The sequence below is a fragment of the Vibrio sp. TRT 17S01 genome, from assembly GCF_050113695.1.
Lineage (GTDB): Bacteria > Pseudomonadota > Gammaproteobacteria > Enterobacterales > Vibrionaceae > Vibrio.
The window spans coordinates 461,372-519,042 of sequence record NZ_JBNJOG010000002.1 but is presented as its reverse complement, the minus strand read 5'-3'; the positions used below and the strand labels follow the sequence as shown (position 1 = coordinate 519,042).

52 protein-coding genes (2 of these 52 running past the window's edge) are annotated in these 57,671 nt (G+C 44.6%); 31 read left to right on the top strand and 21 right to left on the bottom strand.

Annotation, left to right across the window (positions count from 1 at the left end; all coding sequences use genetic code 11):
* The 4 genes from surE to rpoS form a co-directional block, all read left to right on the top strand.
* A protein-coding gene (surE, locus tag ACQEXS_RS05545; RefSeq protein ID WP_427013083.1) for a 5'/3'-nucleotidase SurE crosses the window boundary here: on the top strand, nt 1–87 show its final stretch. The gene continues 672 nt to the left of window position 1, outside the view; only the last 87 of its 759 coding nucleotides appear in the window; its start codon lies off the left edge, out of view; the stop codon is at nt 85–87.
* Nucleotide 88: 1 nt separating this feature from the next.
* Complete coding sequence (locus tag ACQEXS_RS05540; protein ID WP_367987336.1) at nt 89–715, top strand: protein-L-isoaspartate(D-aspartate) O-methyltransferase; 627 nt, start codon at nt 89–91, stop codon at nt 713–715.
* A 3-nt stretch (nt 716–718) separates the two neighbouring features.
* Nucleotides 719–1,639, top strand: a complete 921-nt coding sequence (gene nlpD, locus ACQEXS_RS05535; protein ID WP_427013082.1) for a murein hydrolase activator NlpD — start codon at nt 719–721, stop codon at nt 1,637–1,639.
* 75 nt (nt 1,640–1,714) lie between these two features.
* The gene (gene rpoS, locus ACQEXS_RS05530; protein WP_367987334.1) at nt 1,715–2,704 is read left to right on the top strand and encodes an RNA polymerase sigma factor RpoS; all 990 of its coding nucleotides are present in this window, start codon (nt 1,715–1,717) and stop codon (nt 2,702–2,704) included.
* A gap of 50 nt (nt 2,705–2,754) precedes the next feature.
* On the opposite strand, the gene ACQEXS_RS05525 is transcribed toward rpoS, so the two are convergent.
* On the bottom strand, nt 2,755–4,026 hold the full coding sequence (locus ACQEXS_RS05525; protein WP_427009825.1) for an HlyC/CorC family transporter: 1,272 nt from the start codon (nt 4,024–4,026) through the stop codon (nt 2,755–2,757).
* 113 nt (nt 4,027–4,139) lie between these two features.
* Entirely contained in the window at nt 4,140–4,934 is a 795-nt protein-coding gene (locus ACQEXS_RS05520) for a cytochrome C assembly family protein (RefSeq protein WP_367987332.1), read from the bottom strand.
* Nucleotides 4,935–5,114: 180 nt separating this feature from the next.
* Between ACQEXS_RS05520 and ffh the strand changes: the two genes are divergently transcribed.
* The 5 genes from ffh to rplS all read left to right on the top strand — a co-directional run bounded on the left by ffh (nt 5,115) and on the right by rplS (nt 8,771).
* Entirely contained in the window at nt 5,115–6,500 is a 1,386-nt protein-coding gene (ffh, locus tag ACQEXS_RS05515; RefSeq protein ID WP_427013081.1) for a signal recognition particle protein, read from the top strand.
* Between the two features lie 279 nt (nt 6,501–6,779).
* Complete coding sequence (gene rpsP / locus ACQEXS_RS05510) at nt 6,780–7,028, top strand: 30S ribosomal protein S16 (protein WP_005438039.1); 249 nt, start codon at nt 6,780–6,782, stop codon at nt 7,026–7,028.
* Nucleotides 7,029–7,057: 29 nt separating this feature from the next.
* Nucleotides 7,058–7,606, top strand: coding sequence for a ribosome maturation factor RimM (gene rimM, locus ACQEXS_RS05505; protein ID WP_427009827.1), 549 nt, complete (start codon nt 7,058–7,060; stop codon nt 7,604–7,606).
* 27 nt (nt 7,607–7,633) lie between these two features.
* On the top strand, nt 7,634–8,377 hold the full coding sequence (gene trmD, locus ACQEXS_RS05500) for a tRNA (guanosine(37)-N1)-methyltransferase TrmD (protein ID WP_427009828.1): 744 nt from the start codon (nt 7,634–7,636) through the stop codon (nt 8,375–8,377).
* A gap of 40 nt (nt 8,378–8,417) precedes the next feature.
* Complete coding sequence (gene rplS / locus ACQEXS_RS05495; protein WP_427009829.1) at nt 8,418–8,771, top strand: 50S ribosomal protein L19; 354 nt, start codon at nt 8,418–8,420, stop codon at nt 8,769–8,771.
* A gap of 83 nt (nt 8,772–8,854) precedes the next feature.
* On the opposite strand, the gene yacG is transcribed toward rplS, so the two are convergent.
* The 8 genes from yacG to nadC form a co-directional block, all read right to left on the bottom strand.
* On the bottom strand, nt 8,855–9,052 hold the full coding sequence (yacG, locus tag ACQEXS_RS05490) for a DNA gyrase inhibitor YacG (protein ID WP_367987327.1): 198 nt from the start codon (nt 9,050–9,052) through the stop codon (nt 8,855–8,857).
* 71 nt (nt 9,053–9,123) lie between these two features.
* Nucleotides 9,124–9,864 carry a cell division protein ZapD gene (zapD, locus tag ACQEXS_RS05485; RefSeq protein ID WP_367987326.1) on the bottom strand — a complete coding sequence of 247 codons (741 nt, stop codon included), beginning with the start codon at nt 9,862–9,864 and terminating at the stop codon, nt 9,124–9,126.
* Nucleotides 9,865–9,897: 33 nt separating this feature from the next.
* Nucleotides 9,898–10,506 (bottom strand): dephospho-CoA kinase, encoded by a 609-nt coding sequence (coaE, locus tag ACQEXS_RS05480; protein WP_427013080.1) that lies wholly within the window; start codon nt 10,504–10,506, stop codon nt 9,898–9,900.
* A gap of 1 nt (nt 10,507) precedes the next feature.
* The gene (locus tag ACQEXS_RS05475; RefSeq protein ID WP_427013079.1) at nt 10,508–11,386 is read right to left on the bottom strand and encodes a prepilin peptidase; all 879 of its coding nucleotides are present in this window, start codon (nt 11,384–11,386) and stop codon (nt 10,508–10,510) included.
* 59 nt (nt 11,387–11,445) lie between these two features.
* Nucleotides 11,446–12,672 carry a type II secretion system F family protein gene (locus tag ACQEXS_RS05470; RefSeq protein ID WP_427009833.1) on the bottom strand — a complete coding sequence of 409 codons (1,227 nt, stop codon included), beginning with the start codon at nt 12,670–12,672 and terminating at the stop codon, nt 11,446–11,448.
* Nucleotides 12,673–12,699: 27 nt separating this feature from the next.
* Entirely contained in the window at nt 12,700–14,388 is a 1,689-nt protein-coding gene (pilB, locus tag ACQEXS_RS05465) for a type IV-A pilus assembly ATPase PilB (protein ID WP_427013078.1), read from the bottom strand.
* 3 nt (nt 14,389–14,391) lie between these two features.
* Nucleotides 14,392–14,832, bottom strand: a complete 441-nt coding sequence (locus ACQEXS_RS05460) for a pilin (RefSeq protein ID WP_427013077.1) — start codon at nt 14,830–14,832, stop codon at nt 14,392–14,394.
* A gap of 283 nt (nt 14,833–15,115) precedes the next feature.
* Nucleotides 15,116–16,018, bottom strand: a complete 903-nt coding sequence (gene nadC / locus ACQEXS_RS05455; protein ID WP_427013076.1) for a carboxylating nicotinate-nucleotide diphosphorylase — start codon at nt 16,016–16,018, stop codon at nt 15,116–15,118.
* 131 nt (nt 16,019–16,149) lie between these two features.
* Between nadC and ampD the strand changes: the two genes are divergently transcribed.
* Nucleotides 16,150–16,695: a 1,6-anhydro-N-acetylmuramyl-L-alanine amidase AmpD gene (gene ampD / locus ACQEXS_RS05450; protein ID WP_427013110.1), complete on the top strand. Its 546-nt coding sequence runs from the start codon at nt 16,150–16,152 to the stop codon at nt 16,693–16,695.
* Nucleotides 16,696–16,718: 23 nt separating this feature from the next.
* Here ampD and fldB read toward each other — a convergent pair whose 3' ends face one another.
* On the bottom strand, nt 16,719–17,240 hold the full coding sequence (gene fldB, locus ACQEXS_RS05445) for a flavodoxin FldB (RefSeq protein WP_367987318.1): 522 nt from the start codon (nt 17,238–17,240) through the stop codon (nt 16,719–16,721).
* 162 nt (nt 17,241–17,402) lie between these two features.
* On the opposite strand from fldB, the gene xerD reads away from it, so the two are divergent.
* From xerD to lpdA, 7 genes are all read left to right on the top strand, one after another.
* On the top strand, nt 17,403–18,302 hold the full coding sequence (gene xerD / locus ACQEXS_RS05440) for a site-specific tyrosine recombinase XerD (protein ID WP_367989208.1): 900 nt from the start codon (nt 17,403–17,405) through the stop codon (nt 18,300–18,302).
* Nucleotides 18,303–18,316: 14 nt separating this feature from the next.
* Nucleotides 18,317–19,108: a bifunctional protein-disulfide isomerase/oxidoreductase DsbC gene (dsbC, locus tag ACQEXS_RS05435; protein ID WP_427013075.1), complete on the top strand. Its 792-nt coding sequence runs from the start codon at nt 18,317–18,319 to the stop codon at nt 19,106–19,108.
* Between the two features lie 42 nt (nt 19,109–19,150).
* Complete coding sequence (gene recJ, locus ACQEXS_RS05430; protein ID WP_427013109.1) at nt 19,151–20,887, top strand: single-stranded-DNA-specific exonuclease RecJ; 1,737 nt, start codon at nt 19,151–19,153, stop codon at nt 20,885–20,887.
* A 423-nt stretch (nt 20,888–21,310) separates the two neighbouring features.
* A complete protein-coding gene (gene pdhR, locus ACQEXS_RS05425; RefSeq protein ID WP_427013074.1) occupies nt 21,311–22,078 on the top strand; it encodes a pyruvate dehydrogenase complex transcriptional repressor PdhR in 768 nt (255 codons plus the stop codon).
* Between the two features lie 50 nt (nt 22,079–22,128).
* Entirely contained in the window at nt 22,129–24,792 is a 2,664-nt protein-coding gene (gene aceE / locus ACQEXS_RS05420; protein ID WP_427013073.1) for a pyruvate dehydrogenase (acetyl-transferring), homodimeric type, read from the top strand.
* Between the two features lie 30 nt (nt 24,793–24,822).
* Nucleotides 24,823–26,727, top strand: coding sequence for a pyruvate dehydrogenase complex dihydrolipoyllysine-residue acetyltransferase (gene aceF, locus ACQEXS_RS05415; RefSeq protein ID WP_427013072.1), 1,905 nt, complete (start codon nt 24,823–24,825; stop codon nt 26,725–26,727).
* A 268-nt stretch (nt 26,728–26,995) separates the two neighbouring features.
* Nucleotides 26,996–28,423, top strand: a complete 1,428-nt coding sequence (gene lpdA / locus ACQEXS_RS05410) for a dihydrolipoyl dehydrogenase (protein ID WP_367987314.1) — start codon at nt 26,996–26,998, stop codon at nt 28,421–28,423.
* 101 nt (nt 28,424–28,524) lie between these two features.
* On the opposite strand, the gene ACQEXS_RS05405 is transcribed toward lpdA, so the two are convergent.
* Nucleotides 28,525–29,139, bottom strand: coding sequence for a LuxR/HapR/OpaR family quorum-sensing transcriptional regulator (locus ACQEXS_RS05405; protein ID WP_427009840.1), 615 nt, complete (start codon nt 29,137–29,139; stop codon nt 28,525–28,527).
* A gap of 299 nt (nt 29,140–29,438) precedes the next feature.
* Between ACQEXS_RS05405 and hpt the strand changes: the two genes are divergently transcribed.
* Nucleotides 29,439–29,969: a hypoxanthine phosphoribosyltransferase gene (hpt, locus tag ACQEXS_RS05400; RefSeq protein WP_367987312.1), complete on the top strand. Its 531-nt coding sequence runs from the start codon at nt 29,439–29,441 to the stop codon at nt 29,967–29,969.
* Between the two features lie 58 nt (nt 29,970–30,027).
* Here hpt and can read toward each other — a convergent pair whose 3' ends face one another.
* Complete coding sequence (gene can, locus ACQEXS_RS05395; RefSeq protein ID WP_367987311.1) at nt 30,028–30,696, bottom strand: carbonate dehydratase; 669 nt, start codon at nt 30,694–30,696, stop codon at nt 30,028–30,030.
* A 244-nt stretch (nt 30,697–30,940) separates the two neighbouring features.
* Between can and ACQEXS_RS05390 the strand changes: the two genes are divergently transcribed.
* The 3 genes from ACQEXS_RS05390 (at nt 30,941) to ACQEXS_RS05380 (ending at nt 34,579) form a co-directional block, all read left to right on the top strand.
* Complete coding sequence (locus ACQEXS_RS05390) at nt 30,941–32,611, top strand: SulP family inorganic anion transporter (RefSeq protein ID WP_367989206.1); 1,671 nt, start codon at nt 30,941–30,943, stop codon at nt 32,609–32,611.
* Nucleotides 32,612–32,889: 278 nt separating this feature from the next.
* Nucleotides 32,890–33,807, top strand: coding sequence for an ABC transporter ATP-binding protein (locus ACQEXS_RS05385; protein ID WP_427009842.1), 918 nt, complete (start codon nt 32,890–32,892; stop codon nt 33,805–33,807).
* 1 nt (nt 33,808) lies between these two features.
* Nucleotides 33,809–34,579: an ABC transporter permease gene (locus ACQEXS_RS05380; protein WP_367987309.1), complete on the top strand. Its 771-nt coding sequence runs from the start codon at nt 33,809–33,811 to the stop codon at nt 34,577–34,579.
* Between the two features lie 65 nt (nt 34,580–34,644).
* Here the strand turns inward: ACQEXS_RS05380 and panC are convergent, their stop codons facing one another.
* From panC to sfsA, 7 genes are all read right to left on the bottom strand, one after another.
* Nucleotides 34,645–35,535, bottom strand: coding sequence for a pantoate--beta-alanine ligase (panC, locus tag ACQEXS_RS05375; protein ID WP_427013071.1), 891 nt, complete (start codon nt 35,533–35,535; stop codon nt 34,645–34,647).
* Nucleotides 35,536–35,546: 11 nt separating this feature from the next.
* Nucleotides 35,547–36,341 (bottom strand): 3-methyl-2-oxobutanoate hydroxymethyltransferase, encoded by a 795-nt coding sequence (gene panB, locus ACQEXS_RS05370; protein WP_427013070.1) that lies wholly within the window; start codon nt 36,339–36,341, stop codon nt 35,547–35,549.
* 23 nt (nt 36,342–36,364) lie between these two features.
* Entirely contained in the window at nt 36,365–36,850 is a 486-nt protein-coding gene (gene folK, locus ACQEXS_RS05365) for a 2-amino-4-hydroxy-6-hydroxymethyldihydropteridine diphosphokinase (protein ID WP_427009844.1), read from the bottom strand.
* Nucleotides 36,847–38,214 (bottom strand): polynucleotide adenylyltransferase PcnB, encoded by a 1,368-nt coding sequence (gene pcnB, locus ACQEXS_RS05360; protein WP_427009845.1) that lies wholly within the window; start codon nt 38,212–38,214, stop codon nt 36,847–36,849. Before pcnB ends, folK begins: the two co-directional genes overlap by 4 nt.
* Before the next feature lie 127 nt (nt 38,215–38,341).
* On the bottom strand, nt 38,342–39,232 hold the full coding sequence (gluQRS, locus tag ACQEXS_RS05355; RefSeq protein ID WP_427013069.1) for a tRNA glutamyl-Q(34) synthetase GluQRS: 891 nt from the start codon (nt 39,230–39,232) through the stop codon (nt 38,342–38,344).
* Between the two features lie 84 nt (nt 39,233–39,316).
* Nucleotides 39,317–39,763 (bottom strand): RNA polymerase-binding protein DksA, encoded by a 447-nt coding sequence (gene dksA / locus ACQEXS_RS05350; protein ID WP_367987303.1) that lies wholly within the window; start codon nt 39,761–39,763, stop codon nt 39,317–39,319.
* 139 nt (nt 39,764–39,902) lie between these two features.
* Nucleotides 39,903–40,616 carry a DNA/RNA nuclease SfsA gene (gene sfsA, locus ACQEXS_RS05345; protein WP_367987302.1) on the bottom strand — a complete coding sequence of 238 codons (714 nt, stop codon included), beginning with the start codon at nt 40,614–40,616 and terminating at the stop codon, nt 39,903–39,905.
* A gap of 56 nt (nt 40,617–40,672) precedes the next feature.
* On the opposite strand from sfsA, the gene hrpB reads away from it, so the two are divergent.
* The 10 genes from hrpB to ACQEXS_RS05295 all read left to right on the top strand — a co-directional run bounded on the left by hrpB (nt 40,673) and on the right by ACQEXS_RS05295 (nt 56,991).
* On the top strand, nt 40,673–43,132 hold the full coding sequence (gene hrpB / locus ACQEXS_RS05340) for an ATP-dependent helicase HrpB (protein ID WP_427013068.1): 2,460 nt from the start codon (nt 40,673–40,675) through the stop codon (nt 43,130–43,132).
* Nucleotides 43,129–45,486, top strand: a complete 2,358-nt coding sequence (gene mrcB, locus ACQEXS_RS05335) for a penicillin-binding protein 1B (protein ID WP_367987300.1) — start codon at nt 43,129–43,131, stop codon at nt 45,484–45,486. Before hrpB ends, mrcB begins: the two co-directional genes overlap by 4 nt.
* Before the next feature lie 30 nt (nt 45,487–45,516).
* A complete protein-coding gene (locus ACQEXS_RS05330) occupies nt 45,517–47,808 on the top strand; it encodes a patatin-like phospholipase family protein (RefSeq protein ID WP_427013067.1) in 2,292 nt (763 codons plus the stop codon).
* A 255-nt stretch (nt 47,809–48,063) separates the two neighbouring features.
* Complete coding sequence (gene acnB / locus ACQEXS_RS05325; protein ID WP_427009851.1) at nt 48,064–50,652, top strand: bifunctional aconitate hydratase 2/2-methylisocitrate dehydratase; 2,589 nt, start codon at nt 48,064–48,066, stop codon at nt 50,650–50,652.
* Between the two features lie 107 nt (nt 50,653–50,759).
* Nucleotides 50,760–51,131 (top strand): YacL family protein, encoded by a 372-nt coding sequence (locus ACQEXS_RS05320; RefSeq protein ID WP_427009852.1) that lies wholly within the window; start codon nt 50,760–50,762, stop codon nt 51,129–51,131.
* A gap of 187 nt (nt 51,132–51,318) precedes the next feature.
* Nucleotides 51,319–51,657 (top strand): P-II family nitrogen regulator, encoded by a 339-nt coding sequence (locus ACQEXS_RS05315; protein WP_367987296.1) that lies wholly within the window; start codon nt 51,319–51,321, stop codon nt 51,655–51,657.
* Nucleotides 51,658–51,685: 28 nt separating this feature from the next.
* On the top strand, nt 51,686–52,915 hold the full coding sequence (locus ACQEXS_RS05310; RefSeq protein WP_427013066.1) for an ammonium transporter: 1,230 nt from the start codon (nt 51,686–51,688) through the stop codon (nt 52,913–52,915).
* Nucleotides 52,916–53,225: 310 nt separating this feature from the next.
* On the top strand, nt 53,226–54,239 hold the full coding sequence (locus tag ACQEXS_RS05305) for a Fe(3+) ABC transporter substrate-binding protein (RefSeq protein WP_427013065.1): 1,014 nt from the start codon (nt 53,226–53,228) through the stop codon (nt 54,237–54,239).
* Between the two features lie 98 nt (nt 54,240–54,337).
* The gene (locus ACQEXS_RS05300; RefSeq protein WP_427013064.1) at nt 54,338–55,963 is read left to right on the top strand and encodes an ABC transporter permease; all 1,626 of its coding nucleotides are present in this window, start codon (nt 54,338–54,340) and stop codon (nt 55,961–55,963) included.
* Complete coding sequence (locus ACQEXS_RS05295; protein ID WP_427009856.1) at nt 55,963–56,991, top strand: ABC transporter ATP-binding protein; 1,029 nt, start codon at nt 55,963–55,965, stop codon at nt 56,989–56,991. The genes ACQEXS_RS05300 and ACQEXS_RS05295 overlap by 1 nt, the downstream gene beginning before the upstream one ends.
* Before the next feature lie 79 nt (nt 56,992–57,070).
* Here the strand turns inward: ACQEXS_RS05295 and ACQEXS_RS05290 are convergent, their stop codons facing one another.
* A protein-coding gene (locus ACQEXS_RS05290) for a phosphoglucomutase/phosphomannomutase family protein (protein ID WP_427013063.1) crosses the window boundary here: on the bottom strand, nt 57,071–57,671 show its final stretch. 812 nt of this gene lie beyond the right edge of the window; the window shows 601 of its 1,413 coding nt (coding positions 813–1,413); its start codon lies off the right edge, out of view; its stop codon occupies nt 57,071–57,073.

The following is a 57,671-nucleotide window of genomic DNA, read 5'->3' as shown; positions in this document are numbered from 1 at the left end:
GGCTCGGTGTCGGTTACGCCACTGCAAGTCGATCTAACCGCACATGAGTCGCTAAGAAGTATGGATAACTGGTTGAAGGATAAATAAGATGACAAAACCACATGCCGACAAATTAATAGAGTTTCTTGTCGCTAGTGGCATCAAAGATCAAGAAGTGCTGAATGCGATTTATGCACTTCCTCGTGAGTTTTTCGTTTCTCAAGCGATGCGGCATCAAGCGTATGACAACAACGCGTTGCCTATTGGACTTGGGCAGACGATCTCACAACCGTACATCGTAGCAAAAATGACAGAAAATCTGGAACTTACACGAAAGAGTAAAGTCCTAGAAGTCGGCACGGGTTCGGGGTACCAGACTGCGGTCTTATCGCAACTGGTTGAACATGTGTATTCACTGGAACGTATTAAATCATTGCAATGGGAGGCGAAGCGTCGTCTTAAGCAATTGGATATTTATAATGTTTCGACAAAGCATGGTGATGGCTGGCAAGGTTGGCAAGGGAAAGCGCCTTTTGATGCGATTATCGTGACAGCGGCCGCTAACAAAGTTCCTTCTGCGCTTCTTGAGCAGCTAAGTGAAGGTGGTGTGATGGTGATTCCTGTAGGGACCGAGGATCAACAATTACTGAAAATTACTCGCCATGGAGGTGAGTATCAGTCTGAACTTATTGAAATGGTACGATTTGTTCCCCTTATTGAAGGTGATCTCGCTTAAATTATGTCTTTAAAGCTTTATTCACTCATTATATTCGCATTATGTAGCACTCTGCTTGGCTGTGCTGCACATTCCCCTGCGCCAGTTTCTGGGTTGAAGAAAGATTATGACTCTATCCCTCGTGGTAGCTATCGAGGTAGTTTCTACCAAGTGGAAAAAGGCGATACGCTATACTTTATAGCTTACGTCACAGATAAAGATGTAAAAGAGATCATTCGTTACAATAAGTTGCAGCCACCTTATACCATTTATCCAGGACAAAAATTAAGATTATGGCGTCCTGCCTATAAGCCGCCTGCATACGGTGGAACAGGGGCTGGGCCAGCAACAGGGGCTGTAGCGTCGACAACCACTGCTGTTGCCGCGACAACCGTGACCAAACCGAGTAAAAGCTCAAATCAAAAGGTTACAGCATCGAGTTCGAAAAATAACCAAAAAGTGGTGAAGAAAGATCCGCCAAAGAAGGTTGATCAATCGAAACCAAAGGAGTATGTTGAGGCTACTGGTAAACAAAATGTTAACAAAACAGTCAGTACTTCAAAACCAAATAATAATAAAGTTTCCAAATGGTTGTGGCCAACAAAAGGGAGAGTGATCAAAAACTTTTCTGCTGGAGACCAAGGGAATAAAGGCATCGACATCGCAGGACAGCGAGGTCAGTCAATAGTCTCAACAGCAGGTGGCACCGTTGTTTATTCGGGTAACGCACTGCGTGGTTACGGTAACCTTGTCATAATAAAACATAACGACAATTACCTCAGTGCATATGCGCATAATGATCGGTTGCTCGTACACGAAGGACAGAGTGTAAAAGCAGGCCAAAAAATTGCGACCATGGGTAGTTCAGGCTCCAATAGTGTTCGCTTACACTTTGAAATTCGCTATCAGGGTAAGTCGGTGAATCCAAAACGCTACTTACCGTAACAATTTACTTGTTAAGAGTAATATAGCGACATTAAAGAGTAGTAATGTCTTGCTAGCTCGCCAGGGGGAGGCGCTATGAGTATCAGCAATACAGCAACTAAAGTCGAAGAGTTCGATATCGATCAGCAAACAATGGAATCGTTTTCTGCCGGTAACGGATCGTCTGTTGAAGAAAGTGTTCAAACATCTACAAATAAAGAAGAGTTCGAGGTTTCCGCAAAAAGCTTGGATGCCACTCAACTCTATCTCGGTGAAATCGGTTTTTCTCCTTTATTAACAGCTGAAGAAGAAGTGCTTTATGCACGCCGCGCGTTGCGTGGTGATGAAGCTGCGCGTAAAAGAATGATTGAGAGTAACTTACGTCTGGTCGTTAAAATATCACGCCGTTATAGCAATCGTGGCCTTGCACTGCTCGATTTAATCGAAGAAGGCAACTTAGGTTTGATTCGTGCGGTTGAGAAGTTTGACCCTGAGCGCGGTTTCCGTTTTTCTACGTATGCTACGTGGTGGATTCGTCAAACAATAGAGCGTGCTTTGATGAATCAGACTCGCACCATCCGCTTGCCAATTCATGTTGTAAAAGAGCTCAATATTTATTTGCGTACGGCACGTGAATTATCTCAAAAGCTCGATCATGAACCGACGGCAGAAGAAATCGCCAATCAATTAGATAAACCCGTTGATGATGTCAGTAAGATGCTGCGTCTGAATGAACGTATCAGCTCTGTTGATACTCCGATTGGTGGTGATGGCGAAAAAGCGTTGCTGGATATCATTCCTGATGCGAAATATTCTGATCCAGAAGTATCGACGCAAGATGATGATATTAAAGACTCATTGATTCATTGGTTAGATGAACTCAATCCTAAGCAGAAAGAGGTGTTAGCTCGGCGTTTTGGATTGTTAGGCTATGAGCCATCGACACTTGAAGAAGTGGGTCGAGAGATCAACCTGACGCGTGAGCGCGTTCGTCAAATCCAAGTTGAAGGACTTAGAAGGTTACGTGAGATCCTGATCAAGCAAGGCCTAAGTATGGAAAACTTGTTTAGTATTGAAGATGACTAGATCCGTAAGGTTCGTTAAAGAAAAAAGCCTTGGTGTTACCAAGGCTTTTTTTAATTCTTATTGGATAATGGAAACACCTTAACCAGTTTGATTCGATTCTCTTCTAGTTCGACAATTTCCATTGGATGTCCCGCGACTTGAACACTCAGGTGACTTTCTGGGATATCTTCTAAATGTTCAAGGATCAAGCCATTCAATGTTCTTGGGCCATCAGTAGGCAAATCCCATTTTAATCCTTTGTTAATGTCGCGAATATTTGCGCTGCCTTCGATCAGGAAGCTGCCATCACTTTGTGGTGTAATTTCATCCGACAAGCTAGGGGCAATGGAGGTTGTAAACTCGCCAACGATTTCCTCTAGGATATCTTCAAGCGTAATTAAACCAATGATGTCGCCATACTCATCAACAATAAGGCCTATTCGCTCTTTATTTCGCTGAAACTTAAGCAGTTGAACATTTAAAGGTGTGCCTTCAGGAATAAAGTAGACTTCATCAGCGGCACGAAGCAGCGTTTCTTTGTTGAATTCATTCTTTTCCAGCATTAAGCGTGATGCCTCACGCAAACGAAGCATTCCAACAACTTCGTCAATTTGATCTCGGTAAAGAACAACACGCCCGTGTGGAGAGTGTGTCAGTTGGCGCACAATCGACTTCCAATCATCATTGATGTCGATACCAGTAATTTCATTCCTTGGGATCATGATGTCGTTGACTGTCACGTGTTCCAAGTCAAGGATTGAAATCAACATATCTTGGTGGCGCGTTGGGATCAGGCTACCGGCTTCATTTACCACGGTGCGGAGTTCTTCTGAGCTGAGGTGGTCATCATCACCATGTTTCGCTTTGATTCCCAGTAATCGAATAAACCCGTTGGTAATAAAGTTAACGAAAATAACCAGAGGAGATAACAGCTTCATTAAAACAGTTAGGACGATACTACTGGCGTATGACACTCGCTCAGGGTATAGCGCTGCCAATGTTTTTGGGGTGACTTCTGCAAAAACCAGTACTACAAGCGTGAGGGCACCAGTGGCGATTGCAACACCAAGATCGCCGTACAGACGCATGCCTAAAATGGTGGCAATGGCAGAAGCTAAAATATTGACTAGGTTGTTACCGATAAGAATAAGGCCGATAAGACGATCGGGGCGATCTAGCAGCTTTTCAACTCGCTTTGCACCTTTATGGCCAGTATTGGCAAGGTGTTTTAAGCGGTAACGGTTCAGAGCCATCATCCCTGTTTCTGAGCCTGAAAAATATCCTGAAATTACAATCAGACACGCGAGTAGCGCAAATAAGATACCCGTTGATATGTCATCCAAAGCTTAATGTTTCCTTTTGAAGTTCTGGTTAATTTATGACCTAACTCTCTAGTTAAGTCAATAAGGCGAGTATTGTAGAAGAAAGGTGCATTGCATGCACCTTATCAGGCGTCTCAGTTTAGAATAATTTCGCGAACAAACCGGCTACCAAAGTAGGCAAGGGTGAGTAATGTGGCTCCAGCGACCGCAAACCAAGTGACTTTCTTTCCTCGCCATCCCTTTTGATAATGACCCCAAAGTAAAATGGAATAGACGATCCAAGCGATAAAAGAGAGGATTCCTTTATGCGCTTTACCCTGCGCAAACATATCTTGAACAAAAACAAAGCCTGTTAGCAGTGTTCCTGTTAGCAATAGATTACCTATCAAAATGATCTTAAATAATTGCCGCTCAACCATCATTAAAGGTGGCAGGTTAGGGTTAATTGCTAGCGCTTTCTTTGCCTTTAATTTGTGGTCCAACCAAGCTAATTGCAGTGCATACAATGCCCCGATTGTCAGTGTTGAATAAGAGAACAACGCCAGTGATATATGGATCAATAACTTAGGGTCATTTTCCAAATGGGTAATAAAGGTACTTGGTAAGAATGCGGCGGCAGAGAGGTTTAGTGCAGAAAAACTGTAGACCACCGGGAGCAAAAACCAGATCCGAGTTTTGAGCATGGCCACGCTCATAACCAGAGAGATAATAAAGCTGATCAGAGAGGCGACATTGAGAATACTCAGGTTTTGTCCTGAACTTTCAAAAATTAGATCACTTAATAGCCAAGCGTGAAAAGCAAGGGCCAGCACCGCACTGACAAAAACGGTCTTCGAGCGAATACCTGTCTGGTGAACCAGTCCCGGGATAATGGTTGCTATTGCCAAAACATATAAGATGGTAGCAACAACAGCGATTAAGTTGTCCATTGTTCTCTAAAAGCTGGTGGTTAATTGACGAATTATACCCTGCATCAACGGCTTGGGCTATGGAATTACCGCGCTAATTGTGAGAGTTGAGATATCAAATTTCATCTGAACTTTGTCATGTCTACTTTGGCTAAGGTATACTCACTTTAATTTATCGCCGAATCTTGCGAAGAGTAAAAGATGTTTGAGAATTTAACGGATCGCTTATCCCGCACGCTGAAAAATATCAGCGGTAAGGGACGTCTTACGGAAGACAATATTAAAGAGACCTTGCGTGAAGTACGCATGGCGTTGCTGGAAGCGGACGTTGCGCTGCCAGTTGTTCGAGATTTCATTAAGCGTGTCAAAGAAAGCGCAGTTGGTGTTGAGGTTTCCAAGTCTCTAACGCCTGGCCAAGAGTTTATTAAGATTGTTCAGACCGAACTTGAAGCGGTGATGGGCGAATCGAATGAAGCGCTGAACCTCGCGGCACAACCACCTGCAGTTATTTTGATGGCGGGTCTACAAGGTGCAGGTAAAACCACTTCTGTAGGTAAACTATCGAAACTACTCACCGAGCGAGACAAAAAGAAAGTCTTAGTTGTTTCTGCTGACGTTTACCGCCCAGCGGCAATCAAGCAGCTAGAGACACTTGCTAGTGATGTAGGTGTTGATTTCTTCCCTTCTTCGCCAGATCAAAAACCAATTGATATTGCGAATGCTGCTATCGACCATGCGAAGAAGAAGTTTTACGACGTTCTCATTGTGGATACTGCTGGTCGTTTAGCGGTTGATGAAGAGATGATGGCGGAGATCCAAGCACTTCACACCGCTATCACGCCAGTAGAAACCCTATTCGTGGTTGATGCGATGACGGGGCAAGATGCTGCAAATACAGCGAAAGCATTTGGTGATGCCCTTCCATTGACGGGTGTGATCTTAACCAAAGTCGATGGTGATGCACGTGGTGGTGCCGCACTATCGGTTCGTCATATCACGGGTAAGCCAATCAAATTCCTCGGTGTGGGTGAGAAAACCGACGCACTAGAACCATTCCACCCTGATCGTGTTGCATCACGGATTCTTGGAATGGGTGATGTTCTATCACTGATTGAAGATCTTCAACGTAATGTTGACCAAGAAAAAGCCGAGAAGCTGGCTAAGAAATTCAAAGAGAAGAAAGGCTTTGACCTAGAAGACTTCCGTGAACAGCTTGGTCAAATGCAAAACATGGGTGGCATGATGGGAATGATGGATAAGCTTCCAGGAATGTCCCAACTCCCTGCTGATGTCAAAGATAAAGTCGATGACAAAATGTTTAAGCAGATGGAAGCCATCATTAACTCTATGACGATGAAAGAGCGTCAGCGCCCAGAACTCATCAAAGGTTCACGTAAAAAGCGTATTGCTGCTGGTTCAGGTACTCAGGTTCAAGATGTAAACCGTTTACTTAAGCAGTTCACTCAAATGCAAAAAATGATGAAGAAAATGCAAAAGGGTGGCATGAAAGGCATGATGCGTAATATGCAAGGCATGATGGGTGGTATGGGCGGCATGGGTGGCGGATTTAATCCATTTGGTCGCTAAGTTGTATCTAAATGAAAGGGCCTGAAACTTCAGGCTCTTTTTCGTTGAAGAAACACCGAATTAAAATTTAAGGGTTGGTAGAAACTTTATTTTCAACCTGTTAGCTAGGTCACAAACGAATATCCCTATTTATGTTGGTGAAAAAATAGCTAAAACCCTTGCATTGCCTCGGAATAAGAGTAAAATTCCGGAGCTTTATTTTGGCACGAGACCCCAAACTGTTTAGTGATAAATGGTTTCTGGGGTTAATTTTATTTTTGAGAAAGCAAAGAGGACGACATGGTAACCATTCGTTTGGCACGTCACGGCGCTAAAAAGCGTCCATTTTATCAAATCGTAGTAGCGGACAGCCGTAACGCTGCAACTGGCCGTTTCATCGAGAAAGTTGGTTTCTTCAACCCAACTGCTAAAGGTCAAGAAGAAGGTCTACGTCTAGACCTAGATCGCGTTAACCACTGGGTTGGTCAAGGCGCATCTCTATCTGACCGCGTTGCTAAGCTAGTTAAAGACGCTCAAAAAGCGGCTTAATTCTTAATTTAAGAAGTAGAAATTAGCTTATGTCGATGAAAGGTAAAGAAACGATGAGCGGCGACAAGATTGTTGTAGGCAAGCTTGGTGCTACTTATGGCATTCGTGGCTGGCTTAAAGTTTTTTCCTACACAGACAATGCTGAAAGCATATTTGATTACAGCCCTTGGTTTATTAACCAAAAGGGTTCGTGGGTTGAGTACAAAGTAGAAAGCTGGAAGCGCCATAACAAAGGTATGGTGGCTAAGCTGGAAGGTCTGGATATTCGCGAAGACGCGCATTTACTGACGAACTTTGAAATCGCTATTGACCCTGCGGCACTGCCTGAACTGTCAGAAGATGAATTCTACTGGCGCGAATTGTTTGGTATGCAAGTGGTAACCACGAAAGGTTACGATCTAGGTGTTGTTACAGACATGCTAGAAACTGGCTCAAACGATGTTTTGGTTGTGAAAGCAAATCTAAAAGATGCTTTCGGGCAAAAGGAACGACTAATCCCGTTTCTTGAAGAGCAAGTGATCACTAAGGTTGATCGTGAAGCTCAACGGATCGAAGTTGACTGGGATCCTGGATTCTAAACTCCAAAGCTACAGAGCGAGATACACATGTGGGTTGGCGTAATAAGCCTTTTTCCTGAAATGTTCCGTTCTGTTACTGATTTCGGAGTAACAGGTCAAGCGGTTAAAAAAGGTCTTTTGTCGATTGAGACTTGGAATCCTCGAGATTTTACTCACGACAAACATCGCACTGTTGATGATAGACCTTACGGTGGTGGCCCTGGCATGTTAATGATGGTTCAGCCTTTGCGTGATGCCATTCATACTGCAAAAGAAGCCTCACCGGGTAAGACGAAAGTCATTTACCTATCTCCTCAAGGTCGTAAGCTCGACCAGAAAGGGGTTGAAGAACTGGCAACAAATGAGAATTTACTGCTTATTTGTGGCCGTTATGAAGGGGTAGATGAGCGCATCATTCAATCTGAAGTCGACGAAGAATGGTCGATCGGGGATTTTGTGATGACGGGTGGTGAGATACCAGCCATGACGTTAATCGATTCTGTCTCTCGGTTTATTCCGGGTGTACTAGGGGATTTTGCGTCAGCAGAAGAAGATTCTTTTGCCAATGGCTTGTTAGATTGCCCTCACTATACGCGTCCTGAAGTGTTGGATGACAAACAAGTACCAGCGGTACTGATGTCAGGTAACCACAAGGACATTCGTCAATGGCGACTTAAACAGTCGCTGGGCCGAACTTGGCAAAGAAGACCAGAGCTCCTGGAAAACCTAGCTCTGACTGACGAACAGGAACAATTACTTGCTGAGTTCATTAAAGAACATAACGCAAAGTAACCTATTTTATTTAGTATCAGTTTATTCTAGGAATTTAAAAATGAGTAACATCATCAAAGCTCTTGAGCAAGAGCAAATGAAACAAGACCTACCTAAGTTTGCACCAGGTGACACTGTTGTTGTTCAGGTTAAGGTTAAAGAAGGCGAGCGTTCACGTCTACAGGCTTTCGAAGGCGTTGTAATTGCAATCCGTAACCGTGGTCTTCACTCTGCTTTCACTGTACGTAAGATCTCTAACGGTGAAGGTGTTGAGCGTACGTTCCAAACTCACTCTCCAGTTGTTGATAGCATCGAAGTTAAACGCCGTGGTGCAGTACGTCGTGCCAAACTGTACTACCTACGTGAGCGTTCTGGTAAGTCTGCTCGTATCAAAGAGAAACTTGCTAAGAAGTAATGCTATAACTAGCGTTCTCATAGTAAAACGGGGTCGATTCATCGACCCCGTTTTTTTATGCACATCATTTTAAATGAATTATTTCAGTACGATTCTTCAGACCAGCCATCACTGTCTGACATGTCTGGGGCGCCCGGTATCGTATTCTCTTCATCTGCCCACTCACCAAAATCAATCATCTGACACTGTTTGCTACAAAACGGTCGATGAGGGCTTTGCTCTCCCCACTCAACATCAGCATTGCATTGTGGGCATTGAACTATGGTCAGTTTTTTTGTCATTGTGAAAACCTAAAATTTACTTCAGAAGGGTATTGTCTGTGTTGCAGTGAGAGAGCGCAAGTGGATTAATATCAACAGCAAACCGCCAATTCAAACTCGATATCGTGTGAACAAGCTTGCCCGGTAGAAAACTCAATAAACTTAATCGCAAAACGGTTTTTATGTCCGGAAATCATAGGATAAACCCCATATTGGAGTGGGATATCGAGTCTTAAGATATTAGCTTCTTCTGCATCGCTTTGGTAAAAACCAGAATGTGCATATTGGTGTTTAAAATGTCCGGTTTCACGAGACAGCTTGAGCCATAGATCGAGAGCGTTGGATAACGGCAGCAAGGTACTTAACCAGCGTTGAGTATCTGCATTCTTCTTTTCGATAGGGAGATGAAGCCAATGATGTAGTGCAGGAAGATCGAAGCAGCATGCGCCACCAGGTAAATTAAATCGCTGGCGAATTGAGCCGAGGAAACGATCCTCTTTTAAACTCTGACCGAAACGTTCAGCAGCCATTAAACCCGCATGAGTTTGATCCACTTCATTGAGTATGCCACGAAGCATTTCTTGATCAACGCCTTCGACATTGAGCCAACTTCGATATGTGAGTCGTTGCTTTTCAATATCTTTAGCTAGTTCACTTTTGAGCTGGATCTGCTCAAAAATTTCCAGAAGATCAAATAAGGAACGAAAAAATAGCAGGTGCTGAAGTTCATCGCGAAATTGCGCTGATGTATTTAGTTGTTGCAGCAGCGACTCAACACGAAGATAGATCCGAGTTTTTTCGTTAAGTGGATGTTCAAAAAAGTGGGTGGTCATTCAGTTATGCCCTACATTGATCTTCTTTTATTCTCACAGATTTGCACTGCTTATGGCTAGGTACTTTTTATGTAAATCTGTGATTAAAGGCAAAAGTTGACGGTTTTTTGCATCATTTTTAATCACATCATTTGCGATGGCTAAACGCTCAGTTCGACTCGCTTGTGCTGCAAGGATGGCTTCTGCTTGCTGCCTTGAGATATTGTCACGTTGCATCGTACGATTAATCTGAGTTTGCTCATCGACATCTACGACTAATACGCGATCAGCCATATGTTGAAGGTTATTCTCTGCCATTAACGGAATGATCAGTAATGCATAAGGAGAGCGAACTTGACTTAACGCTAGCTGCATTTGCTCTCTTATCATGGGATGTAATAAGGCATCTAACCACGCTTTTTCCTTTGGATTCGAAAAGATCTTCTCACGTAGTGCTGCGCGGTTTAATGTGCCAACTTCCGTTAAGATCGCAGTCCCATATCGCTTGGCAATCTGTTGCAAGCCTTTACTTCCGGGTTCGACAACCTGACGAGCAATAATATCGGCATCAACTAACTCAATATCAAAATGTTCGTGAAATAAGTTGGCAATGGTTGTTTTTCCACTGGCGATACCGCCCGTTAGGCCGATGACGTAGGCCATATCAAATTCCTATAAATGAGGACAAGTACCAATTCATGATACTCTCTCCCCACATCATACTGAGCCAGCCAGCTATCGCAAGGTAAGGGCCAAATGGAAAGGCTTTATCGATGCCTTTTTTTTGCATTCGTAATTGTATCAGGCCAAAAAATAGCCCAACCAAAGAAGAAAGCAGAATGATCATTGGTAAGTATTGCCAACCAAGCCAAGCTCCTAGGGCTGCGAGAAGTTTAAAGTCACCATATCCCATGCCTTCTTTACCTGTGAGTAACTTAAAAAGCCAATAGACACTCCACAAGGCAAGGTAGCCTGCCATTGCACCAATAACTGCATCTTGAAGCGATACCGGGCTTACCTCAAAGAGAGCTAATGCCAGCCCTGACCATACTAAAGGAAGAGTTAACTGATCGGGCAGTAACATAGTATCAAAATCAATAAAGGTCGCGCTGATTAACACAAACGTGAAAAAAATAAGAGCGATGGCATAGCCACTAAAAGGAAAGTTTAAAGCGATGGTGCAACACAGGATTGCGGTTAGCAACTCTACAAAAGGGTAGCGCGCAGAAATTTTAGCCTGGCAATGGTGACAACGGCCTTTGAGTACTAACCAGCTCAATACGGGAATATTATCAATGATACGTAGTTTGTTTTGACAAGATGGACATGCTGAGCGTGGCACACTCAAGTTGTAAGTCCCTTGTGGTGGCTGGATTTTATATTCAGGGAAGCTCTCGGCACAATCTTGTCGCCACTCTCGTTCCATCATAATTGGCAAGCGATGGATTACGACGTTGAGAAAACTGCCGACAATCAGACCAAACAGGCTAGCGAATATAGGAAAAAGCCAAGGGTAGTATTCAAATAATTCCGTTGAGAACATGTAAAGCACCTAAAAAAAGAGCAAGCACTCCGGCTTGCTCAAAGACGTTAGTGATGATTTTATCCCAATACACTCATTAAGTTAAAGATTGGTAAGTACATTGCGACAACCAGCCCGCCGACAACAATGCCCAAAAACACGATGATTAAGGGTTCTAGTATTTTTCCGAGGTTATCAACGGTGTTGTCTATTTCAAACTCGTAGATGGTGGCGACCTTATTTAACATATCATCTAAACGGCCAGACTCTTCGCCTATCATGATCATTTGCAGCACCATCTCGGGGAATGTTTCTGTATTACGCATAGCGATATACATTGGCATGCCGGCGGCGGTATCGCGATAGACTTCATCGATGGCATGTTGATAGTGCGTGTTGTTGGCGGTTTTGGCTGAGGTTTTTAAGCTGGTTAAGATTGGAATACCAGCACTAAAGCTCGTTGCAAGCGTTCGGCTGAATTTTGCGATTGAGGCTTTAGACATGACGGCACCAATGATCGGGATACGAAGGCTAAGTCGACTACTGTGAAGTTTGGCTCGAAACGATTTTTTGCGCATCGTTTTGACAACCAAAACAATCAGGAAGATGGCCACTACAACCATCCAACTATAGGCTTGAACCCAATGAGAAAGTTTGAGCACTTGCTGAGTAAACCAAGGAAGCTCTGCCCCAAATCCTTTAAACATCGCCTCGAATTCGGGAATGACCATGGTCAGCATCAAGTAGGACACTCCCAATGCAACAAGAACCACCATGCTGGGATAAATTAATGCCTTAATTACTTTGGCTCTAAGTTGTTCCGATTTTTCGCGATAAGTTGCAATACGCTCAAAAACTTCGGGTAGGTTACCGGATTGTTCGCCGGTAGCGACTAAATCAATATACAGTGTATCGAAATGTGAGCTGGCGGTGCGCATGGCTTTAGACAGTGGCGTTCCGGCTTCAACCCCTTTGGTGATCTGAGACAAAATTGACTTCATTTCGGCTTTTTTATGGTTATCTCCGACCAGTTTTAAAGCTTGTACCAGAGGAACGCCTGTGACCAGCATTGTGGCGAGTTGTCGGGTCAAAATTGTGATGTCTTTGCCTTTGACGCGCTGTGTCGCCTTCGTGATAAAAGACACCCCGGTTTTTTTGAGCTTTTTCACTTGAATGTGTTGCTCTTTGAGTTTGTCTCTTACTTCAATTTCACTAAAGGCCAACATATTACCGGAGGCAAGTTTGCCGGTACTGTTTATGCCTTTCCAGCGATAGCTTTTTAGTTGTACTTGAGGTCTGCTTCTCATAAGTTGTTCCCAACGGTGAGAGGATGGTTATAAGTAGAGTACACGCTGCAATTCAGCGTAACTGGTGATGCCTTGCTTTAATTTTTCAATGCCAGACTCTTTGAGTGTCTGCATCCCTTGTGACTGAGCAAGGCCTTCAATTTGTTGGATATTAGCCCCTTGAATGATGGCTTGGGCGAGCTTGTTATTAAACGCCATCACTTCGTAGATACCGACTCGGCCAGAGTAACCGCTATTACAATCGCTGCAGCCTTCACCATTCGCTTGGAAAATTGGAGTATCTGGTGCGAGGTTTAATTGCTTTAGCACCACATCGGGGGCGTGATACGACAACTTGCATTGAGGACAAAGTTTTCGCGCAAGGCGCTGAGCAATGATCAAACTCAGTGATGAAGCGATGTTGAACGGGGCAATTCCCATATTACCTAATCGAATCACAGTTTCTGCCGCTGAATTTGTATGGAGTGTTGACAGAACTAAGTGACCTGTTTGAGCCGCTTTGACTGCAATTTCTGCGGTTTCGAGATCGCGAATTTCGCCCACCATCACAATGTCAGGATCCTGACGTAAGAAGGCACGCAAAGCCTCGGCAAAACCAAAACCAATTTGTGGTTGAACTTGAACTTGGTTGATGCCACGAATGTTGATCTCTACCGGATCTTCTGCGGTTGAAATGTTGACTTCATCAGTATTGAGTATGCGCAAGCCTGTATAGAGTGAAACCGTTTTTCCGCTTCCGGTAGGGCCTGTCATTAAGATCATTCCCTGCGGTTTTTTCAGGGCGTTGAGATAAAGTTGTTTTTGCGTGTCGTTGTAGCCAAGCTTGTTGATATCAAGATTGGCAGCGCTGCTGTCGAGTAGTCGCAGAACGATTTTTTCACCCCATAATGTGGGGAGCGTAGAAACACGCATATCAATTGCGGTTTCCGCATTGAGACGAAGTTTGATCCGCCCATCTTGAGGCAGTCGACGCTCAGCAATGTCGAGTTTTGAGAGGATCTTAATCCGGGCTGAAAGGCGGCGGCTTAAATGGTGTGAAGGTTGCTGAGTTTCAATCAAAATCCCATCACAGCGTAGTCGTACCCGGTAGCTGTCTTCATACGGTTCAAAATGGATATCGGATGCGCCTTTACGTACGGCATCAAGAAGAATTTGGTTAATATACCGACTGACTGGCGCTTCATCTTTACTGAGATCTTCTAACCCGCCGATTTCATCATCACTGACATCAACTAACTCTGCTAGTTCGTTTTCATTGATGTCTTTGACATTTGATGAGCCTCCGTTAATGGTACGGCCATACAGTTTACGTACCGCCCCTTGAAGGTCTTTGCAGTTTGCCAGCACTAGCTCAATTTGTAGCCCTGTTGCAAAGCGAAATTCGTCTTCCACTTCTAAATTCGTGGGATCACAAATGGCCAGTGTGAGAGTTTGCCCTTGTTGTTCTATCGGAAGGGCGAGGTGACGAGTAATGAGTTCACGTAGTGATAATTGCTGGCATAGCGGCGTATAGTCGTATTGAGTGATTTTTTTCTCTGGAAAACCGAAAATTCGGCACAGTTCAATGGTCAATGCCTGACTGTCGATGATGTCAAGATCGACTAATGCTTCAGGGACGGACATCCCCGAAGCATTGATATGTTCTTCCACTTGTGGTTCTTGCTCCGTGCTAAGAATATTCGCTTGGCGCAAGATAGAAGGAAGGTTGGTTAGCATTTATTAGTAAGTAGTAGTACAGCTATTTGGACGTGAGTCAGCAGGTACGTTTTTACTAGCACATGTCCAGCCTGTAGTATTGTTTTTGGAGTAACGTACTGAAGCAGACTTACCTTTCAGACTACCTTCGGTAAAAGAGAATGTTGCTGTACCACCACTTGTACCTACTGCTGCTAATGCAATAGAACCCAGTGAGTTCATCGTTGCTGTTCCGCCAACAAGGTTTGCATTATTTGGGAAAGTTCCTCCGTTCTCTTGTTGGTACATATCAATATTCGTTAACAAACCACGTAACGTAGCAGATGCTGAAGCCACTTCGGTTTTCTGAACATAGTTTTGGTAGGCAGGTATAGCTACTGCGGATAAAACACCGATAATCGCCACTACGATCATCAATTCAATTAACGTAAAACCTTTTTGTTTACGAGTTTGTTTTGTTTGCATCTCTGACTCTCCATTCATTGCAACTCAACAGTAGCGAGAGAATATAAGTTGCTGATATGCAGATGAATTCACTCGGAAATACTCCGCGAGTCAGTTATGAAAATCAATGTGGAATTTTCATTCAACAGACAAATTATTTCGAGCCTCAACAAAAATCTGACACGATTGTAAGGAAAAAGAGACAAAAAAAAGGAGACTATGTCTCCCTTTAATTATTGAAAAAATAAGAACTTAGTTCCAGATTAAAACGAGAAAATTCGTTATGGCTTCGTTCTTTTATTTACTATTTAAAACGCATGGAGAGATCCATGGCTTTTAGATGTTTGGTTAGGGCGCCAACAGAAATGTAATCCACGCCTGTTTCTGCAAATTCACGAATTGTTGCTAAAGTGACATTGCCAGAATTTTCTAATGCTGCTCGACCAGCATTAATTTTCACCGCTTCACGCATCATATCGGTAGTGAAGTTATCCAGCATGATGATATCGGCACCAGCATCAATAGCTTGTTGAAGTTCATCAAGGCTCTCTGTCTCAACTTCAACGGGTTTACCTGGGTTCAATGATTTAGCCGTACTGATGGCTTGCGCTATACCACCGCAAGCAATGATGTGGTTCTCTTTAATCAAGTGTGCATCGAAAACACCAATACGATGGTTATAGCCACCGCCACATGCCACGGCATATTTGAGTGCGCTGCGTAGGCCTGGAATGGTTTTACGCGTATCCAATAGGCGACACTTTGTTCCCTCTAGCTGTTTGGCGTATTCTGCTGTCGTGGTTGCGCAGCCCGATAGGGTTTGAATGAAGTTCATGGCATTGCGCTCACCTGTTAGTAGCATACGTGCTGAGCCTGACAGTGTGCAAAGAACTTGGTTTGGTTCAACCACATCACCATCTTGAACATGCCATTCAATTTTCACTTGGCTGCCATTTTCTTGTGCTGCCAATTGCTTAAACACTTCATCTGCCCATGCTTGACCACAAAAAACACCATGTTCGCGAGTAATAATGGTGGCGATGTTATGGGCATCGGCTGGGATCAGACTTGCTGTGATATCAGCGGCAGGGTTAAGCGTTCCACCCAAATCTTCTTTAAGCGTGTCAGCAACCGCACGAGTAATTTCAAGTGGGAGTTGCTGCTTCAAATAATCGAGACGTTCTTGGCTGTTATGTGTGTTTTTCATCGCAAATCTAATACGCAGTTGAACAGAGGTGGGCATGATACGCTGACTGCGGATGAAATTCAGCCATTAATCTCGCATTTCATTGCCAAAGGGATAAAATCAGAGAGTTAGTTAAGTTAATGAGCAGCAATATGATTGATGACCAAGGTTGGTATCGCCTCGCACGACATGTACCATCTCCATTTTATGACCAAAGAAGCGATAATGAAGATATCTCTTTGCTGGTGGTTCACAACATCAGTTTGCCGCCCGGCCAATTTGGTGGGCCTTATATTGAGCAGTTTTTTACAGGCAAATTGAATCCGGATGCGCATCCTTTTTTTAAAGTGATTCATAAAATGGGGGTGTCGGCTCATTGCCTTATTCGCCGAGATGGGGAAGTGGTGCAGTTTGTGCCTTTTCAAGCGAGAGCGTGGCATGCAGGTGTTTCTAGTTTTGCTGGACGGGAAAAGTGCAATGATTATTCGATTGGAATTGAGCTGGAAGGGGATGATTTTACTGCCTACACCGCGGCACAATATGATGTGTTAATCGAGTTAACGCGAGTAATTCAGCACCGTTACCCGATGATCACTCCTGCTCGAATTACTGGACATCAGTATATAGCCCCGCTACGTAAAACTGATCCGGGGCTCGTCTTTGATTGGGTTCGCTTTAAAAAAGGGGTGTGTTCCTAGAGAAAAGCGCTCGGGGATTGAGCTTAGAGCGTTTCTTGATACTCGATGAGCACCTGCTCAACCCAAGTAGCGATGCGTTCATCACTAAGTTCGTATTGGGAGTCTTCGTCTAGTGCCAAGCCAACGAAAAGGCTGCCGTCCGCCGTGAGAGCCTTGGAGGCTTCAAACTCATAGTGTTCGTCATTTGGCCAATAACCAATGACCTTTGCGCCCGCTTTGATGACTTCATCATGAAGCATACCCATGGCATCAAGATACCACTCTCCGTAACCTTCTTGATCGCCTAGGCCAAAAAGAGCAACAGTTTTGCCTTTAAGTGATAATTCACTGACCTGATCCCATAGCTCGTTCCAGTCTTCTTGTATTTCGCCAAAGTCCCACGTTGAAATTCCGAGGATCAACAAATCGTAGTCATTCATTAAGCTCAGATCTGACGTTTTGACATTATGAATATCGAGCAGCTCTTCACCGATGATGGCACGTATTTTTTCTGCTGCCATTTCGGTATAGCAGGTGGTTGAACCGTAAAATAAACCGATTTTCATCTCTGTTACATCGCTATTATTGGAATCAGGGTTGGGAATTCTAACCACAAATGACACAAGAATGCAGTGATTATCTGTATAAAACGATTTTTTTATGGCTTTGTTTTTATGCCTCCCTTACATTGGCGAAGAATTAAATATCAGAGGTTTGTCGTGTCTGAAATGAATTCGCCCGATCATGGGCTGATTGAACAATTTCTCGATACTATGTGGATGGAACGTGGTTTGTCTGAAAACACGTTAGCATCTTATCGTAATGATCTAGTGAAGCTACTGCAGTGGATGACGGAGCATAATTATCGTCTGGACTTCATTAGCCTGTCTGGGTTACAGGAGTATCAAACTTGGTTGGTGGATGCTGGATACAAACAAACATCCAGAGCTAGAATGTTGTCTGCGATCCGTCGTTTATTTCAATATTTGCATCGGGAAAAATTGCGCGCGGATGATCCTAGTGCGCTGTTAGTTAGTCCTAAGTTACCTAAACGACTGCCTAAGGATCTGACGGAAGCGCAGGTTGAAGCGCTGCTGGATGCGCCGGATCCTAATGATCCGATGGAGTTGCGTGATAAAGCCATGTTGGAATTACTTTATGCTACGGGCCTTCGTGTTACTGAACTTGTTAGCTTAACCATGGAAAACATGAGCTTACGCCAAGGCGTTGTTCGCGTTATGGGTAAAGGCGGAAAAGAGCGTTTGGTCCCAATGGGAGAAAATGCCATTGAATGGATTGAAACTTTTCTGCATGAAGGGCGGTCAATATTGCTTGGTGAGCAAACATCTGATGTGGTGTTTCCGAGTAAACGCGCTCGTCAAATGACGCGGCAGACTTTTTGGCATCGTATTAAGCATTATGCCGTTTTGGCGGGGATCGATAGTGAACAGCTTTCTCCTCACGTATTGAGGCATGCTTTTGCCACCCATTTATTGAATTATGGGGCGGACTTACGTGTGGTGCAGATGCTATTGGGGCATAGTGACTTATCGACAACACAAATTTATACTCATGTAGCCACCGAAAGGCTTAAACAAATTCATAGCGAGCACCACCCAAGGGCTTGATAAGGAAGAAATTAATGAGCGTACTACGCCGACTACCCATATTGGCATTACCACTTTTTGTCGCCGCTTGTAATGCTGACGATACGAACCAAGAACAAGTTAAAGCAACAGCAGCACCAGTCGCAACGCAGGCAACCGAATTTAATAAAGAAGAGCTGATTGAGCGTTTTAGCAAATTACGCTTAAACGTCGAGGATGTGATCCCTTCAGAGATCGAAGGGTTGGTTGAAGTGCAAACTTCCGGTGGCCCATTATACGCGTCACCTGATGGTAAGTTCTTTATTGCGGGGACACTCTTTAGTTTAGCTGATGATGGTCAGTATGTTGATGTAGTAGCTAAACGTCAGGCGCCACTTAATGTCGAGAAGCTTGCCAAACTGCAAGACAGTATGATTGAGTTCAAAGCAGATAATGAGAAATACGTGGTCACGGTATTTACTGACATTACATGTGGCTATTGTGTACGCTTGCATAGCGAAATGAAAGAATACAATGACCTAGGTATCACAATTCGTTACCTTGCATTTCCACGCCAAGGTGGCGTAAGCCCTGTCGCGGATCAAATGGCTGCAATTTGGTGTTCATCGGAGCCAAAATCTGCAATGCATGATGCGAAAATTAACCGTGTTATGCCGGAGAAAGGTGAGAACTTTGCGCAATGCCAGAGCACTATTAAGCAGCACTATCAGCTAGGTAAAGAGCTTGGTATTAGTGGAACGCCAGCAATTTTCCTCCCTAATGGCGAGATGGTTGGTGGTTACCTACCTCCTGAGAAATTGCTAGAACGTTTGCAATCCATCCAATAAATTCTCATCATGGGCCTCATTGAAGGCCCTTTTTTAATGATTATGATTGAAATTCAACGTCGCCCAGAAGCCGATTTAACTACGCTTCCAGATAGTATCCCTCCGTTACTCAAACGCATTTACATCAATCGCGGTATCAATAATGTCGAGCAGCTCGAAAAGGCTGCTAAGGCGCTGCATTCCTATCAAAAGCTTGGGGGCATAGACGCTGCGGTGACGTTGCTGTTTGATGCTTTACAGCAAAACAAACGCATTATTGTGGTTGGCGACTTTGATGCCGATGGTGCAACCAGCTCTGCCTTGTCTGTGCTTGCTTTACGTATGCTTGGTTCCAATAATGTGGATTATTTGGTGCCAAACCGATTCGAAGATGGATATGGCCTAAGCCCGGAAGTGGTCGATCAAGCGATTGAGATTGGCGCAGAAGTGATTATGACGGTGGATAATGGTGTCTCTTCAATTGAAGGGGTTCGTTATGCAAAAGAGCAGGGGTTAACCGTTCTGGTGACGGATCATCACCTTCCTGGGCATGAGTTGCCACCAGTGGATGCCATGGTGAATCCAAATCTGCATAGTTGTGATTTTCCTTCTAAAGCCTTGGCTGGTGTTGGTGTTGCTTTTTACTTGATGATGGCACTTTGTGTTTATATGCGCAAAATAGGTTGGTTTGCCGAGCAAGGCATGCCGGAGCCTAAATTGATGGAACTGATTGACTTAGTTGCTTTGGGTACCGTTGCTGATGTAGTGCCTCTGGATGAAAATAATCGCATTTTGGTACACCAAGGGCTGCAGCGTATTCGCGCGGGTAAGGCTCGTCCGGGCATTCAAGCTCTGATTGAAGTGGCAAAGCGCGATGCTCGCCGCTTAGTTGCTTCTGATTTCGGATTCGCGCTAGGCCCAAGGATCAATGCCGCAGGCCGTTTAGATGATATGTCCTTTGGTGTTGAACTTTTGATGAGTAATAACATTCATGCTGCGCGAAGAATGGCGAGTGAACTGGACGGTTTAAATCAAACTCGTAAAGAGATTGAAGAAGGCATGAAGCAAGAGGCGATGGCGATTTGTGAGCGTCTGCAGTTTGGTGAGAACGACATGCCGCATGGATTGGTGTTGTTTCAACGTGATTGGCACCAAGGCGTCATCGGTATCTTAGCTTCCCGCATTAAGGATAAATTTCATCGTCCTGTGATTGCGTTCGCCGATGGCGGCGAAGGTTCAATCAAAGGGTCATGCCGCTCGATCCCTGGTTTGCATATGCGCGATACGTTAGATCGTATAGATACGCAAAACCCCGGCTTGATCATTAAATTTGGTGGTCATGCGATGGCTGCAGGTTTGACGATCTTAGAGAAAGATTTTGAGCGTTTTACACAGCTATTTAACCAAGCGGTGAAACAAGATCTTGATGAAGCGCTATTGAAAGGCGTCATCCTTTCTGATGGCGAGCTAAAACCAGAAGAATTTTCGATGACGGTTGCAGAAATGCTTCGTGCTGGTGGCCCATGGGGGCAAGCATTTCCAGAGCCTGTTTTTGATGGTGAATTCAAAGTGTTGCATCAGAAACTGGTGGGGGAAAAGCATCTTAAGTTGATGTTGGAGCCACTTTTTAAAGGTCATCCAACGAACATTATGATTGATGGTATTGCCTTTAATGTTGATTTACGCCGCTGGCCAGATGCTTCAGTCAAAACTGTACGCCTTGCTTACAAACTCGATATTAATGAGTTTCGTGGTAATCAGTCATTGCAGTTAATGATTGAGCATATAGAAGCTCGCTAGCTGGATACAATGCGTATTGCTTGAGCCAATGTTGTTTACAAAACTGAGACTCAACATAGAGATATCAATGAGTTCAATAAAGCCGACTCTTTTGTAGTCGGTTTTCTTTTGCCTGTCACAAAATTTTCACCTTGCCATCTTCTCCTATCCACATTGATAAGTAATTCGTCATTTTTCTTTAAAAAATGCTAATTAATGTGATATCTGGCCCGATAATCTCTTGTCTGTTTATATTTTGTAATTGGTAATACCAATTACTTTGCTGTTTTAATCAACTATTGTTATCAAAGTGTTGAGCTGTGGCTCATTCTATGATTTGGGTCAATTTTTGGCTGGACACTGACGTTTTAATTATGTTAATTTCAGCCCCATCTTAAAATTGGTATTACCAATTACCAGCAAAGAGTAAAAGAACAATAAATTATGGCTTATCAAAGGATTCGTCAGCCAAAGCTCTCAGATGTTATCGAGCAAGAATTAGAACGGTTGATTGTAGAAGGAACATTGTCTCCGGGGCAGCAGTTGCCACCAGAGCGCGAACTGGCAAAGCAGTTTGATGTTTCTCGCCCTTCGATTCGTGAAGCTATTCAACGCTTGGAAGCAAAAAAACTTCTTACTCGCCGACAAGGTGGTGGGACGTTTGTTAGTGAGAACATCTGGACAAGCTTTTCTGATCCTCTGCTAAATTTATTGTCTAGCCACTCGGAAACTCAGCTGGATCTACTGGAAACGCGTCATGCGATGGAAGGTATTTCGGCGTATTTTGCTGCTTTACGTGGTACCGACGAAGATTTTGCTCGTATTCAAGCGTGCTTGAAAACAATCAGTAGCGCTCAAGATAATAAGAACATTGACGGTGAAGCTACTGCGGTCATGCAGTTTCTGATCGCTTTGACGGAAGCGGCACATAACGTGGTTCTTCTTCACATTGTTCGAAGCTTGGCGCCTCTGCTAGAGCAAAATATCTTACAGAATTTAAAGCTCTTACATCGCCGCGATGAAGTGGTGGAGAAAGTAAGTAAACACCGAGCCAATATTGTTGAAGCGATCGTTTCTGGTCAGCCTGAACAGGCGCGTGAAATGTGTCATTCACATTTGGCTTATATTGAAGAAACATTGTTGGATTTGACTCGTGAAGAGTCTCGACGAGAGCGTTCTTTGCGTCGAATTCAGCAAGGTAACGATTCATAAAGAAGCGTTACTTAAGTAACTAGATCCAACCAACAGAAGGATAGATCGCCATGTCTGACATGAAGCATGACGTAGATGCACTGGAAACTCAAGATTGGCTACAAGCCCTTGAATCCGTTGTTCGTGAAGAAGGTGTAGAACGTGCTCAGTTTCTATTAGAAACCGTTCTAGAAAAAGCACGTCTAGACGGCGTTGATATGCCAACTGGCATCAACACAAACTACATCAACACTATTCCAGCAGCACAAGAACCAGCTTACCCTGGTGACGTAACTCTTGAGCGTCGTATTCGTTCGATTATTCGCTGGAACGCAATCATGATCGTATTGCGTGCTTCTAAGAAAGACCTAGACCTAGGTGGTCATATGGCTTCTTACCAGTCAGCTGCAGCGTTCTACGAAGTTTGTTTCAACCACTTCTTCCGTGCTCCAAACGAGACGGACGGTGGCGATCTAGTTTACTACCAAGGTCACATCTCACCGGGTATCTACTCTCGTGCATTCGTTGAAGGTCGTCTAACTGAAGAGCAGCTAGATAACTTCCGTCAAGAAGTAGACGGTAAAGGTGTTCCTTCATACCCACACCCTAAGTTGATGCCTGAGTTCTGGCAATTTCCAACAGTATCTATGGGTCTTGGTCCTATCTCCGCTATTTACCAAGCACGTTTCCTTAAGTACCTAGAAGGCCGTGGCCTTAAAGATACTTCTGCTCAACGTGTCTACGCTTTCCTAGGCGACGGTGAGATGGATGAGCCAGAATCACGTGGTGCAATTTCTTTCGCTGCTCGTGAGAAGCTAGACAACCTATGTTTCCTAATCAACTGTAACCTACAGCGTCTAGATGGCCCTGTAATGGGTAACGGTAAGATCATTCAAGAGCTTGAAGGTCTATTCAAAGGTGCAGGTTGGAACGTAGTTAAAGTTATCTGGGGTAACAACTGGGATGCACTACTAGCTAAAGATACGACTGGTAAGCTACTACAGCTTATGAACGAAACGATCGATGGCGACTACCAAACATTCAAATCTAAAGATGGCGCATACGTACGTGAGCACTTCTTTGGTAAGTACCCTGAGACTGCTGCACTAGTTGCAGACATGACTGACGACCAAATCTTCGAATTGAAGCGTGGTGGTCACGATTCTTCTAAGCTGTTTGCTGCATTTAACAATGCAAAAGAAACAAACGGCAAGCCAACAGTAATCCTAGCTAAGACTGTTAAAGGTTACGGCATGGGGGAAGCGGCTGAAGGTAAGAACATCGCTCACGGTGTTAAGAAGATGGACATGACTCACGTACAATACTTACGTGATCGTCTAGGTCTACAAGACATTCTTTCTGATGAGAAAGTAGCTGAACTGCCTTACCTAAAACTGGAAGAAGGTTCTGCTGAGTACGAATACCTACATGCTCGTCGTAAAGCACTGAAAGGTTACACGCCACAGCGTCTACCTAAGTTCACACAAGAGTTCAAAGTACCAGAGCTAGAAGAGTTTGCTCCTCTACTTGGTGCTCAGAAGCGTGAAATCTCAACGACTATGGCTTACGTACGTACGTTGAACATCCTGCTTAAAGACAAGAACATCGGTAAGAACATCGTTCCTATCATCTGTGATGAAGCGCGTACGTTCGGTATGGAAGGTCTATTCCGTCAAGTGGGTATCTACAACCCAGACGGTCAAGAATACACACCTGAAGATAAAGGCATCGTTTCTTACTACAAAGAAGCAACATCAGGCCAAGTTCTTCAAGAAGGTATCAACGAACTAGGTTCAATGGCATCTTGGGTTGCTGCTGCTACTTCTTACAGCACAAACGATCTGCCAATGATCCCGTTCTACATCTACTACTCAATGTTCGGTTTCCAACGTATTGGTGACATGGCATGGCTAGCAGGCGACCAACAAGCTCGTGGCTTCCTACTAGGTGCTACAGCTGGTCGTACAACACTGAACGGTGAAGGTCTACAGCACGAAGATGGTCACTCGCACATTCAAGCGAACACTATCCCGAACTGTATCTCTTACGACCCAACATTCGCTTACGAGCTAGCAGTAATCATGCAAGATGGTATCCGTCGTATGTACGGTCCTGAGCAAGAAAACATTTACTACTACCTAACAGTAATGAATGAAAACTACGCAATGCCAGCAATGCCAGAAGGCGCTGAAGAGGGCATCCGTAAAGGTATCTACAAGCTTGAGTCTCACGAAGGTGCTAAGGGTAAAGTTCAGCTAATGAGCTCTGGTACTATCATGAACGAAGTACGCAAAGCAGCAACTATCCTAAGTGAAGAGTACGGCATCGCATCTGACGTGTTCTCTGTAACTTCATTCAACGAGCTAACTCGTGATGGTCAAAATGCAGAGCGCTACAACATGCTTCACCCAGAAGCTGAAGCGAAAGTACCTTACATCACTACTGTTCTTGGTAACGAACCAGCAATCGCTGCGACGGATTACATGAAGAACTACGCTGAGCAAGTACGTGCATTCATGCCTACTGAATCTTACAAAGTTCTTGGTACTGACGGCTTCGGTCGCTCAGACAGCCGTGAAAACCTACGTCGTCACTTCGAAGTTAATGCAGGCTACGTGGTAGTTGCAGCACTAACTGAACTAGCGAAACGTGGTGATGTTGAGAAGTCTGTTGTTGCTGAAGCAATTGCTAAGTTCAACATCGACACTGAAAAAACAAACCCACTTTACGCTTAATACAGCGCTTAACTAGAAGGTAAATAAGCAATGGCAATCGAAATTAATGTACCTGACATCGGTGCGGATGAGGTTGAAGTTACTGAGATTCTTGTAAGCGTTGGCGACAAGGTTGAAGAAGAACAGTCTCTGATCACTGTTGAAGGCGACAAAGCTTCTATGGAAGTTCCAGCGTCTCAAGCAGGTATTGTTAAAGAAATCAAAGTAGCAGAAGGTGATTCTGTTACGACTGGTTCTCTTATCATGATTTTCGAAGCCGAGGGTGCAGCTGACGCTGCACCTGCTCCTGCGGCAGAAGCAGCTCCAGCAGCGGCTCCAGCTCCAGCAGCAGCGGCAGAGCTTAAAGAAGTTCACGTTCCTGATATCGGTGGTGACGAAGTCGAAGTTACTGAAATCATGGTTAAAGTTGGCGATGCAGTAGAAGAAGAGCAATCACTTCTAACTGTAGAAGGCGACAAAGCTTCTATGGAAGTACCAGCACCATTTGCAGGTACGGTTAAAGAGATCAAGATTGCTGAAGGTGATTCAGTAACAACTGGATCTCTTGTGATGGTATTCGAAGTAGCAGGTTCTGGTGCGCCAGTAGCAGCTGCTCCTGCAGTTGAAGCGGCTCCAGCAGCAGCTCCTGCGGCATCAGCAGAAAAAGAAGTTAACGTTCCAGATATCGGCGGTGACGAAGTAGAAGTTACTGAGATCATGGTTAAAGTTGGCGATACAGTAGAAGAAGAGCAATCTCTAATCACTGTTGAAGGCGACAAAGCTTCTATGGAAGTACCAGCACCATTTGCAGGTACAGTCAAAGAGATCAAGATTGCTGAAGGCGACAAAGTAACGACTGGCTCTCTAATCATGACTTTCGTTGTTGAAGGCGCAGCACCTGCTCCTGCAGCGGCTCCAGCTCAAGCGGCAGCACCTGCTCCAGCTGCACCTGCACCAAAAGCTGAAGCTCCAGCGGCGGCACCTGCAGCGAACGATTTCCAAGGCTCTGGTTTCGAAGAAAATAACGATTACGCACATGCGTCTCCAGTTGTTCGTCGTCTTGCTCGTGAATTTGGCGTTAACCTATCTAAGGTTAAAGGTACTGGTCGTAAGAGCCGTATCCTAAAAGAAGACGTTCAAGCTTACGTTAAAGATGCACTTAAGCGTCTTGAGTCTGGTGCTGTAGCATCTGGCAAAAGCGACGGTGCTGCTCTTGGTCTACTACCTTGGCCAAAAGTTGACTTCAGCAAGTTTGGTGAGACTGAAGTTCAGAAGCTTTCTAAGATCAAGAAGATCTCAGGTGCTAACCTACACCGTAACTGGGTAATGATCCCTCACGTTACACAGTGGGACAACGCTGACATCACTGAGCTAGAAGCATTCCGTAAAGAGCAGAACGCTATCGAAGCGAAGAAAGACACTGGTATGAAGATCACGCCACTTGTCTTCATCATGAAAGCAGCGGCTAAAGCGCTTGAAGCGTTCCCTGCGTTCAATTCTTCTCTATCTGAAGATGGCGAAAGCATCATTCTGAAGAAATACGTGAACATCGGTATCGCAGTAGATACGCCTAACGGCCTAGTTGTTCCTGTATTTAAAGACGTGAACAAGAAAGGCATCTACGAGCTATCTGAAGAGCTAATGGCTATCTCTAAGAAAGCACGTGCTGGTAAGCTAACTGCGGCTGACATGCAAGGCGGTTGTTTCACAATCTCAAGCCTTGGTGGTATCGGCGGCACAGCATTTACGCCAATCGTAAACGCGCCAGAAGTTGGTATCCTTGGTGTGTCTAAGTCTGAAATGAAACCTGTATGGAACGGTAAAGAATTCGAACCTCGCTTACAGCTTCCACTGTCTCTATCATACGACCACCGTGTGATCGATGGTGCTGAAGGGGCGCGCTTTATTACTTTCCTAAATGGTGCGTTATCAGACATTCGTCGTCTAGTTCTTTAATTCGGATTTAGATGATTTTAGAGGCGGCAACTGAGCCGCCTCTGTTAATAAAATAGCGATGATTTGCCAGCTATCCCTTACAAGAGTTGAGGGATTCTCAAGCGAATTGTCGTCTAGCTCACAGGCTAAATTGATTTACTTTTCACACCATTAACATCTCTGTAAACTGTTGGCGGTCTGAAAATAATGTTTAAAACAAACCACACGTAAAACAAATCGAATCAATACCTACTCAGCCTGTTAGGGATAATGACTACAAGAGGTCAAAATGAGCAAAGAAATTAAAGCCCAGGTAGTAGTACTTGGTGCCGGTCCTGCTGGTTACTCCGCTGCATTCCGTTGTGCAGACTTAGGTCTGGACACTGTTCTTATCGAGCGTTACAGCACTCTTGGTGGTGTGTGTCTAAATGTGGGTTGTATCCCATCAAAAGCACTTCTACACGTATCTAAAGTTATCGAAGAAGCAAAAGCGTTAGCAGAACACGGTATCGTATTCGGCGAACCTCAAACTGATATCGATAAAATCCGTAAGTGGAAAGAGAAAGTTATTAACCAATTGACTGGCGGTCTTGGCGGTATGGCGAAGATGCGTAAAGTAAACGTGGTTAATGGTTTTGGTAAATTCACTGGTCCTAACACGATTGAAGTGGAAGGCGAAGAAGGCAAAACTGTTGTTAACTTTGACAACGCGATCGTTGCTGCGGGCTCTCGTCCAATCAAGCTGCCATTTATTCCTCATGAAGATCCACGTATCTGGGACTCAACAGACGCGCTAGAGCTGAAAGAAGTTCCTGGAAAACTTCTGATCATGGGTGGTGGTATCATCGGCCTAGAAATGGGTACGGTTTATCACTCGCTAGGTTCTCAAATCGACGTTGTTGAAATGTTCGACCAAGTTATCCCAGCTGCGGATAAAGATATCGTGAAAGTGTACACTAAGCGTATCAAGAACAAGTTCAACCTAATGCTAGAAACCAAAGTAACGGCAGTTGAAGCGAAAGAAGATGGTATCTACGTTTCAATGGAAGGCAAGAAAGCACCAGCAGAAGCTGAGCGCTACGATGCTGTTCTTGTTGCTATCGGTCGTGTACCTAACGGCCAGCTTATCGACGGTGAGAAAGCGGGTCTAGAAATCGACGAGCGCGGCTTCATCAACGTTGATAAGCAGATGCGCACTAACGTGCCTCATATCTTTGCTATCGGCGATATCGTTGGTCAACCAATGCTTGCTCACAAAGGTGTGCATGAAGGTCACGTTGCTGCAGAAGTCATTGCGGGTAAGAAGCACTACTTCGATCCGAAAGTCATTCCTTCAATTGCTTACACTGAGCCAGAAGTGGCATGGGTTGGTAAGACTGAGAAAGAAGCAAAAGCGGAAGGCATCAACTACGAAGTAGCGACATTCCCATGGGCTGCGTCAGGTCGTGCAATCGCATCTGACTGCGCGGATGGTATGACGAAGCTTATCTTCGATAAAGAAACTCACCGTGTTATTGGTGGTGCTATCGTTGGTACGAACGGTGGTGAGCTACTAGGTGAAATCGGCCTTGCAATCGAAATGGGTTGTGATGCAGAAGATATAGCACTGACTATCCACGCTCACCCAACGTTACACGAATCAGTGGGCTTAGCGGCAGAAGTATTTGAAGGTACAATCACTGACCTACCAAATGCAAAAGCGAAGAAGAAAAAGTAGTTTTTCATCGATAGATAAATTAAAACCGCTGCATTGCAGCGGTTTTTTTATATCTGATTAAAAAAGCCAGCGAGATGCTGGCTTTAGATCAACAAGATCTTTTACTGCTCATGCTTGTAAATGCAAAGCATATCTAGGTAGCTTTGAGTGAGTTTCTCAATCGCTTTTTGGTTATGTACTCGGTTTGATTGAACAAACAATGAGTAGCAGATACCGTGGAAAAGCGTCGCAAGATCTGCAGGATCGTGCTCATCACACACTTCACCACGTTCTATTGCTTTGACAAACATATTTTGTACTAGAAGTTGGTTGGTACGGTTAGTCGTTACAAATAACGGCCAAACTTCATCACGTGTTGATGCACTCCATTCAAACCATACTTTTAACCAGTGGCAGTCATTGACGACAAGCTCAACCATCGCTGAGGTAAGATTTTGTAAATTCTCACGAGCAGGTAAGTCGAGGTCAATGTTGTCTGATAAGAAGTTAGAGAATTGACGAACTACATAATTGAGAACGTCGTCAACTAAGTCTTCTCGAGTTGGGAAGTAGTTAAATACCGTTGCAACTGAAACCTGAGCGATTTCAGCAATATCGGCGTGACCACCACGTCCAATTCCTCGACGAGCAAACACTTCTAATGAAATTTCCATCAGTTGTTGCTTACGTTTTTGTGGAGAAAGACGGGTTCGCGGTCTTTTAGCTATTGTGTCCATAATAGATTAATCCTTGCCAATTGAGTTGTTATAGTGGGCTTATGCCCTATTTAGTATTTTATTATTGTGCTTAAAGCTATATGAGTGTAATGGTGCATATTCGTCAGGTCAACGGTTTCCGATTAATTTATAATCACTTTTGTTAATAAGTAATTGCTTGATTGCTGTTCGATGTTGAAAAAAATGCGAACGGCTGTGTGGTTTTTTCATTGCTACAGGAATGATAGAATGCCGACCTAAACGATTACGTCATAGCTGAGTTATAGTCAGCTATTGTCCCTAGTAAAAACGAGATTGGTATGAAACATACAGTAGAAGTAATGATTTCTGAGCAAGAGGTCAGCAAACGAGTACAAGAGCTAGGTAAACAGATTACTGAGCACTATAAAGGTAGCGAAGATCTGGTCATGGTTGGCTTACTGCGCGGATCATTTGTATTTATGGCTGATTTGGCACGTGCAATCGATATTACTCACTGCGTTGATTTCATGACGGCATCGAGCTATGGCAATACAATGGAAAGTTCTCGCGATGTTCGCATCCTTAAAGATCTGGATGATGACATTAAAGGAAAAGACGTTCTATTGGTCGAAGATATTATCGATACCGGTAATACTTTGAATAAAGTTAAAGAAATCCTGAGCCTTCGTGAACCTAAGTCTATTGAAATTTGTACTCTACTCGATAAGCCATCTCGCCGTGAGGTTGAGGTCGATGTGAAGTGGATCGGTTTCGAAATTCCTGATGAGTTTGTTGTTGGTGTCGGTATTGATTACGCGCAAAAATATCGTCACTTACCATACATTGGTAAGGTTGTGCCGCAAGAATAAACTGAGTGCTTTAATAAAACGCCCGCTGTGTCAGCGGGCGTTTTTGTTTATATCGCGTCTAGCGACAGAGTAGTGTGCGTTCAGGATTTAAAATGGAATCCATTGCTTTTTGATAAGAGGTTTCTACCGTCTCTCTTGAGTTGGACCGCACGCCAAGATACTGCAATTTGCCATCACCAATTCCATATACGACACCGTGGATCTCGACTTCCTGCCCACGTTCCCATGCGTTTTGCATGATGGTTGAATTACCTAAGTTATAGACTTGCTCGGCGACGTTGATTTCTCCGAGTTTGTCTGCGCGATCGGCCTCTGGCATTTCGTCTAAGTAACTACGATGCTTAAAGTAGAGATCGCGTATATGAAGCAACCAGTTATTGATAAGACCTAATTGCGGGTTATCAATCGCGGCATTGACGCCACCACAGCCATAATGACCACAGACAATGACATGCTTCACTTTGAGGACGTCAACCGCGTACTGAACGACTGATAAGCAATTTAAGTCGGTATGGATGACTTGATTGGCTACATTACGGTGAACAAATAACTCTCCAGAATAGAGTCCAGTTAGTCTTTCGGCGGGAACGCGGCTGTCTGAGCAACCAATCCATAAAAAGCCAGGACTCTGGCCTTCTTCTAATTTACTGAAATATTCTGGGCTCTCTGCTTTGAGTGATTCAGACCACTTCGAATTGTTATCAAAAAGCTGTTTAATTTCCGGCATCTTACGGACCAATGATTAAAGAAAACTTGCACCACTATACACAATGTTACAATTTCTATCCCGGAAAAAGTGACCGATGTTGCACTCATCTGACGTGTTCTTGCACCAAAAAATCATAAACTTAGTCGATATACTAACGAATGGTTATAAGTAAGCAAAAAGCGATAAGATTAAACCTTATCGATGATGCATAACATTTGTTAAAGTTGTACGGTTTAATTGTTTAACAGCAGGGAGCAGTATGTTGTTTGGACGTCGTTTTGAAGACATCAACCTAAAAGGGGATGCATTTGGTGGTGTAACGACTGCCATTATCTCTTTGCCTTTAGCCTTAGCGTTTGGTGTGGCATCAGGGGCGGGAGCGGAAGCTGGCCTTTGGGGGGCGATTATGGTGGGCTTATTTGCTTCACTATTTGGTGGCTCCAATACCCTAATTTCTGAGCCCACCGGTCCAATGACGGTGATCATGACAGCGGTGTTAACCAGCATGATGGCGAAGTACCCAGAGACGGGTATGGCGATGACTTTTACTGTGGTTATGATGGCGGGGGCTTTTCAGGTTTTACTTGGAACGCTTAAGCTTGGAAAATACGTCACTTTGATGCCATATAGTGTAATTTCCGGCTTTATGTCGGGAATTGGGGTGATCCTCATAATCTTGCAGTTATCTCCTTTGCTTGGTCACCCAGCCCCTTCAGGAGGTGTGTTAGGCACTTTGTCTGCACTACCGGATACAATATCAAACCTGAAGTTTAGTGAACTGTTTTTAGGCCTATTGACATTAGGTATCTTATTCTTTTTCCCCAAACAATATCGTAAATATGTCCCAGCACAGTTAGTCGCGCTGGTAGCCGTGACATTACTGTCGGTTATTCTATTTGATGCTGAAGATATTCGCCGTATTGGTGAAATTCCAGCTGGCTTGCCTTCACTTGTGATTCCCCATATTGATCCAGCAATGTTCACTGAAATGGTGATTGATGCTTTGGTATTGGGCACGCTTGGGTGTATTGATACCTTATTAACTGCGGTAATTGGTGACTCGCTTACCCGTAAAGAGCATGATTCCGACAAAGAGCTGCGCGGCCAAGGTTTAGCCAACATGATTTCCGGTCTGTTTGGTGCGCTTCCTGGTGCAGGGGCAACCATGGGCACGGTAACGAATATCCAAGTTGGCGCACGTTCACCGTTGTCTGGTGTGATTCGGGCGTTGATTCTTGCGCTGGTGGTCTTGGTTGCAAGTGGTTTGACTGAACCTATTCCTATGGCTGTACTTGCGGGTATTGCTGTTTATGTAGGTTTCAATATTCTTGACTGGAGCTTTATCCAACGCGCGCACAAAGTCAGTTTCCCAGGTATGGCAGTAATGTATGGCGTTATGTTGCTGACGGTATTTGTGGATTTGATTGTGGCAGTTGGCTTAGGGGTATTTATCTCCAATATCATCATCATTGAACGTTTGAGCCGAGAGCAAGCAAGACAAGTGAAAGCGATTAGTGATGCAGATGAAGACGATGTGCCTTTAACGGACAGTGAGCGTGCCTTGTTGGATCGGGCGGATGGTAAGGTACTATTTTTCTACCTGTCTGGACCGATGATTTTCAGTGTATCGAAAGCCATTTCACGCCAACACAGCAGTATCGCGGACTATGAAGCGATGGTTCTTGATTTGACGGATGTGCCAATGATCGATGTGACCGTTGGTTTAGCACTTGAAAACGCAATTAAAGATGCATTGGATGCCAATTGTCGTGTCTATTTGTTGTGTCCAAATGAGCAAACACGCCAGCAACTGGAAAAGTTTCATGTATTGGATTTGGTTCCGGATGAAAATACTTACTCATTCCGTTATGAAGCTTTGAAAGCCGTTGTTCGCCATATGGGTGATGATGAGCATGAATTGAACGTCGTTTAGTTAGAAAATAGCATTATTCCCTTTATTGTACGCCGCAGGAAATCAGTCCTGCGGCGTATTTTTTTATCAATATTTCGAAAAAAGCCGAAAGGTTTGATTGTGTTCATCGTTATTCGACGATAAACTAATCCAAATCATTTCTCGTATTGATATTGACAATATATCTTGGCTTTTCTGTGGGTTCAAAGGGTATTGCGGTACGAGTATCCTCAATCCAAGTTATTGAATTCCCTTGGATGATAGAGTTAGCAAAACAAGCAAAATGGTAATGTGACGCAATGTATGCATTGGAAATAGAACAGCTTCGCAAAACGTATGCGGGTGGATTTGAAGCATTGAAAGGCATTAGCCTGAATGTTGAGAAAGGCGATTTTTATGCCTTACTCGGACCTAATGGGGCAGGTAAATCAACCACCATCGGGGTGATTTCTTCTTTAGTTAATAAGACTTCTGGCAAGGTAAAAGTGTTTGGTTTCGATATCGATACCGACTTGGAATTAGCGAAGCAGAATTTAGGGCTCGTTCCACAAGAGTTTAACTTTAACCAGTTTGAGACAGTAAAGCAGATCGTCATGCAGCAAGCGGGCTATTACGGCGTCTCTAAATCATTAGCGGAAGAAAGAGCAGAAAAGTATCTATCTAAACTCGATCTTTGGGAAAAACGCAATGAACGTGCACGAAATCTGTCAGGTGGCATGAAGCGTCGTTTAATGATTGCACGTGCGCTCATGCATGAGCCTCAACTGCTCATTCTCGATGAACCAACCGCTGGGGTTGATATTGAACTGCGCCGCTCTATGTGGGAGTTCCTCAAGGAAATTAACTCCGAGCAAGGCATCACCATCATTCTCACCACTCATTACCTTGAAGAAGCAGAAATGCTGTGTCGCAATATCGGTATCATCAACAAAGGTGAGCTGATAGAGAACACCACCATGAAGAGCTTGCTGAATAAATTGCAGGTGGAAACCTTCATCCTCGATCTTGAGGAAGGTGCACCAGAGCCGAAACTGGAAGGAGTGATTAAACAGCAGTTTAGTGTCGGTTCTTTGGAAATTGAAATAGAGAAGACTCAAGGGTTGAACGGCATTTTTACTCAGTTAACCGAGCAAGGAGTAAAGGTATTGTCGATGCGAAATAAAGCCAATCGATTAGAAGAGCTGTTTGTCAGCATCGTGAGAGAAGGGGGCGAATAACATGTATCAGTTGTATTGGACGGCTTTTCGCAGCTTGCTGGCTAAAGAGATCAACCGTTTTACGCGGATCTGGGTGCAAACTCTAGTTCCGCCAGCGATCACCATGACGTTGTATTTCATCATTTTCGGTAGCTTGATTGGTTCCAGAATCGGTGAGATGAATGGCTTTAGTTATATGGAATATATCGTTCCGGGTTTGATTATGATGTCAGTGATCACCAATTCGTATTCGAACGTGGCATCGTCATTCTTTAGCGCTAAGTTTCAACGGAATATTGAAGAGCTGTTAGTGGCTCCTGTGCCAAATTACGTGATCATCGCAGGGTTTGTCATGGGTGGGGTCGTTCGCGGCTTATTGGTCGGCACTATCGTGACCTGCGTATCGCTATTTTTTGTTGATTTGCAGGTGGATCATTGGGGGATCATCATTGCAACGGTATTTATGACTTCCATTGTGTTTGCGCTTGGTGGGTTGATTAACGCGGTTTTTGCCAAGACGTTTGATGATATCTCAATCATTCCGACTTTTGTGTTAACGCCTTTGACATACCTAGGTGGCGTCTTCTATTCGATCAGTTTATTGCCGGAGTTTTGGCAAGGGGTATCAAAAATAAATCCGATTGTTTATATGGTAAATGCCTTCCGTTATGGGTTTCTTGGTGTTTCTGATGTTGGCATCATCACGTCATTTTCTGTTTTGAGTGTATTTATTGTGGCCTTGTATGCGGTTGCACACTACTTGGTGACTCGTGGTATTGGGCTGCGTTCGTAACTACAAATATTGTCGGCAACAAAAAAAGGGTTGATGTAATCATCAACCCTTTTTGTTTTCTGATGTTATTCCGTTTCAGCCGCGGAGTCTTCTTCTTTCACTTCAGCGGACATTTCTACCGTTTGATTATCAATCAAACGTGCTTTTCCTAAGAAAGCTGACATAAGAATAACGGCCTGTGTAGTTTCAGCTGTAATCGCTTGTAGTGTGCGTGCATCACGGATGAAGATTTCATCAGGCTGCAAACCTGCTGCACGCAATTGATCATTTGCGTCTTCAACAATGGAATCGTAGTCGTCGCGTCCACCGCGCATAGCGCTGCTGATCCAGCGCATTGTACGCGCGAGTACCGGTGCACGTTGGCGTTCATCAATGGTCAGTAGGCCATTACGTGAGCTCATCGCTAGGCCATCCATTTCGCGTACGGTAGCGACACCAATGATTTCGATATCCATGGCGAGGTCATCCACCATCTTGCGAATAACAGCAAGCTGCTGGAAGTCTTTTTCACCAAAGCAAGCAACGTCAGGTTGTACAATATTGAATAGTTTAGTGACAATTGTTGCGACGCCACGGAAGTGACCTGGGCGAGAAGCCCCTTCCAGAATGGTTGATAACCCGGGTACTTCGACAAACGTTTGTTTATCTAGGCCTTCTGGGTAGATGATTTCTGGAGTAGGTGTAAAGACCAAATCGACATTCTCAGCACCAAGTTTAGCTAGATCGTCTTCAAGTGTGCGTGGGTAATTGTTGAGATCATCAGCACGCTCAAATTGCATTGGGTTGACGAAAATGCTTACCACGACGACGTCTGCGTGTTCTCGCGCTTTACGAACCAGAGTTAAGTGGCCTTCATGCAAATTACCCATTGTCGGAACAAAAGCAACTTTACGGCCTTCTCGCTTGTGAAGTTTGATTTGTTCACGCAAGGCGGAAATTTCAGCAAAAGTTTCCATCTGTTAATCCTCTAGGCAATGGTATGAGCGTCGTCTGGGAAGGCTCCGCTTTGTACATCTTCGATGTATTTCGCAACAGCTTGTCGCATATCACCAGTTTCTGCCAAAAAGTTTTTCGAGAATTTAGGCATGTAGTTAGCAGAAATACCAAACATATCGTGCATGACAAGGATCTGGCCATCAGTCACGTTACCAGCACCAATACCAATCACAGGTACATCTAGAACCTCAGTGATGCGCGCAGCTAAGCTTGCCGGTACACACTCAAGTAATACAATTTGCGCTCCTGCTTCTTGAAGGGCTAGGGCATCTTTCACCATGCGATCGGCTTTTTCTTGATCGCGGCCTTGGACCTTATATCCACCGAAAATATTGACAGATTGTGGGGTTAGCCCTAAATGAGCACAAACGGGTACCGCGCGTTCAGCGAGCATTTTTACGGTCTCAACTAACCAGTCTCCACCCTCAATTTTTACCATGTTTGCACCAGCCTGCATTAGCTTTGCAGCATTCTCACAGGCTTGTTCAGGCGTTGCATAACTCATAAATGGCATGTCGGCCATGAGCAATGAGTTTGGGCTGCCTGCGCGAACACAGCGAGTATGATAAGCGATGTCTTCAACAGTCACGGGGAGGGTATCTGGCTTTCCTTGCAGTACCATTCCTAGGGAATCCCCAACTAGAAGAACAGGCATTTCCTGACTTTCAAATAACTGAGCAAAGCTCGCATCATAAGCGGTGGAAGTAGCAAATTTACGACCTTGTTGTTTCCACTTCATTAGGTCGTTAATGGTAATTTTTTTCATCGTTTTTCCTTACTAGGAGTTGGCTACGATTGCCAAATTCTGAGGCCATTTCTGTCTACTTGTTTCAGTAGCTCAGATAACTCAGTCCCATCAGGGAGCGTTAAACTTGGTGCGATTTCAGCGAGTGGGTAGAGAACAAACTCTCTTTCTTTCATTCCGTAGTGGGGAATGGTTAACCGCTCGGAATCCATCACCTCATTGCCATAAAGGATGATATCGAGATCTAAGGTTCTTGGGCCCCAGCGTTCATCTTTACGGACACGCCCTTGTTCTTGTTCAATTGCTTGAGTGCAATTGAGCAGCTCAAGAGGCGTTAATTCAGTTTCAATTGCCACGACAGCGTTGATGTAATCGGGCTGATCTTGCGGTCCCATAGGGCTGCTACTATACAGCATCGAAGCCTGAAGGAGTGTTGACTTCGGTAGGGTTTTTAACGCGTCAATGGCACTGTTTGCCTGCGTGACTGGATCAGACAAATTACTGCCGACTGCTATGTATGCAGTGATCATGATTTTGCCTTCGATTTTTTCTTACGAAAGGTCTTGCGGCGACGCTGGCGTGGTTTTGTATCATCACTGCTATCGAGATCAGCTACCATGGCTTGGCGCATATTGCGACCCGCGTTTTGGAAGGTTTCCCACCATTTTGCCAGTTTCGCTGTTTCTTCACCTTCGATTTCACCGCGCATTTCTAAGAAGTCGAAACCAGCACGGAATTTATTGAGCTCCATAAGACGGAATGCGCGTTTCCCATTGCGGCGAGGCATACGAAGTTGTAACTGCCAAATTTCACGAATGGTTGCAGTATGACGGCGAGGGATCGCAATGGTTTTAACTTGCTCATCCAGCACAATGTTGCTGGCTTCCATGACGGCATCATAGTAAGAGAAGTTACGCTCTTCCATCAGTTTCTCTGCGACAGCTTGAAGCGGGTACCATAGCATTGCTGCAAACATGAAAGCTGGGTTAATTCGTTTCCCTTCTTCAACGCGAATGTCGGTTGAGTCCAGCACCAAATCCAGCATTTGCTCTGTTTTGGAAGCATATTCGGCCGTGAAGTAATGGGACACGCTCGGGAACAGTTGCTGGAATAGGTTGTATTCACGCATTAGATGGTAGGTTTCTAACCCGTGACCTGATTGCAACATCTTGAGTGATTCTTCGTATAAGCGAGCCGCTGGAATATCTCTAAGTAGCCCGGCCAATTCTTCAATCGGAGCAGCGGTTTCCTCTTCGATATCGAAATCTAATTTTACAGCAAATCGTACAGCGCGAAGCATGCGAACAGGATCTTCACGGTAGCGCGTTTCAGGATCGCCGATTAAACGGATCAGTTTATCTTCGAGATCTTCGATGCCTCCCGCGTAATCATGAATCGCGTAGTTGGCAATGTTGTAGTACATCGCGTTGACGGTAAAGTCTCGACGCTCTGCATCTTCATCAATACTTCCGTACACGTTATCACGTAGCAACATGCCTTCTTTCGATTGCTGTGACACGTTCTTACTTGGCTCTTGGTGATGACCTCGGAAAGTTGCAACTTCGATGATGTCACGGCCAAACATAATATGTGCGAGGCGGAATCGGCGGCCGATAAGACGACAGTTCTTAAATAAATGTCGAATCTGCTCAGGTGTTGCGTTGGTTGCGATATCAAAATCTTTTGGATGGTGCTCAAGGAGGAGATCTCGAACGCCACCACCAACTAGAAATGCATCGAAGCCGGCACTATGAAGTCGGTATAGCACCTTGAGTGCATTGTCACTGATCTGCTTACGGGAAATATTATGCTCTTCGCGAGTAATAATATTGAGGGCAAGATCTGCATATCCAGCGGATTCGCTTGGTGTATAGTCGTTTTTATTCATGTGCATCTGGCAATATACCCGTTGATTGAGAGGCGGATAAACCACTCCAATTTATTGGTGTATAACTGTTAATTCCAATTTTGCTTCAGTTTAAATTTGTCACCCTAAGGGCGAATTTGCGGCTAATAATAGCTTACACAGCGCGGTTTGAGAATCTTGGTGTGATCTCGATCGAGTCAGGCAGCTGAGATAAATGCCAATTTTCGACGCCCCAAGCGATGATTTCAGCCACTGTAGCTTGTTCTATGTGGGCATCACATTGAAACCCTAAAAAGCGCATTGCATCAAGCAGTGCGGGTTTAGGATTTTGGTTATCAATCGCTTTAGCGTGATTCTGTTTGGACAATTTATGCCCATGTTCATCTAAAGCCAAGGGTAAATGCAGATATCGAATCTGCGCTTGCTCAAGTGTTTGATACAAGCTGATTTGTCTCCCCGTAGGTTCAATTAAATCTGCACCACGGACGACCTCAGTGACCCCTTGATCAATGTCATCCAGTACAACAGCTAGATTATACGCATACAAGCCATCACGACGCTTAATAATAAAATCTTCATCTGCCAATGCATTAGGGATTGTGATATTGCCATGGCGCAGATCTGCAAACTGATATACTGGATGCTGCATGGTGAGGCGCACGGCACAGTCTTTTGGATTGTTCAGTTTCAAATCACGGCATGTCCCTTGATAAAAGCCACCGGATTGTTTGATTTGTTTTCGGGTGCACTGACAATAATAGGCAACGCCAGTCTCTAGCCACGTCTCAATTTGCTGCTGATATAGGTGATGGCGCTGGCTTTGGTATACCACTTCACCATCCCAAAAGAGTTGATACGCTTCTAGTGTTTTTAGGATCAAATCGGCGGCCCCTAGCATTTCCCTCGGTGGATCAAGATCTTCAATGCGAACTAACCACTTTCCTTGTTGTGACTTTGCTTGAAAGTAGCTACCTAGAGCTGCGATCAGTGAGCCAAAGTGGAGAGGGCCTGAAGGAGAAGGTGCAAAACGACCGATGTAACTCATAAGCGAATAGAATGGACCTGAATAAAGCAAAAGATAAATTAAAAAGGGAGCCTAGGCTCCCTTCATTATATAACGCTTTAAGGCTTAGCCTTGCATCTGTTTTTCTTTCATCTCTGCAAGTGTTTTACAGTCGATGCAAAGATCGGCTGTTGGACGTGCTTCAAGACGACGGATACCAATTTCGATACCACAAGATTCACAAAAGCCGAAATCGTCTTCTTCAATTTTGTTTAGTGTCTTTTCGATTTTCTTGATTAGACGACGTTCACGATCGCGGTTGCGCAGTTCTAAGCTGAACTCTTCTTCTTGTGAAGCTCGGTCAACTGGATCTGGGAAGTTAGCTGCTTCATCTTGCATGTGGTGAACAGTACGTTCCACCTCTTCCCTAAGCTGGTCACGCCAAGCTGTCAAAATTTTTGTAAAATGAGCCATTTGCTCAGGTGACATGTATTCTTCACCTGCTTTTTCTTGATATGGCTCTACACCTGCAATGGCTAGGATGCCTAGCGCTTTTTTCTTTGATTCTGGCATGCAGCATCTCCTACTAACACCTAGTCAACTGCTAGAGCAGTTAATTTTAAGGCGGGTATCTATAGCAAAAAGAAGTTATTGAGGCAAATACTCAAGAGTAAACTTATTGTCAATGTGAAGGCGGCATCATTTTTTAGTACTAATTGCAAAATGAGACAGCATTAACCAGTTTCATCTCGGTATTGGAAAGCTCTGCTTTGTAGCACAGGACTTCCACCCCTTCTTGTTGCGCTTCTTTCAGTAATTGTGAATATTTGGCGTCTATATGGTGTGCAGGAGAAACTTTTTCAATACCTGAATGTAAAACAGCGAACAAAAGTACTGCTCTGCTTCCATTTCTCGCCATTTCTGTGAGCTCTCTCAGGTGCTTTTGGCCTCGTGTCGTGACTGCATCTGGAAAGTAGCCCTGTCCTTGATGATTTTCATCGAATAAGGTGACGCTTTTTACTTCTATATAGCATTTTGGTTTAGATTCTGATTTGAGCAAGATATCAATCCGACTATTTTCATTGCCATATTTCACTTCAGTTTGAAGTTCATCATAACCTTGAAGTTCATCTATCACGCCGTCTCGAATCGCTTCGACAGCCAATTGATTGGCTCTTGCCGTATTAATGCAAATTCGGTGCCCTGATGGTGTTTCTGTTAGCTCCCAACTGTTTGGATACTTGCGTTTGAGGTTATCTGAGGTGGAATACCACACGGTGCTGCCCGGTTGAGCGCATCCGGTCATCGCCCCAGTATTTGCACAATGAATGGTGCGTTCACTGCCGTCTGGCAAAGTAATATCTGCAAGAAAACGTTTATAACGTTGGATTAGTGTGGCTTGGTCGAGTGGTGGATCAAAGTGCATTTATCTACTGTTTTTATGTACAATGGTGGCTTCCATTACACCATAAGGTCACTCTCTTGTCACAGTTGCCTATTGAAGCCGTGATGCCAGATCTGCTGGCAGGCTTAGCCAGTCATGATCAACTTATTTTAAAAGCCGCTCCCGGAGCGGGTAAGTCGACTTTCTTCCCGCTGCAACTGTTGCGCCAAAATCGTATCACCGGAAAGATTTTGATGTTGGAGCCGCGTCGACTCGCTGCTCGCAATATTGCTCGTTATTTAGCTGAGCAACTTGGTGAGTCCGTCGGCGAGACGGTCGGTTACCGAGTTAGAGGTGACAATCGAGTTTCATCACAGACGAAATTGGAAATAGTGACCGAAGGGGTCATGACCCGCATGTTGCAAACGGATCCCGAACTTCATGGTGTGGGTTTGGTGATTTTTGATGAATTTCATGAGCGCAGTTTACATGCCGATACCGCTTTGGCTTTCGTGCTGGAAGTACAACAAGCATTGCGAGAAGATCTTAAACTGGTGGTGATGTCAGCCACGCTGGATCACAGTGCGCTCATCGGATTGTTGCCAGACGCTATTTATATTGAATCTCAAGGCCGCTCATTTCCGGTTGAGCAGCGTTATTGTCCATTACGGCCGAATGAAAACTTGCTCCCAGCTTTGGCGAAACAAGTTGTTAATCTGCTCCACTCTGAAACGGGATCTATGCTGGTATTTTTGCCCGGCGTTGGTGCGATTAAACGGCTAGCCGAGCAATTACAAGCGGTGGATGAGACTGTCGATATCTGCCCGTTGTATGGGCAACTTAGCATCAAGGATCAACAAAAAGCGATAGCGCCGACGATGCCTGGTAGGCGCAAAGTGGTTTTGGCAACCAATATTGCAGAAACATCCCTAACCATTGAAGGCATTCGTATTGTGGTCGATTCAGGGCTTGAACGAATGGCTAAATTCGATTTGAAAAGTGGCATCACTCGCATAGAAGAAACGCGAATTGCGCAATCTTCTGCGGTGCAACGAGCGGGGCGTGCTGGGCGACTGGAAGCGGGCATATGTGTTCGCATCTATAGTGAGAGCCAGTTGAATCAACAGCCTTTGGTTCCTCAACCGGAAGTCATTCGCTCCGATCTATCTAACCTTGCGCTGGAGTTAGCACAATGGGGATGCAAAGATGCTGCAGAGTTACAATGGCTAGATTTGCCGCCTTACGCTGCATTAAATCAGGCTCGTGACTTACTTCGAATGCTTGGCTTAATGGATGAGCAACATCAGCTCACATCGTTAGGTCAGCAAGCTCATGCGTTGGGGATCGAGCCGAGGTTGGCTGCAATGCTAGTAAAATCTCAGCATCATTCTTGGTTGAACACTGCGATTGCTGTGGCTGCATTGCTTGAAGAGCCGGAGAAAAATCAGACGGATTTTTCAGTTGCGTTGCATCGCTTAAAACAAGGCAACCACAGTCGCAATAAGCTTGTTTTGCAACGAATTCAAGCATTAGCCGCTAAGTTTCAGTGCCGTTTTTCGCTTGAAAGCATCGAAGAAACCTTGCTGGGTCCTATTCTGTGTTTGGCTTTCCCGGATCGCATTGCCGGGCAAAGGCACCATCAACCCGGACGGTACTTATTGGCCAATGGTCATGGTGCGATGTTAAAACATGATGATGTTTTGGTGGATGAGCCTTATTTAGTATGTGCTGAGCTTATGCGTAGCCAAACGGATGCCAGTACAATTTATCTTGCTGCAAGACTCGACATTGTTGAACTAGAACAAAGACTTCCAGAATTATTCTCAGAAATGGAAACGGTTGACTGGGATGATAAAAAAGGCCGATTAATTGCAGAAAAGCGTGTTCAGATAGCGCACTTACTGATTCAGCGAACGGCACTACCTGCGCCAAGCGGGGAAAAAATGACCGAAGCTTTACTTAACTATGTTCGTCGCAAAGGACTCGCTGTATTACATTGGAATACAGCTGCGCTTAGCTTATTGGAGCGCATTCGTTGTGGCAGTGATTGGTTAAATGAAGAAGCTTGGCCCGCGATGGACGAGCAAAGCTTACTCGATACGATTGATGAATGGCTATTGCCATACATGGTCGGTGTGAGTTCTGTGAAAGCAATGCAGCAGTTGGATCTTTGCGAAGCATTGTTAGCACGTCTCGGGTGGCCATTAAATCAGCAATTGGATGAATGGTTACCAAATTATTACACGTTACCTACGGGTTCAAAAAAACAGATCCGCTATCAACAAGGCGAGTCTCCCGTGCTATCTGTTCGAATGCAGGAGATTTTTGGCGAACGATCGTCGCCAGTTATCGCAAAAGGACGGCAAAAAGTAGTGCTGGAGCTTCTGTCTCCAGCGCAACGCCCTTTGCAGGTTACTCGTGATCTCGCCAGTTTCTGGCAGGGTGCCTATAAAGAAGTTCAGAAAGAAATGAAAGGACGCTATCCCAAACATGTCTGGCCTGACGATCCAGCCAACCATGTCGCGACCACCAAAACCAAACGACAATTAAATCAATGACCAAGAAAAAAGCATCGAGTACGCCAAAATCGGCGTCGAAGAAAACGACGACTAAACCACGTAGAAAAAGCAGCAAACAGCCGCAAAAAGGTAAAAAATCCTGGCTCAAAATCTTATGGGGAATTTGCTGGAAGCTTGGTTTGGCGGTTGTTGCCATTCTCATTTTTGTTGGGATTTACCTCGATAGTGTGGTGAAGCAACGATTTGATGGCCAGTTATTTGATTTGCCAACGGTGGTCTATGCCCGAATCTTAAATCTCGCGCCGGGAGACAACATCAGTCTCAAAGAAGTGCGTAATGAACTGGACGTTTTGAACTACCGCAAGGTCGGTCAGCCGCGTTATCCCGGTGAGTATTCTTCTTCTTCCAGCCGTATTGAACTGATCCGTCGCCCATTTGAATTCTCTGATGGCCCTGAGCCAGATCGACATGTGATGTTGCATTTTGATGCTTCTGGACTTCAACGTATCCAATCTTTAGAGCAACGTGGTGATTTGGGCTATCTGCGAGTTGAGCCAAAAATGCTCGGAATGCTTGAGAAAAAGAATGATGAGCAGCGTTTATTCTTAAGACGAGATCAGTTTCCTGAGGTGATGGTTGATGCATTGTTGGTGACCGAAGATCGCAACTTCTATCAGCATGATGGCGTGTCGCCGTTAGCGATCGCTCGTGCACTTGTTGCGAATATTAAAGCGGGTCGAACGGTCCAAGGGGGCAGTACGCTGACTCAGCAGTTAGCCAAAAACATCTTCCTTTCCAGTGATAGAACGTTGTGGCGTAAGCTGAGAGAAGCTTATATTGCGTTGATCATTGACTACCGATACAGCAAAGATCGCATTTTGGAAGGGTACCTGAATGAAGTGTACCTCGGTCAAAGTCGCGGCGAAGCAATTCATGGTTTTGGTCTGGCTTCACGACTTTATTTTGGTCAGCCGATCCAAGAGCTGAGAATCGATCAGCTAGCGCTTTTGGTCGGTATGGTGAAAGGACCTTCGTATTACAACCCAGTGCGTTATCCTGAGCGTGCAAAAGTGCGACGTGACCTAGTGCTGCGCCTAATGATGCAGCAAAATACGCTAACGGCGAGTGAGTATGAAGAAGCGGCGAATCGACCTCTGGATATTCAAGATAATCCACGCATTGCCAGCCGTCAGCCAGCCTATTTCCAACAGTTAAAAATTGAGTTGAATGAAAAAGTGGGTGATGCGTTTCACTCTGATACTGGATTACGTGTGTTTACCTCGCTTGATCCAGTTTCTCAGCATCAACTTGAACAGGCGATTGCCCGTAAGATCCCACAGCTAGCCAGTGTCGCTGGAAAATCGTTAGAAGGCGCTGCGATAGCCGTGGATCGTCATACTGGTGAAATCCGTGCGATGGTAGGTGGAAAACGAACGGGTTATGACGGATTTAACCGCGCACTGAATGCTAGTCGCCAAATTGGTTCGCTGGCGAAACCCGCAGTGTACTTAACGGCTCTGCAAGATCCTGCGCATTACAACTTAGCGACGACACTACAAGATAAGCCGATAACGTTGAAAGGTAGCCATGGCAATGTATGGAAACCACGTAATTATGATCGCAAGTTCCGTGGCAATGTGCCGTTATATATTGCATTAGCGAAATCATTAAACGTACCCACAGTACAGCTCGGCATGAAAATGGGGATTCCTCAAGTCATGGATACATTTGAGCGTTTGGGGGTTGATCGCAATGAAATTCGTCCAGTGCCTTCGATGTTCTTAGGATCATTTACTTTAACGCCATTTCAGGTTGCACAGATGTATCAGACGTTGACTAACTCGGGGAAAAAAGCGCAACTGTCAGCACTAAGGTCGGTGATCGACTTAGATGGCAATGTGCTATATGAATCGATTCCAAGAGTGTCTCAGACCGTTGATCAACAAGCGGCTTGGTTAACCACTTATGCTATGAAGCGCGGCGTTTTAGAAGGAACTGGTCGCTTCCTTAATAGTAAATTCTCTTGGGCGGCTTTAGCTGGAAAAACGGGCACCAGTAATGATACGCGAGACAGCTGGTTTGTCGGCGTCGATGGGCGCGAAGTGACAACAATTTGGCTTGGTCGTGATGACAACAAGCCAACAAAATTAACGGGTGCCAGTGGTGCACTGCGTGTTTATGCCGAATACTTGCAACACCGAATTCCCGAGAAACTGACATTACCATGGCCAAAAGGTGTGACTACGCTTGGTTTTCAGAGAAGTGGGCAGGGGCAATTACGCTTAGATTGTGATAATAATTTCAAACTTCCCGTGTGGGACCCAAACCAACAGTTTAAAAAGCAGTGTGAAAACAAGCCTGCTCAATGGCTAAAAAATATATTCAGTTGGTAATCTAAAGCTTTAGAAGTAAGGAAGCAGGACGTGCGTCAGTTAGTGTCTTTTTTGTTGTTGATTATGTTCGCCAGCACGGCATCATCACAAGAGCTGTTTAGTGCCGATACGACAAAAGCACGTCCTAAAGTAGCGGTTGTCCTCGCGGGGGGCGGTGCCAAAGGGGCCGCTCATATTGGAGTGCTGAAAGCGCTCGAAGAGATGAAAATTCCAGTCGATATTGTTACCGGGACCAGCATGGGAGCATACGTCGGTGGCTTGTATGCCTCTGGCATGAGTGCTGATGAAATCGAAAGTTTTATCTACAGTGTGGATTGGAACAGCGGGTATCGTGATCGAGTTGATCGTAGCCAACGCCGAGTACGTGATAAAGAATACGAAGATAGATACCAATTGACGACGGACCTCGGGTTACGTTGGGGCTCCGTGCGCGCTGCACGCGGTTTTGTGCAAGGTCAGGGGATGCTGAAAATATTGCGTGAAACTGCTGGAAATTTGCCACCATTCCAATCTTTTGATCAACTTGCCGTGCCTTACCGTTCTGTCGCAACGGATATCGTAAAACTGGAGCCTGTGATCATTGATAGTGGCTATCTGGTTGACGCAATGATGGCAAGCATGTCGGTGCCGGGAGCGCTGCCTCCTTATGAGCTTGATGGTCGCCTGCTGGTGGATGGTGGTGTAACAAACAATATGCCGATTGATGTTGCTCGCGATATGGGGGCAGACATCATTATTGCGGTGGACATCAGCACTGACTATAAACAAGAAGAAGATTTTACCACCTTCCTGACCGTTGCTGATCAACTCTCCAACTATCTGGTTCGCAGCACAACCAATCGACAAGCCGAAACACTGACTGAGCGCGACTATTTCCTTCGTCCCGATGTGGGGGACATGGAAACCACTGAGTTTAATAAAATGCCTGATGCATACAGCCGCGGGTATGAAACTGTAATGACGCAGAAAGAGGCGTTGAAAACCTTATCTCTTTCGACTGCAAATTATCAGCATTATATCGACCAAAAACAGAATGCGCGCCGTAACCTGCGCTACGGTGATGAAATCAAGGTTGATCAAGTGGTGATCAATAATCGGACCCACTATACCGATACCCTAATACAGAATCGTTTGAATCTTCAAAGTGGCAATACTTACACCACAAAAGAGGTTGAAGCGAGCATTCAAAGTTTGTACGCGTTGGATCGTTTTGAACTGATCACCTATCGTTATGATCAGCAAAATGGTGAAGATCTTCTTATCATCGATGTAAAAGAAAAATCGTGGGGGCCGAATTACGTTAACTTCCGCTTCTTCTTGGAAGATGACTTTGATACAGACAGTCAGTACTCCATTGGTGTTTCGACTAACTTTACTGATTTGAATTCCCATGGTGCAGAATTGACGACAAATATTGAAATGGGGACGGATAAGTTAATCGAAGCTGAGCTTTATAGTCCTTTTTTCTCTAGTCAAAAAGCGTTCACGACATTTGGCGTTAGCTATAGCAACGAAAAGCGAAATGGGCCACTTAGTGGCTTTGCAGATACGACATTAGAATCCACGACGGATTATTTACCTGTTTCCTACACAGAATGGAAAACAGAGCTAGCGATTGGCTATCAAGATACCTTGTGGCGCGAGTTTAAGGTCGGGGCGAGATACACGGATGGAGAAGCAGAATTATCCAGCTTACCTTCTTTGGGGGATGTCAGTTTTAGCCGCACGGGTGTGTTTGCCAATTATCGAATCGATACGCTTGATAACTACAGCCTACCGCGTAGTGGTGTCTATTTTGACCTTGAATATTTAATTTCACACGACAGAAGCCTTGGTGAGTCGGAGTTAGTGTCTGATCAGCGAATCAAGGACACCGCGTATGAGTTTGATGGCAAATTTATCGGTGCACATACCTTTGAGCGCCATACTTTGGTCGCAAATATCGACATAGGTATGGTAAAAAGTAAAAACTCCTCGATTCCAATTGAACCGAAGGAGATTGGTGGATTCCTGAATTTATCAGGCATTCCACGCAATAGCTTAATTGGTCAAAACAAGGTATTTGGTAGCTTAGTGTATCGATATCGCTGGTTTGACAATGATTTTGGACTTTTCACATCACCTTTTTATCTTGGAGGCTCGATAGAGTATGGTGGTGTGTGGTCTGATCCGGACTTGAAACTGCACGATGCGCCTTTATATGTCGCGGGGTCAGTCTTCGCTGGTGTTGATTCGCCAGTTGGTCCAATTATGTTTGGATACGGAAGAACAGAACAGAATTTTGACTCGGTTTATTTGATCATAGGTACAACGTTCAAATAGCCAAACATGGCAATAAAAGGGTAAAAATCATAGGACTTTAGTCTTAACTTGCTATGTTGGTCAAAATGATGAGATTTTAATTTTACGTTAAATTTGCTATTCTACCGCCCACAGTTTGGCCTCTCTGGCGCTGTTTCTCACTCAGAACTGAATGAAAAATATGGCATGGAGAGCCAAGTTTCCAAGGATGTTCACTCCCTTATTTTTTGAATCAATAGCAATAAGAGGGAGGAACCGCAATGAGAGGAATAAGTCGTGCTTGAAGCCTATCGTAAACACGTCGAAGAGCGTGCTGCTGAAGGAGTTGTACCTAAACCACTAGATGCCGAGCAAGTTGCAGGCCTTGTGGAACTTCTTAAAAATCCCCCACAAGGTGAAGAAGCGTTCATTCTTGACCTACTCGAAAATCGCATTCCACCAGGTGTCGATGAAGCCGCATATGTAAAAGCGGGTTTCCTAACCGCAATTACCAAAGGTGAAGTTGAATCACCGTTAGTAAGCAAGGAAAAAGCGGCAGAACTGCTTGGTACTATGCAGGGCGGTTACAACATTGAGCCACTGATTTCACTACTCGATGATGCAGCTCTCGCTCCAATTGCGGTTAAAGCGCTATCTCACACGCTACTGATGTTTGATGCTTTCTACGACGTTGAAGAGAAAGCCAAAGCGGGTAATGAGTTTGCTCAGCAAGTCCTGCAATCTTGGGCAAATGCGGAGTGGTTTACCTCTAAAGAAAAAGTAGCGGAAAAAATCACCGTTAAAGTGTTCAAAGTCACTGGTGAAACCAATACCGATGACTTATCTCCTGCACCGGATGCTTGGTCTCGTCCTGATATCCCAGTACACGCAAAAGCCATGTTGAAAATGGAGCGTGACGGTATCAACCCTGATGAGCAGGGTAGTGTTGGTCCTATCAAGCAAATTGAAGAGCTACAAAAAGACGGCATTCCACTCGCGTACGTGGGTGATGTTGTTGGTACCGGTTCTTCACGTAAATCTGCGACTAACTCAGTGCTTTGGTTTATGGGTGATGACATCCCATACGTACCAAACAAGCGTACTGGTGGTATTTGTTTAGGTGGTAAAATTGCGCCAATCTTCTACAACACGATGGAAGACTCAGGTGCTTTGCCAATCGAACTAAACGTCCAAGAGATGAACATGGGTGATGTGATTGATATCTACCCATATGAAGGTGTGGTTCGCAAAGATGGTGCGGAAATCTCAAGCTTTGAACTGAGCAAAGTATTGCTTGATGAAGTTCGTGCTGGTGGCCGTATTCCACTGATCATCGGTCGCGGCTTAACCAGCCGTGCTCGCACATCTCTAGGCCTAGAAGAAACCGATTTGTTCGCGAAACCAGTCGATCCTTCAGCTTCTGATAAAGGTTACACCCTAGCTCAGAAGATGGTTGGTAAAGCATGTGGCGTAGAAGGTGTTCGCGCTGGTCAATACTGCGAGCCTAAGATGACAACGGTCGGATCTCAGGATACTACTGGTCCTATGACGCGTGATGAGCTAAAAGATCTTGCGTGTCTTGGCTTCTCTGCGGATCTCGTGATGCAGTCATTCTGTCACACTTCAGCGTATCCAAAACCAGTCGATGTAAACACGCACCATACGCTACCTGATTTCATCATGAACCGCGGCGGTGTTTCGCTTCGTCCGGGTGATGGTGTAATCCACTCATGGCTAAACCGTATGCTTCTGCCTGATACTGTAGGTACAGGTGGCGACTCGCATACTCGTTTTCCTCTAGGTATTTCATTCCCAGCAGGTTCCGGTCTTGTTGCATTCGCTGCGGCGACAGGCGTAATGCCACTGGACATGCCAGAGTCTATCTTGGTGCGCTTTAAAGGTGAAATGCAGCCGGGTATTACGCTTCGTGATCTTGTGCATGCAATTCCTTACTACGCAATCCAACAAGGTCTGTTAACGGTTGAGAAAGCCGGTAAGATCAACGAATTCTCTGGTCGTGTACTAGAAATCGAAGGTGTTGAGCACCTAACAGTTGAGCAGGCATTCGAACTATCAGATGCTTCAGCAGAGCGTTCAGCGGCAGGTTGTACGGTTAAGTTGTCCCAAGCCTCTATCGAGGAGTACCTCAACTCGAATATCACCATGCTGAAATGGATGATCTCGGAAGGTTACGGTGACCGTCGTACGATTGAGCGTCGCATTACCGCAATGGAAGAGTGGTTGGCGAATCCTGAATTGATGGAAGCGGATGCAGATGCAGAATACGCACACGTGATTGAGATTGACTTGGCTGAGATTGATCAACCAATTCTATGTGCACCAAACGATCCAGATGACGCGCGTCTTTTATCTGAAGTTCAAGGTACCAATATTGATGAAGTGTTCATCGGCTCTTGTATGACCAATATCGGTCACTTCCGCGCAGCAGGTAAGCTGTTGGAGCAATTTGGTGGTCAATTAGATACTCGTCTATGGGTTGCGCCACCAACCAAGATGGACCGTGATCAGTTAACGGAAGAAGGTTATTACGGTATTTACGGTCGTGCAGGTGTTCGTATCGAAACGCCGGGGTGCTCACTCTGTATGGGTAACCAAGCACGTGTGGCAGATAAAGCAACAGTAATCTCGACTTCGACACGTAACTTCCCGAACCGTTTAGGTACTGGTGCAAATGTTTATCTGTCTTCGGCAGAATTGGCTGCAGTAGGCGCCATTCTTGGTAAGATCCCAACCAAGGCTGAGTATCTTGAGTATGCGAAGCAAATTGATGCGACAGCTGCAGACACATACCGTTACTTGAACTTCCATAAAATGGATCAGTACACTAAGAAAGCGGATGAGGTTATCTTCCAAGAGCCTGCATAAATTTCTTTGTGTTTGACAAATGAAGAGATAAGCACCTACTTAAAAGTAGGTGCTTTTTTTTTGCACGTAGATCGCTATACTCGTGCCTCCAAATTTTGAGGTGTCTGATGGAATTTGAATTTATCCGCAATACGTTGATGGGCGAATACTATGTTAAATCGAGCATGGGTCATGAGATCGTTGGTCGATGGCTACAAGAAGAGATCGGTAAAGATTGGGATAAGATCGGCCAAGTTGAGCAACTGACTGACCAAGCAAGGCTAGCACCTCACCAAGAGCATCAACTATTAGGCACTGAGATCAGCTTAAGCATTCAGGGTGATGAGGTTACTGTGCAAGAAAATGTGTTGGCGCATGGTAGTGAGATAGAAGCAGATAGTGAATTTGACTTTTATGACAGCGAAAGTACCGCGAGTTGTGGGCTGGAAGATTTTGAATTATTAATTGAACAGTGGAAAGAGTTTTTAACCACCAAATAAATGCACGGTATTGGTGAAGTGTAACGGCTTTGCTTTAAGATTGTGAAAAAGGCGCACCAAGATGGTGCGCCTTTTTTGTTTCTAACTTGATGATGATATTTATATTGTTTTAAAACAATGGGTTAAATAGTTGGCATGCACCTTGGATTACTGTTGATAACAAGGATGATAGTTAAGAGAGGAAGCGATGAAACTGATTAACGCAATTATAAAACCATTTAAATTAGACGATGTGCGTGAAGCATTGGCTGATGTCGGAATTGAAGGGATGACGGTATCAGAAGTGAAAGGTTTTGGGCGTCAGAAAGGCCATACAGAATTGTATCGTGGTGCGGAGTATCAAGTTGATTTTTTACCGAAAGTAAAACTGGAAATTGCCACTCAGGGAGAGAATGTAGAGCGAGTGATCGAAGCCATTACCAAAGCAGCGCATACCGGAAAAATCGGTGATGGAAAAATTTTCGTTTATGACTTAGGCCAGGCTGTGCGTATTCGTACTGGTGAAATGGACGCAGAAGCTCTGTAACAAATTGCAAAGGATTGGAGTATTGATTATGGAATTAACGACGACAGTAACCGAATTACGCTACGCACTAGACACTTTTTTCTTCCTCATTTCAGGTGCGTTAGTCATGTGGATGGCCGCTGGTTTTGCCATGTTAGAAGCAGGGTTGGTGCGCTCAAAAAATACCACTGAAATTTTAACCAAAAACATTTGTCTGTATGCCATTGCTTGTACTATGTACTTGATAGTGGGCTACAACATTATGTATGTCGATAATGGTGAAGGCGGCTGGCTACCGTCATTTGGTGCGTTAATTGGTACTCAAGGTGAAGGCGCAGAGCACTCACTAGAGTCGGATTTCTTCTTCCAAGTAGTATTTGTGGCAACAGCTATGTCTGTGGTTTCAGGTGCCGTTGCAGAGCGCATGAAGCTTTGGTCATTCCTCATTTTCTCTGCCGTGCTAACAGCATTTATTTACCCGATGGAAGGGTACTGGACGTGGGGCGGTGGTTTCTTATCTGAAGCGGGTTTCAGTGACTTTGCTGGGTCTGGCATTGTTCATATGGCTGGTGCAGCAGCAGCGCTCGCTGGCGTATTACTTCTAGGTGCCCGTAAAGGAAAATACGGCAAGAATGGTGAAATTTACCCTATCCCTGGTTCAAACATGCCACTTGCAACGCTTGGTACCTTTATTTTGTGGTTCGGCTGGTTTGGTTTTAATGGCGGCTCTCAGTTAATGGTTTCTGATTTTGAGAACGCAACAGCAGTTGGTCAAATCTTTCTAAACACAAATGCAGCAGCAGCAGCGGGCGCAATTGCTGCATTACTAGTATGTAAGACGACTTGGGGTAAAGCAGACCTAACTATGATCCTCAATGGTGCATTAGCTGGCTTGGTGGCGATCACTGCTGATCCGCTATCGCCGTCACCACTATATGCCGTTGCCATTGGTGCGGTATCAGGTGCGCTAGTCGTGTTTAGCATCATTGCTCTAGATAAGCTTAAGATTGATGATCCTGTGGGAGCAATCTCAGTACACGGTGTAAGTGGTTTCTTCGGACTAATGGTCGTGCCGCTAAGCAATGGCGATGCGTCATTCGGGGCTCAGCTTCTTGGTGCAGCCGTTATCTTTGCTTGGGTATTTGGTGCCAGCTTGGTTGTTTGGGCGATTTTAAAAGCGACGATAGGTATTCGCGTCTCTGAAGATGAAGAACTTGAAGGTATGGATATGCACGATTGTGGTGTCGGTGCGTACCCTGAGTTCGTGACAATCAAATAACCACTAAATCATGTGGATAAAAGCCCGCGAAAATTCGCGGGCTTTTTGGTATTTGAACGGTGTAAAAGGTGAGGAAGCTGAAGTGAGTGCTATGTTTACAGAGGTAGGCAACTATAGGCTTATGGATGAAATGTGTGAGTGCCATTTCTGGAAAATAGGTGTATTTGCAATGGCTTGTAACATTTAGGTAGAGCAAAAAAGTGCCTTTTAAACAACTTTTTGAACTGGTACACGTTGTAATCTAATCTATGATACATATAATAACGAAACTGATAAACGTTATCATTCCCACATTTTAAAGGATTGAACCATGAAAAAACTGCTAACTCTTTCAGCATTAGCATGTGCAACTCTAGCACCGGCAGCCATGGCCGCTGAAGAAGTGAACGTATACTCTTACCGCCAACCATTCTTGGTTGAGCCAATGTTTAACGAGTTTACAAAAGAAACCGGTATCAAAGTAAATGTTAAATTTGCAAAGAAAGGTTTAGCAGAGAAATTGGCTCAAGAGGGTGAATACAGCCCAGCTGACGTGGTTTTAACGGTTGATATTAGTCGCCTAGCTGAGCTTTCTGAAAAAGGTTTAGTTCAGGCGGTTGACAGTAAAATCATCGAAGAGAATGTCCCAGCTCAGTACCAAGACAACCAGAATGAGTGGTTTGCTCTAACAACTCGTACGCGCAGTGTTTACTCTTCACGTGACCGTGTTGGTAAGTTGGGTGAAGATTTCAATTATGCCGATCTAGCAAAGCCTGAGTTCAAAGGTAAGATTTGTACTCGTGCAGGTAAGCACCCTTACAATGTTTCTCTAGTGTCTTCAATGATTGCACATCACGGTGAAGCTGAAACTAAAGCTTGGTTGGAAGGGGTAAAAGCAAACCTAGCACGTAAACCTCAAGGTAATGACCGTGCACAAGTGAAAGCGATTAAAGAAGGCTTGTGTGACGTTTCACTAGGGAACAGCTACTACCTAGGTAAGATGGTTAATGATAAAGAGCAAAAAGCTTGGGCTGATGCTGTTTACATCAACTTCCCGAACCAAAAAACGGAAGGTACTCACGTGAACATCTCTGGTATGGCGATGGCGAAGTACGCTCCAAACAAAGAAAATGCGTTGAAACTAATGGAGTTCTTAACAGGCGACAAAGCGCAGCAAATGTACGCAGAAGTAAACTTCGAGTACCCAGTTAAAGAAGGCGTTAAGCGTTCTGAGCTAGTGGCTTCTTGGGGTGACTTCAAAGCAGATACCATTTCATTAGATGAAATTGCTTCTCACCACGAAGCTGCGGTTAAACTTCTGGATGAAGTGAAATTTGACCTTTAATTGATTATGGGGGTATAAATGTATCCCCATTTTTTAAAGGATATGAGATGCGTTAATGATGATATTACGTTCTCATAGCGCCTTGTTGTAATTAGGCAATGAAAGAAAATAATTACGTATGGAAAACCAGTAGTGGAAGCCTTGCTTTGCTGCTGGTTTTGCCGATCTTAGCGATCTTTTTTACAGCGATTGGCGAAACGGACGAACTCTTTTCACATTTGATGTCGACCGTCATGCCAACTTACGCATACAACACTGTCATGCTTGTTTCTGGTGTGATGGTGCTTTCTTTGATTTTTGGTATTCCCACCGCTTGGTTGATGGCAATGTGCCGCCTACCGAGTGAACGTATCTTGCAGTGGGCGCTTGTCCTTCCTCTCGCCATGCCGGGCTACATTGTTGGGTACATTTTTACCGACTGGTTCGATTTCGCTGGCCCGATCCAAGTGACATTACGCAACATCACTGGCTGGGGGCCTGGTGAGTATTGGTTCCCTGATATTCGTACCTTAACGGGGGCCACCATTGTTTTAGCCTTGGTGCTCTATCCGTATGTTTACTTACTATGTCGAGCGGCATTTATGGAACAGAATGTCTCTCTGCTGCAATCGGCTCGATTGCTTAAGTGTTCACCTTGGCAAAGTTTTTGGCGCATTTCCCTACCTCTTGTTAGACCATCGATTGCGGTTGGCTTATCGCTGGTTGCAATGGAGACCGTAGGTGATTTTGGTACGGTAAGTTACTTTGCTGTGAACACGTTAACCACGGCTGTTTATGATACTTGGCTTGGTTACTCTAGCCTGACTGCCGCAGCAAAGATTTCAGCCATTATGCTGGTTATTGTAATTTTGTTGCTCAGTGCAGAGCGTTATAGCCGTCGTAAGCAAAAGCTATTTCAAAGCCAATACAGTAGCCGAGAAGATTTCCGCTACGAGCTAGCGGGTTGGAAGAAGTGGGGCGCATTACTTTGGTGCTGGGGGTTAGTTGCTATTGCATTTATCTTTCCTCTGGCCCAACTCTGTATCTACGCCTATAAATACTTTGCACAAAGTTGGACGGCAGAGTTTCAACAATACGCAATTAATAGTTTGCATGTGTCTTTGTCTGCCGCTGTTATTGGTGTGTTGGTCGCTTTGGTTGTGAACTTCAGTTATCGCTTGAAAGCCAGCCGCCGTAATTTAGCGTTTATGCGTCTTTCTTCCATGGGGTATGCTGTGCCGGGCACTGTATTGGCGATTGGCGTGATGGTCCCTGTGTTATTTATGGATCATGCAGTGAATGATTTTGCCGTTTATATGGAATGGCAAAGACCAGGGCTTATTTTCTCTGGCTCCATGTTTGCTATTATTTTTGCAATGGTCGTGCGTTTTTCTGCTGTTGCGATTGGTAGCGTTGAAAGCAGCTTGAATAAGGTTTCCCCATCATTAGATATGGCATCACGAACCATGGGTTGCACATCAAACCAAATGCTGATGAAAGTTCACCTACCTTTGATTCGTCGTGGGGCGCTGATTGCTGGTCTATTGGTGTTTATTGAGTCAATGAAAGAGCTTAATGCCGCGTTACTTCTGCGACCATTTAACTTTGAAACCCTAGCTACCTATGTATATAACTTTGCCTCTGATGAGCATTTAGAGCTAGCTGCTTTGCCTGCGGTACTGCTTGTGCTGGTTGGCCTTATTCCACTAATTGTTGTAAACCGTTCACTGGAGCAAACTCACTGATGAGCTGTGCATTATCAATCAATAACCTCTCTTGCCAGTATGACACCCAAACGGTATTAGAGTCGTTATCTCTTGAAGTTGAACATGGGGAGATCGTTTGTCTACTTGGTGCCAGTGGTTGTGGTAAAACAACGTTGTTAAAGGCAATTGCTGGTCTACTGCCGCTTGCTTCAGGCACGATGACTTTAAATTGTATGACCATTGATGACGGTGCTAATTGGTTACCTCCAGAAAAACGTAACATAGGCATGATTTTTCAAGATTATGCGTTATTTCCTCATTTGACGGTGGCACAAAATATTGCCTTCGGGCTCAAAGATTGCTCGGAACAGCAGAAAGCAGAAAAAGTTAAAGAAATGCTGGAACTTGTTCACTTAAATGAGTTTGGTGAGCGGTATCCGCACCAATTGTCTGGTGGACAACAACAACGTGTCGCGATTGCACGCTCGTTGGCATACAAGCCAGACTTGCTGCTACTGGATGAACCATTTTCAAACATCGATACTCAAGTTCGTCATGAACTGATCGCTGAGATTCGTAAGATCTTCAAAAAGCAGGGTGTAACAGCCATCTTTGTTACCCATTCACGTGAAGAAGCATTTGCGTTCGCCGATAAAATGGCTGTAATGAATAACGGGGTCATTGAGCAATATGGCACAGCAACTCAGCTTTATTATCAACCATCGAGTAAGTTTGTTGCCGATTTTCTTGGTGGAGGAAGCTATCTTGCAGCGAAGCGTGTTTCTGAATCGAGTTTTGAAACGATCTTTGGCTTAATTGAAGCAAAAGCGCAAAAACTAATCGATATAGAAGCACACTGTGAGCTTTTGTTAAGGCCTCAACATGTTCAACTTAGTGCTGTGGAAGATAGCGGTGTTCAAGTATTAGAACAACAGTTTATGGGTGATCACTGCCGTTATGTTATTGAAGCGGCAGGGAACAAGTTACTCGCAAGTTCTTCAGAGCCACTGAACATCGGTCAACCTGTAGCAGTTAAAGTAGAAACGCAGGGTGTGCTTGCATTTTAAGCATGAAAAAAGCCCGGCTGTCATTAAGCCGGGCAAGTGTTCTTCACCTATAGGTCACATATTGAGATAGCGGTAAAAGCTATAACTGCAAGAAGTCTTTTACCTGTAGAAGAACACGTTCAGCAGTGTCTTTGTCCGCCATTTCTGCGAAGATACGCAGTAATGGCTCAGTTCCTGAGAATCGAGCAATCACCCATCCGCCATTTTTGAAGTAGACTTTCGCGCCATCTTCATAGCTCACTTTGTCGATTTCATACTCAAAGTCGGGCAGTTGTTTCTCGATATAGATCTTGTTGTATAACGCCTCTTTTTGAGTGGCTTTAAACTTACAATCTCCTTCGGCAGTGTAGGCATAGCCATACTTACTATAGATCTCATCAAGTAGCTCAGAGAGCTTTTTACCTGTGACTGAAATCATCTCGACCAATAAGCTGGAAGCAAAGACGCCATCCTTACCTTTGATATGACCGCGTATGGTTAAGCCACCAGAGCTTTCACCACCGATGAGAGAATCATCCGCTTCCATTTGTGAACTGATATGTTTGAAACCAACAGGCACTTCAAAGCATTTCTCACCATGATCTTCTGCGATCTTGTCGAGGATATGTGTTGTGGCAATGTTACGTACAACAGAGCCTTTCCAACCTTTATATTCAAGCAAGTAGTAATACAATAGGATC

Coding starts and splice junctions, on each gene's coding strand:
- ACQEXS_RS05540 (WP_367987336.1), top strand. CDS start 89: ATGACAAAACCACATGCCGACAAATTAATAGAGTTTCTTGTCGCTAGT.
- nlpD (WP_427013082.1), top strand. CDS start 719: ATGTCTTTAAAGCTTTATTCACTCATTATATTCGCATTATGTAGCACT.
- rpoS (WP_367987334.1), top strand. CDS start 1,715: ATGAGTATCAGCAATACAGCAACTAAAGTCGAAGAGTTCGATATCGAT.
- ACQEXS_RS05520 (WP_367987332.1), bottom strand. CDS start 4,934: ATGGACAACTTAATCGCTGTTGTTGCTACCATCTTATATGTTTTGGCA.
- ffh (WP_427013081.1), top strand. CDS start 5,115: ATGTTTGAGAATTTAACGGATCGCTTATCCCGCACGCTGAAAAATATC.
- rpsP (WP_005438039.1), top strand. CDS start 6,780: ATGGTAACCATTCGTTTGGCACGTCACGGCGCTAAAAAGCGTCCATTT.
- rimM (WP_427009827.1), top strand. CDS start 7,058: ATGTCGATGAAAGGTAAAGAAACGATGAGCGGCGACAAGATTGTTGTA.
- trmD (WP_427009828.1), top strand. CDS start 7,634: ATGTGGGTTGGCGTAATAAGCCTTTTTCCTGAAATGTTCCGTTCTGTT.
- rplS (WP_427009829.1), top strand. CDS start 8,418: ATGAGTAACATCATCAAAGCTCTTGAGCAAGAGCAAATGAAACAAGAC.
- yacG (WP_367987327.1), bottom strand. CDS start 9,052: ATGACAAAAAAACTGACCATAGTTCAATGCCCACAATGCAATGCTGAT.
- zapD (WP_367987326.1), bottom strand. CDS start 9,864: ATGACCACCCACTTTTTTGAACATCCACTTAACGAAAAAACTCGGATC.
- coaE (WP_427013080.1), bottom strand. CDS start 10,506: ATGGCCTACGTCATCGGCCTAACGGGCGGTATCGCCAGTGGAAAAACA.
- ACQEXS_RS05475 (WP_427013079.1), bottom strand. CDS start 11,386: ATGTTCTCAACGGAATTATTTGAATACTACCCTTGGCTTTTTCCTATA.
- ACQEXS_RS05470 (WP_427009833.1), bottom strand. CDS start 12,672: ATGAGAAGCAGACCTCAAGTACAACTAAAAAGCTATCGCTGGAAAGGC.
- pilB (WP_427013078.1), bottom strand. CDS start 14,388: ATGCTAACCAACCTTCCTTCTATCTTGCGCCAAGCGAATATTCTTAGC.
- ACQEXS_RS05460 (WP_427013077.1), bottom strand. CDS start 14,832: ATGCAAACAAAACAAACTCGTAAACAAAAAGGTTTTACGTTAATTGAA.
- nadC (WP_427013076.1), bottom strand. CDS start 16,018: ATGAAAAACACACATAACAGCCAAGAACGTCTCGATTATTTGAAGCAG.
- ampD (WP_427013110.1), top strand. CDS start 16,150: ATGATTGATGACCAAGGTTGGTATCGCCTCGCACGACATGTACCATCT.
- fldB (WP_367987318.1), bottom strand. CDS start 17,240: ATGAAAATCGGTTTATTTTACGGTTCAACCACCTGCTATACCGAAATG.
- xerD (WP_367989208.1), top strand. CDS start 17,403: ATGAATTCGCCCGATCATGGGCTGATTGAACAATTTCTCGATACTATG.
- dsbC (WP_427013075.1), top strand. CDS start 18,317: ATGAGCGTACTACGCCGACTACCCATATTGGCATTACCACTTTTTGTC.
- recJ (WP_427013109.1), top strand. CDS start 19,151: ATGATTGAAATTCAACGTCGCCCAGAAGCCGATTTAACTACGCTTCCA.
- pdhR (WP_427013074.1), top strand. CDS start 21,311: ATGGCTTATCAAAGGATTCGTCAGCCAAAGCTCTCAGATGTTATCGAG.
- aceE (WP_427013073.1), top strand. CDS start 22,129: ATGTCTGACATGAAGCATGACGTAGATGCACTGGAAACTCAAGATTGG.
- aceF (WP_427013072.1), top strand. CDS start 24,823: ATGGCAATCGAAATTAATGTACCTGACATCGGTGCGGATGAGGTTGAA.
- lpdA (WP_367987314.1), top strand. CDS start 26,996: ATGAGCAAAGAAATTAAAGCCCAGGTAGTAGTACTTGGTGCCGGTCCT.
- ACQEXS_RS05405 (WP_427009840.1), bottom strand. CDS start 29,139: ATGGACACAATAGCTAAAAGACCGCGAACCCGTCTTTCTCCACAAAAA.
- hpt (WP_367987312.1), top strand. CDS start 29,439: ATGAAACATACAGTAGAAGTAATGATTTCTGAGCAAGAGGTCAGCAAA.
- can (WP_367987311.1), bottom strand. CDS start 30,696: ATGCCGGAAATTAAACAGCTTTTTGATAACAATTCGAAGTGGTCTGAA.
- ACQEXS_RS05385 (WP_427009842.1), top strand. CDS start 32,890: ATGTATGCATTGGAAATAGAACAGCTTCGCAAAACGTATGCGGGTGGA.
- ACQEXS_RS05380 (WP_367987309.1), top strand. CDS start 33,809: ATGTATCAGTTGTATTGGACGGCTTTTCGCAGCTTGCTGGCTAAAGAG.
- panC (WP_427013071.1), bottom strand. CDS start 35,535: ATGGAAACTTTTGCTGAAATTTCCGCCTTGCGTGAACAAATCAAACTT.
- panB (WP_427013070.1), bottom strand. CDS start 36,341: ATGAAAAAAATTACCATTAACGACCTAATGAAGTGGAAACAACAAGGT.
- folK (WP_427009844.1), bottom strand. CDS start 36,850: ATGATCACTGCATACATAGCAGTCGGCAGTAATTTGTCTGATCCAGTC.
- pcnB (WP_427009845.1), bottom strand. CDS start 38,214: ATGCACATGAATAAAAACGACTATACACCAAGCGAATCCGCTGGATAT.
- gluQRS (WP_427013069.1), bottom strand. CDS start 39,232: ATGAGTTACATCGGTCGTTTTGCACCTTCTCCTTCAGGCCCTCTCCAC.
- dksA (WP_367987303.1), bottom strand. CDS start 39,763: ATGCCAGAATCAAAGAAAAAAGCGCTAGGCATCCTAGCCATTGCAGGT.
- sfsA (WP_367987302.1), bottom strand. CDS start 40,616: ATGCACTTTGATCCACCACTCGACCAAGCCACACTAATCCAACGTTAT.
- mrcB (WP_367987300.1), top strand. CDS start 43,129: ATGACCAAGAAAAAAGCATCGAGTACGCCAAAATCGGCGTCGAAGAAA.
- ACQEXS_RS05320 (WP_427009852.1), top strand. CDS start 50,760: ATGGAATTTGAATTTATCCGCAATACGTTGATGGGCGAATACTATGTT.
- ACQEXS_RS05315 (WP_367987296.1), top strand. CDS start 51,319: ATGAAACTGATTAACGCAATTATAAAACCATTTAAATTAGACGATGTG.
- ACQEXS_RS05310 (WP_427013066.1), top strand. CDS start 51,686: ATGGAATTAACGACGACAGTAACCGAATTACGCTACGCACTAGACACT.
- ACQEXS_RS05305 (WP_427013065.1), top strand. CDS start 53,226: ATGAAAAAACTGCTAACTCTTTCAGCATTAGCATGTGCAACTCTAGCA.
- ACQEXS_RS05300 (WP_427013064.1), top strand. CDS start 54,338: ATGAAAGAAAATAATTACGTATGGAAAACCAGTAGTGGAAGCCTTGCT.
- ACQEXS_RS05295 (WP_427009856.1), top strand. CDS start 55,963: ATGAGCTGTGCATTATCAATCAATAACCTCTCTTGCCAGTATGACACC.